This window comes from Deltaproteobacteria bacterium (assembly GCA_019308905.1).
Classification (GTDB): Bacteria; Desulfobacterota; BSN033; order WVXP01; family WVXP01; genus JAFDHF01.
The window spans coordinates 115344-173014 of sequence record JAFDHF010000004.1; the positions used below are offsets into that span (position 1 = coordinate 115344).

The 57671-nt window shown below is 58.4% G+C and carries 53 protein-coding genes (2 of these 53 cut by a window edge); 21 read left to right on the forward strand and 32 right to left on the reverse strand.

Translation table 11 applies throughout. The features are described from left to right. A protein-coding gene (locus JRJ26_02985; GenBank protein MBW2056441.1) for an acetyl ornithine aminotransferase family protein crosses the window boundary here: on the forward strand, positions 1-713 show its 3' portion. 622 nt of this gene lie to the left of the window's left edge; the window shows 713 of its 1335 coding nt (coding positions 623-1335); the start codon falls outside the window, past its left edge; the stop codon is at positions 711-713. Positions 714-1337: 624 nt separating this feature from the next. Here JRJ26_02985 and JRJ26_02990 read toward each other — a convergent pair. Next, entirely contained in the window at positions 1338-2051 is a 714-nt protein-coding gene (locus JRJ26_02990) for an AAA family ATPase (protein ID MBW2056442.1), read from the reverse strand. Positions 2052-3272: 1221 nt separating this feature from the next. Here JRJ26_02990 and trpS point away from each other — a divergent pair. From trpS to JRJ26_03005, 3 genes are all read left to right on the forward strand, one after another. Then, positions 3273-4256, forward strand: coding sequence for a tryptophan--tRNA ligase (gene trpS / locus JRJ26_02995; protein ID MBW2056443.1), 984 nt, complete (start codon positions 3273-3275; stop codon positions 4254-4256). Positions 4257-4432: 176 nt separating this feature from the next. Then, complete coding sequence (locus tag JRJ26_03000; protein ID MBW2056444.1) at positions 4433-5395, forward strand: YIP1 family protein; 963 nt, start codon at positions 4433-4435, stop codon at positions 5393-5395. A 717-nt stretch (positions 5396-6112) separates the two neighbouring features. Further along, positions 6113-6481 carry a hypothetical protein gene (locus tag JRJ26_03005; protein ID MBW2056445.1) on the forward strand — a complete coding sequence of 123 codons (369 nt, stop codon included), beginning with the start codon at positions 6113-6115 and terminating at the stop codon, positions 6479-6481. Between the two features lie 10 nt (positions 6482-6491). On the opposite strand, the gene JRJ26_03010 is transcribed toward JRJ26_03005, so the two are convergent. From JRJ26_03010 to cls, 7 genes are all read right to left on the reverse strand, one after another. Continuing rightward, positions 6492-8789: a molybdopterin-dependent oxidoreductase gene (locus JRJ26_03010; GenBank protein MBW2056446.1), complete on the reverse strand. Its 2298-nt coding sequence runs from the start codon at positions 8787-8789 to the stop codon at positions 6492-6494. Beyond that, positions 8786-9265, reverse strand: coding sequence for a (2Fe-2S)-binding protein (locus JRJ26_03015; GenBank protein MBW2056447.1), 480 nt, complete (start codon positions 9263-9265; stop codon positions 8786-8788). The genes JRJ26_03010 and JRJ26_03015 overlap by 4 nt, the downstream gene beginning before the upstream one ends. After that, complete coding sequence (locus JRJ26_03020; GenBank protein ID MBW2056448.1) at positions 9262-10128, reverse strand: xanthine dehydrogenase family protein subunit M; 867 nt, start codon at positions 10126-10128, stop codon at positions 9262-9264. The genes JRJ26_03015 and JRJ26_03020 overlap by 4 nt, the downstream gene beginning before the upstream one ends. A gap of 81 nt (positions 10129-10209) precedes the next feature. Next, positions 10210-10665, reverse strand: a complete 456-nt coding sequence (locus tag JRJ26_03025) for a carbon monoxide dehydrogenase subunit G (GenBank protein ID MBW2056449.1) — start codon at positions 10663-10665, stop codon at positions 10210-10212. Positions 10666-10770: 105 nt separating this feature from the next. Further along, on the reverse strand, positions 10771-12528 hold the full coding sequence (locus JRJ26_03030) for a PAS domain-containing protein (protein MBW2056450.1): 1758 nt from the start codon (positions 12526-12528) through the stop codon (positions 10771-10773). Between the two features lie 291 nt (positions 12529-12819). Beyond that, the gene (locus JRJ26_03035; protein ID MBW2056451.1) at positions 12820-13557 is read right to left on the reverse strand and encodes an endonuclease/exonuclease/phosphatase family protein; all 738 of its coding nucleotides are present in this window, start codon (positions 13555-13557) and stop codon (positions 12820-12822) included. 167 nt (positions 13558-13724) lie between these two features. After that, positions 13725-15185 carry a cardiolipin synthase gene (gene cls / locus JRJ26_03040; GenBank protein MBW2056452.1) on the reverse strand — a complete coding sequence of 487 codons (1461 nt, stop codon included), beginning with the start codon at positions 15183-15185 and terminating at the stop codon, positions 13725-13727. Between the two features lie 327 nt (positions 15186-15512). Between cls and JRJ26_03045 the strand changes: the two genes are divergently transcribed. After that, positions 15513-17279: an aldehyde ferredoxin oxidoreductase family protein gene (locus JRJ26_03045; GenBank protein ID MBW2056453.1), complete on the forward strand. Its 1767-nt coding sequence runs from the start codon at positions 15513-15515 to the stop codon at positions 17277-17279. A 100-nt stretch (positions 17280-17379) separates the two neighbouring features. Here JRJ26_03045 and JRJ26_03050 read toward each other — a convergent pair whose 3' ends face one another. Beyond that, positions 17380-18351, reverse strand: coding sequence for a rhomboid family intramembrane serine protease (locus JRJ26_03050; GenBank protein MBW2056454.1), 972 nt, complete (start codon positions 18349-18351; stop codon positions 17380-17382). Between the two features lie 164 nt (positions 18352-18515). Then, positions 18516-18719, reverse strand: coding sequence for a cold-shock protein (locus JRJ26_03055; GenBank protein MBW2056455.1), 204 nt, complete (start codon positions 18717-18719; stop codon positions 18516-18518). Positions 18720-19078: 359 nt separating this feature from the next. On the opposite strand from JRJ26_03055, the gene JRJ26_03060 reads away from it, so the two are divergent. Together JRJ26_03060 and JRJ26_03065 are read left to right on the forward strand one after the other, a co-directional pair. Continuing rightward, on the forward strand, positions 19079-19360 hold the full coding sequence (locus JRJ26_03060) for a DUF134 domain-containing protein (GenBank protein ID MBW2056456.1): 282 nt from the start codon (positions 19079-19081) through the stop codon (positions 19358-19360). Between the two features lie 20 nt (positions 19361-19380). Continuing rightward, entirely contained in the window at positions 19381-20709 is a 1329-nt protein-coding gene (locus JRJ26_03065) for a sigma 54-interacting transcriptional regulator (GenBank protein MBW2056457.1), read from the forward strand. A 133-nt stretch (positions 20710-20842) separates the two neighbouring features. Here the strand turns inward: JRJ26_03065 and JRJ26_03070 are convergent, their stop codons facing one another. Both JRJ26_03070 and galT read right to left on the reverse strand, forming a co-directional pair. Further along, the gene (locus JRJ26_03070) at positions 20843-21169 is read right to left on the reverse strand and encodes a hypothetical protein (protein ID MBW2056458.1); all 327 of its coding nucleotides are present in this window, start codon (positions 21167-21169) and stop codon (positions 20843-20845) included. A 319-nt stretch (positions 21170-21488) separates the two neighbouring features. Next, complete coding sequence (gene galT / locus JRJ26_03075) at positions 21489-22487, reverse strand: galactose-1-phosphate uridylyltransferase (GenBank protein MBW2056459.1); 999 nt, start codon at positions 22485-22487, stop codon at positions 21489-21491. Positions 22488-22868: 381 nt separating this feature from the next. Between galT and corA the strand changes: the two genes are divergently transcribed. The 4 genes from corA to JRJ26_03095 all read left to right on the forward strand — a co-directional run bounded on the left by corA (position 22869) and on the right by JRJ26_03095 (position 28519). Next, on the forward strand, positions 22869-23930 hold the full coding sequence (corA, locus tag JRJ26_03080) for a magnesium/cobalt transporter CorA (GenBank protein MBW2056460.1): 1062 nt from the start codon (positions 22869-22871) through the stop codon (positions 23928-23930). 68 nt (positions 23931-23998) lie between these two features. Beyond that, positions 23999-26125, forward strand: a complete 2127-nt coding sequence (locus JRJ26_03085) for an acetate--CoA ligase family protein (GenBank protein MBW2056461.1) — start codon at positions 23999-24001, stop codon at positions 26123-26125. A 175-nt stretch (positions 26126-26300) separates the two neighbouring features. After that, positions 26301-28205, forward strand: a complete 1905-nt coding sequence (locus JRJ26_03090) for a GNAT family N-acetyltransferase (protein MBW2056462.1) — start codon at positions 26301-26303, stop codon at positions 28203-28205. Between the two features lie 41 nt (positions 28206-28246). Then, positions 28247-28519 carry a DNA-directed RNA polymerase subunit omega gene (locus JRJ26_03095; protein MBW2056463.1) on the forward strand — a complete coding sequence of 91 codons (273 nt, stop codon included), beginning with the start codon at positions 28247-28249 and terminating at the stop codon, positions 28517-28519. 19 nt (positions 28520-28538) lie between these two features. Here the strand turns inward: JRJ26_03095 and pfkB are convergent, their stop codons facing one another. After that, the gene (gene pfkB / locus JRJ26_03100; protein MBW2056464.1) at positions 28539-29465 is read right to left on the reverse strand and encodes a 1-phosphofructokinase; all 927 of its coding nucleotides are present in this window, start codon (positions 29463-29465) and stop codon (positions 28539-28541) included. Positions 29466-29867: 402 nt separating this feature from the next. Here pfkB and ftsH point away from each other — a divergent pair, with 402 nt between their 5' ends. Both ftsH and JRJ26_03110 read left to right on the forward strand, forming a co-directional pair. Beyond that, the gene (ftsH, locus tag JRJ26_03105) at positions 29868-31697 is read left to right on the forward strand and encodes an ATP-dependent zinc metalloprotease FtsH (GenBank protein MBW2056465.1); all 1830 of its coding nucleotides are present in this window, start codon (positions 29868-29870) and stop codon (positions 31695-31697) included. 31 nt (positions 31698-31728) lie between these two features. Further along, positions 31729-32979 carry a glycosyltransferase gene (locus JRJ26_03110; GenBank protein ID MBW2056466.1) on the forward strand — a complete coding sequence of 417 codons (1251 nt, stop codon included), beginning with the start codon at positions 31729-31731 and terminating at the stop codon, positions 32977-32979. A gap of 7 nt (positions 32980-32986) precedes the next feature. On the opposite strand, the gene JRJ26_03115 is transcribed toward JRJ26_03110, so the two are convergent. Together JRJ26_03115 and JRJ26_03120 are read right to left on the reverse strand one after the other, a co-directional pair. Next, positions 32987-33433 carry a CBS domain-containing protein gene (locus JRJ26_03115; protein MBW2056467.1) on the reverse strand — a complete coding sequence of 149 codons (447 nt, stop codon included), beginning with the start codon at positions 33431-33433 and terminating at the stop codon, positions 32987-32989. A gap of 2 nt (positions 33434-33435) precedes the next feature. Beyond that, positions 33436-34644 (reverse strand): cation:proton antiporter, encoded by a 1209-nt coding sequence (locus JRJ26_03120; protein ID MBW2056468.1) that lies wholly within the window; start codon positions 34642-34644, stop codon positions 33436-33438. 349 nt (positions 34645-34993) lie between these two features. On the opposite strand from JRJ26_03120, the gene ptsP reads away from it, so the two are divergent. The 3 genes from ptsP to JRJ26_03135 all read left to right on the forward strand — a co-directional run bounded on the left by ptsP (position 34994) and on the right by JRJ26_03135 (position 40655). Further along, entirely contained in the window at positions 34994-36736 is a 1743-nt protein-coding gene (gene ptsP, locus JRJ26_03125; GenBank protein MBW2056469.1) for a phosphoenolpyruvate--protein phosphotransferase, read from the forward strand. A gap of 221 nt (positions 36737-36957) precedes the next feature. Further along, on the forward strand, positions 36958-38196 hold the full coding sequence (locus tag JRJ26_03130; GenBank protein ID MBW2056470.1) for a glycosyltransferase family 4 protein: 1239 nt from the start codon (positions 36958-36960) through the stop codon (positions 38194-38196). A 287-nt stretch (positions 38197-38483) separates the two neighbouring features. Continuing rightward, entirely contained in the window at positions 38484-40655 is a 2172-nt protein-coding gene (locus JRJ26_03135; GenBank protein MBW2056471.1) for an amylo-alpha-1,6-glucosidase, read from the forward strand. A gap of 101 nt (positions 40656-40756) precedes the next feature. Here JRJ26_03135 and JRJ26_03140 read toward each other — a convergent pair whose 3' ends face one another. Together JRJ26_03140 and JRJ26_03145 are read right to left on the reverse strand one after the other, a co-directional pair. Further along, positions 40757-42454, reverse strand: coding sequence for an AarF/ABC1/UbiB kinase family protein (locus JRJ26_03140; protein MBW2056472.1), 1698 nt, complete (start codon positions 42452-42454; stop codon positions 40757-40759). Further along, positions 42455-42760 (reverse strand): phasin family protein, encoded by a 306-nt coding sequence (locus JRJ26_03145; GenBank protein ID MBW2056473.1) that lies wholly within the window; start codon positions 42758-42760, stop codon positions 42455-42457. 256 nt (positions 42761-43016) lie between these two features. Between JRJ26_03145 and JRJ26_03150 the strand changes: the two genes are divergently transcribed. After that, a complete protein-coding gene (locus JRJ26_03150) occupies positions 43017-44027 on the forward strand; it encodes a radical SAM protein (protein ID MBW2056474.1) in 1011 nt (336 codons plus the stop codon). Positions 44028-44136: 109 nt separating this feature from the next. On the opposite strand, the gene JRJ26_03155 is transcribed toward JRJ26_03150, so the two are convergent. The 15 genes from JRJ26_03155 to JRJ26_03225 all read right to left on the reverse strand — a co-directional run bounded on the left by JRJ26_03155 (position 44137) and on the right by JRJ26_03225 (position 55312). After that, complete coding sequence (locus tag JRJ26_03155) at positions 44137-44397, reverse strand: zinc ribbon domain-containing protein (protein MBW2056475.1); 261 nt, start codon at positions 44395-44397, stop codon at positions 44137-44139. A 12-nt stretch (positions 44398-44409) separates the two neighbouring features. Further along, positions 44410-44631, reverse strand: coding sequence for a DUF5320 domain-containing protein (locus JRJ26_03160; protein MBW2056476.1), 222 nt, complete (start codon positions 44629-44631; stop codon positions 44410-44412). Positions 44632-44724: 93 nt separating this feature from the next. Next, positions 44725-44991, reverse strand: coding sequence for a DUF5320 family protein (locus tag JRJ26_03165; protein MBW2056477.1), 267 nt, complete (start codon positions 44989-44991; stop codon positions 44725-44727). 45 nt (positions 44992-45036) lie between these two features. After that, a complete protein-coding gene (locus tag JRJ26_03170; GenBank protein ID MBW2056478.1) occupies positions 45037-45225 on the reverse strand; it encodes a hypothetical protein in 189 nt (62 codons plus the stop codon). A gap of 105 nt (positions 45226-45330) precedes the next feature. After that, positions 45331-45669: a DUF5320 family protein gene (locus tag JRJ26_03175; GenBank protein MBW2056479.1), complete on the reverse strand. Its 339-nt coding sequence runs from the start codon at positions 45667-45669 to the stop codon at positions 45331-45333. 385 nt (positions 45670-46054) lie between these two features. After that, on the reverse strand, positions 46055-46447 hold the full coding sequence (locus JRJ26_03180) for a NifB/NifX family molybdenum-iron cluster-binding protein (protein MBW2056480.1): 393 nt from the start codon (positions 46445-46447) through the stop codon (positions 46055-46057). Positions 46448-46638: 191 nt separating this feature from the next. Next, positions 46639-47997 (reverse strand): sigma 54-interacting transcriptional regulator, encoded by a 1359-nt coding sequence (locus tag JRJ26_03185; GenBank protein ID MBW2056481.1) that lies wholly within the window; start codon positions 47995-47997, stop codon positions 46639-46641. 120 nt (positions 47998-48117) lie between these two features. Continuing rightward, the gene (gene trxA, locus JRJ26_03190; GenBank protein ID MBW2056482.1) at positions 48118-48447 is read right to left on the reverse strand and encodes a thioredoxin; all 330 of its coding nucleotides are present in this window, start codon (positions 48445-48447) and stop codon (positions 48118-48120) included. Between the two features lie 98 nt (positions 48448-48545). After that, positions 48546-50510 (reverse strand): DUF4445 domain-containing protein, encoded by a 1965-nt coding sequence (locus tag JRJ26_03195; protein ID MBW2056483.1) that lies wholly within the window; start codon positions 50508-50510, stop codon positions 48546-48548. 46 nt (positions 50511-50556) lie between these two features. Then, positions 50557-51414, reverse strand: a complete 858-nt coding sequence (locus tag JRJ26_03200) for an ABC transporter substrate-binding protein (protein MBW2056484.1) — start codon at positions 51412-51414, stop codon at positions 50557-50559. Then, the gene (locus JRJ26_03205) at positions 51411-51731 is read right to left on the reverse strand and encodes a hypothetical protein (protein MBW2056485.1); all 321 of its coding nucleotides are present in this window, start codon (positions 51729-51731) and stop codon (positions 51411-51413) included. Before JRJ26_03205 ends, JRJ26_03200 begins: the two co-directional genes overlap by 4 nt. After that, positions 51728-52243, reverse strand: coding sequence for a permease (locus tag JRJ26_03210; protein ID MBW2056486.1), 516 nt, complete (start codon positions 52241-52243; stop codon positions 51728-51730). The genes JRJ26_03205 and JRJ26_03210 overlap by 4 nt, the downstream gene beginning before the upstream one ends. After that, complete coding sequence (locus JRJ26_03215) at positions 52240-52665, reverse strand: hypothetical protein (protein ID MBW2056487.1); 426 nt, start codon at positions 52663-52665, stop codon at positions 52240-52242. Before JRJ26_03215 ends, JRJ26_03210 begins: the two co-directional genes overlap by 4 nt. After that, positions 52662-53864, reverse strand: coding sequence for a (Fe-S)-binding protein (locus JRJ26_03220; GenBank protein MBW2056488.1), 1203 nt, complete (start codon positions 53862-53864; stop codon positions 52662-52664). Before JRJ26_03220 ends, JRJ26_03215 begins: the two co-directional genes overlap by 4 nt. 17 nt (positions 53865-53881) lie before the next feature. Further along, positions 53882-55312, reverse strand: coding sequence for an FAD-binding oxidoreductase (locus JRJ26_03225; GenBank protein ID MBW2056489.1), 1431 nt, complete (start codon positions 55310-55312; stop codon positions 53882-53884). 474 nt (positions 55313-55786) lie between these two features. Between JRJ26_03225 and JRJ26_03230 the strand changes: the two genes are divergently transcribed. From JRJ26_03230 to JRJ26_03245, 4 genes are all read left to right on the forward strand, one after another. After that, positions 55787-56215, forward strand: a complete 429-nt coding sequence (locus JRJ26_03230) for a NifB/NifX family molybdenum-iron cluster-binding protein (protein MBW2056490.1) — start codon at positions 55787-55789, stop codon at positions 56213-56215. Beyond that, positions 56208-57125, forward strand: coding sequence for an Mrp/NBP35 family ATP-binding protein (locus JRJ26_03235; protein ID MBW2056491.1), 918 nt, complete (start codon positions 56208-56210; stop codon positions 57123-57125). The genes JRJ26_03230 and JRJ26_03235 overlap by 8 nt, the downstream gene beginning before the upstream one ends. A gap of 72 nt (positions 57126-57197) precedes the next feature. Further along, positions 57198-57560 carry a NifB/NifX family molybdenum-iron cluster-binding protein gene (locus JRJ26_03240; protein ID MBW2056492.1) on the forward strand — a complete coding sequence of 121 codons (363 nt, stop codon included), beginning with the start codon at positions 57198-57200 and terminating at the stop codon, positions 57558-57560. 90 nt (positions 57561-57650) lie between these two features. After that, positions 57651-57671, forward strand: the 5' portion of a protein-coding gene (locus JRJ26_03245) for a NifB/NifX family molybdenum-iron cluster-binding protein (protein MBW2056493.1). 633 nt of this gene lie beyond the right edge of the window; only the first 21 of its 654 coding nucleotides appear in the window; the start codon lies at positions 57651-57653; the stop codon falls past the right edge of the window.

Consider the following 57671-nt stretch of genomic DNA (forward strand, 5'->3'; position numbering starts at 1 on the left):
TACTCTTCCAAAAGGTAATCTCCCCGGAGGACGTCGCCGCCATAATCGTGGAACCCATCCAGGGGGAAGGGGGCTATATCGTCCCACCACCGGAATTTCTGCCCGCTTTGAGAGAGCTCACCCGGGAGTTCGGGATCCTTCTTATCGCGGATGAGATACAGACAGGGGCGGGCCGAACCGGCCGGTTCTTCGCGGTGGAGCACTGGGAGGTCGAGCCGGATATCATCTGTCTGGCCAAGGGGATCGCCTCTGGATTGCCCATCGGCATCATGCTCGCCAGGGAGGACGTTTTGGCTTGGGAGCCAGGTGCCCACGGGACGACCTTCGGAGGAAACCCACTCTCCTGTGTGGCGAGCCTCGAAACCATCGACCTCCTCACCGGCGGGCTCATCGACAGTGCCGCCCAGGTGGGCCGATGGATACTCGACCGGCTCAGAGAGATGCAGGAGCATTACGAAATCATTGGCGACGTGCGGGGAAAGGGGCTGATGATAGGTATCGAAATCGTAAAGGACAAAAAGACCAAGACCGTCGACCCTGACAGGCGGAAGGAGATCATCAAGAAGGCTTACCAGAAGGGGCTCATCCTGCTTGAGTGCGGTGCCAGTGCAATTCGCATATGCCCGCCCCTTGTGCTGAGCCGGGAGGAAGCCGACCTGGGGCTCTCGATTCTCAGGGAGTCGATTGAGGCGGCCTCCGTTTCCCAGTCATAGTATGGAGTCTCCGGAGGGGCCTTCAGTTCAACGGACCGAACACTCTGCTCCACGTCCATCCCCAGCATCCTTGGAGCTGGGGCAGCTCAGCGGTCCCTCAAGTGGACTTATCGATAGACCGAATTTCCTGGAATTCCAACCGACCTAGATACCGTCCAGGACGCAGAGCAAAACCCTGATCAAGAAATGGGTTAACACTCCGGTCATTCTTGTATGTAGGTGACAATATAAACACAAGAAGGTTTTCGTGAAACATCGAGCTCATCTACCTGGTGATCAGAGGAAGCTGTGTAGCCGACTTACCCAGGTCGTCCCGTCTCGGGGATTGATGCGAGACGGTCCTGTTGTTGACTCTCGCACTAAAATGGTTGCAGGAAACAAGACGTGGTCCGGATTATGAGATCACGATTACTTTGCCAGGCTGCAACCAACGGGTGACCCGATCTTCTGTCTCAGCCATTGCAGAAAAGCCGGCGCCGCCAAATCTTACGGCTTGTAAACTTTTGTAACCGGTGGCCCTGGCTTCTTGTTGTAGCGCCTGACCCTTAGCGAGATTCGCTACATACTTTATGTTGTGATCAAATCCTTCAAGGCTGATGAGACCCGGAAGATCTATCCGCGTATCTACTCCAAGCGGCTGCCGCGGGACGGCCAAAAGACTGCTTTGCGAAAGCTTCGCGTGCTGAACAACGCAAAGACCTTAGGGGAACTTCGATCTCCGCCGGGCAACCGCCTGCCATGGTGGCGAAGGTATTCCTCGAAGCCGAAAGAAAAGATCCTTACCTCCCACGCACGGCCACGCATGGACGTTGCAACTTCGCGAGAAAGCAAAGCTGCCGACGAGCCGCTGACAAACACTTCGACCTTCTCGGTGTCGAGAAGTCGGCGTACAAACCGCTCCCATCCATGCACCACTTGGATCTCATCCAAGCACCAGAGGACCGTTTCACGGCCGCGCAGAGCGGGAAATCGGCGATAGTATTCCTCAACTACCAAGGAGAAATGCTCAACGCTGAATCCGACGAGCCGTTCATCCTCAAAGTTCAGATACGGAAGCCGCTCCCGGGCAATTCCCCGCTCGACCCACGCTTGCCTGATCTGGTTCAAGAACGTCGTCTTACCTGCGCGGCGCATACCAACAATAGCCGTTGCCTTACCAGGTAGCGTCACGCGCCCGGCTAGTCGGCGGGGGGTCATTGGCGGAAAGGGACTACTGAAAGAGTTGAGTAGTTGCTCGACGGCTCTCTGGCGGAGGTAGGCCGAGTCTGGTTCAGTAACTGTCATCCCGGTTTCTCCTTTCTGGAAGGAGAATATAGCGAATATTTCTCCTTCTTTCAAGGAGAAATTTAGCCTTCTCAGCCCACATTTCCTTGCTCGTACGAGGAAATCTCAGGCGTAGAACTCAAACCCTCTATCCGTATCCGGGGGTCAGCCCTTGACGGGCTGTTGCCCAAATATGAAGGGTCACCAAAATTCCCCACAACTACCCAACCGCGTGTGGGGTAACGATGTAGTTGGCAATCTCCTCGGCCATTTCTTATCCCGCACCGCTCTAAGTATCCCGTCCGTGAGGCGTTTCCCTTTGCTGCCGTTGGGATGCAGAGCCGCAACGGTATTTTCCAAACGCAGACAACCGGACCGCGCTCTTGCAGCCCCTTGATCCCCGTCTGGAGACCCTGTCGTCTATCCGCTGGCCTGGACCAGCCTCGCCGCGTTAAGACGATCCGGCGTAGTGACCCTCTGAGCTTCTTTCCAATGGGCTCAGATCTTGCATTTTCCAATCTAGTTCAGAAACCAGGGTTAGTCAATTCGCCCAAAGAAGGCCATGGGACCAAGCCAATGGGTGTCCGGCTTCAACCTTCGCGAACCTTAACGACGCCCGTGTTTCTCACAATTTCCACCATAAGTCGTGTCCCCCTCTTTCTCCCTTCCTTAGGTCCTCTGCCGTAAGGCTACAATAGAGAACTCAGGACTGCCAACAGGACGCTGTCAACAATTCTCGTAGCAACCGGACCCAGCGATCCTGAAGAGATTTGGGGAGGAGAGCATGAGAAGTACGAGGGTGCCAGATCAGGAGAAAAGTCAATTTTCAAGCCCGGCTCCATTGGCGCACCCTGACCATGCCCGAGATGCTTCCAAAAAACAAGATTTGCGCCTACCTGGGTAGGCCTTCCACCTACAAGGCCGCGCCGCGCGGCCTTGCCAGGCCGCAACTCGGTGACTCCCATCACCGTACACGAAACCGACCACCGGAGGCAGGGAAGCGGAAACCCTGGGGGAAGTGTGCCGGCGAAAACTGATAATTCAAGACCTGACCCCAATGCTTGACCCCAATGCTTGACCCCAATGCTTTCTTGACATTTCTCTTGATAACGGATAATGTGAAGTCCTTGCAAAGGGGTGGAGAACGCATTTTTATGAGATTTTCGATACTGTGGTGGTATTCGTTCAGATGCTCAATTCTTGGCCCTGGGCCTTCTGGAGGGTAGGGAGCAAGACAGGATTCAGGCAAGGGCCATGGGCGCAGTCCATGGCCTTTTTTTGAGGACGGAGGGAAAAATGGAAAGGATTTTCAGCGGAATTCAGCCCACAGGGGAGATCCACATAGGAAACTATCTCGGGGCGATTCAGAACTGGGTGAAACTCACCGAGTCCTACGATTGCATTTACTGCATTGTGGACTACCATGCCATCTCAATCGAGTATGAACCCCTCCTCATGCAGCAAAGGATCCTCGACACGGCTTTGATAAACATCGCCTGCGGCCTGACAAAGGAAAAGTGTGCCCTCTTCGTCCAATCCCATGTCCAGCAGCACACGGAACTCGCCTGGATATTCAACTGCTTGACCCCGGTGGGAGACCTTGAAAGGATGACCCAGTTCAAGCAGAAGGCAAGACAGCATCGCAAGAACGTGAACATGGGGCTGCTCGACTACCCCGTGCTCCAGGCTGCGGACATCCTGATATACAAGGCCGGCTACGTCCCTGTGGGAAAGGACCAGTACCAGCACGTCGAGCTGACCCGCGAGATCGCCCGGAGATTCAATTCCAGATTCGGCCAGGTCTTCCCCGAACCCCAGGTCCTGGAGTCCAAGACCCCAAAGATACTCGGCCTCGACGGAAAACAGAAGATGTCCAAGAGCATGAACAACTATATCGGCATGCTCGAATCCCCTGATGCGATTTGGGAAAAGCTTCGCACGGCCGTGACCGATGTCGGCAGAGTGAGACGCCACGATCCGGGTAATCCAAAAAAGTGCAACATCTACAGCCTCCATCGGGCCTTCTCGAACACCCAAGAGGTCAAGCAGGTGGCCCGTGATTGCCGGAAAGCCGCCATAGGGTGCATAGACTGCAAGAGAATTCTATGGAAAAACATGGTGGCCCACCTCGCTCCCATCCAGCAGAGGGCTCTCGAGCTCCAGGGCGATATCGGCTCTGTCAAGGAGACCCTGGCCGAGGGGGCCGATCGCTGCCGGGCGATAGCCTCGGCGGTGATGAACGAGGTCAGAGACAGGATGGGTCTTACCCCTTCCAAGTAGAAAGAGTGGAAAGGCAACCCAGAGGCACCAGGAACGGGGAAGCAACCCTTTCCAAATCTTCCCCACCGGCGGGGAGATGCCCGTGACTCGCCCGGGGCCGCCACAAAAAAGAGTTGCGAAAATAGGCTATTTGGTTTATCAAGAAGGGAAATCCCAGGCCAGAAAAGGAGCCGCCTTTGCACGGATCCAATCAGAGCGAGCCTGCATGCCGGGTCGTGCTTTTGGGACCGGCCAGCGAGTCTTCCCGCGAGAAGCTCATCCTCGGCCTTCAGCAGCGCTTCAGGCTGACGCCCCGGCAAGCGGAAAGCCTCGTTCAAAGGGCTCCCACCGTTGTCAAGAGGGGAATCTCTCTCGAGAAGGCCCAGTCCTTCGCCTACCACCTGGAACAGATCGGCGCCAGAGTGAGGATCGACCGCGTCTTCCACGAAGAGGAGGCCCCCGCCCCTCAAGGAGGCAAACCGGAACCTGAGGAGGGGGTTCCACCAGGATCGAGCCGAATCTCTACCGAACCCCGGTGCCCGTGGGAAGAGATGGATGATCTGGGGTTTCTCAGGGCTCTTTTCGGCACAATCGGTGAGGTGCTCTTCCATCCTTCCCGTTTCTACTCCCGGATGCCTATCGGGAAGGGACTCCTCCACCCGCTGATCTTCGCCATCGTGATGGGCGTGCTGGGGGGGTTGATCGGCCTTGTTTACGAGTTTCTCATGATGCTTCTGCTGGGCCGCATCTTCCAGCCCCAGGGTCTTGGGAATTTCGGTGTTCCCGTGCTCATTGCTTCTGCCATCGGCCTTCCCCTGCTCACCATAATCTACGTCTTTGTGGGCAGCGGGATTCTCCACGTCTGCCTGATGATCGTCAGAGGAAACAGGAAGGGATTTGAGGCCACCTTCAGGGTCGTGGCATACGCGATGAGCACCCAGATCCTCGCGGTTGTCCCATTGCTCGGAGGCATAGCCGGTACGATATGGACACCTGTCATCCAAATCATCGGTCTCCGGGAATCCCATGAAATATCAAGCGGGAGGGCGGCCTTCGCCATTTTCCTCCCCCTGCTGGTACTTCTCGGTTTTGTCGTGGCCATCTTTCTGATAATGATCCCCATCATCTTCAAGAGCCCGGGGGTCACCCTTCGGTTTTGACTGGAGTTTCCTGACTTTTGGAGAACACCTTGCCTCCGAGCGACATTGCGGAAGCGGTGGGGTACCCATCAAGGGTGAGCGGGGAGGGGAAAGCCCCGCCTTTAGAGCGGGGAAGGGGCAGGAATTCCCCACCCGCGAACCTGCAAGAATCCTCGGCCGAAAACTCAGGAAACTCCACTCGGTTTTGAATCTTGACCTCCCCCGCCACGCAGAAACCATCTTATTCCACCCCTGCCCCCTTGTTCGAATCCCTCTTCCCTCCAACAATCTCCGATTCAAACCGGTAAGAGGGGCAATATCCAATGGTGTGAAGCTGCCCGGGCGGACCGTTGATCCCTTCTGCCCGTTCGTGTTAATCTCCTTGTTGCGGTAATTGGACGGCGATCATCCCAGGGGCGAGGAGACGTCCAAGGAGGCCTTTCCCTTTTCGGAAAGGACCGGGGAAAATCGATATGGCCAAACAGAAGATGCGATGTGTTTTTTCCGAACAGCTCTGCCGTTCGTGCCCGCTGTTTCGAGGGAGGCACTACTACCTCTGCTTTTCCAGAACTTACCGCGGCTATCTCGGGGCCGAGCAGAGATCCCGTCGGTCCGACTCCAACCGCGAGCCCCTCTTTCCCGGCACGGCCCTCGACTCCTCCAATCTTCTGCTCAAAGGGAGGAGCCTGAGATCTCTGCCCTTTTCAGGGCCTTGTCGAGGAAAGGGGAGGAGCTCCGGTGGGACCGGGGAGGAATCCCGTGTGGACCCTGGAAGAGGTAAAAAGAATCAAGGACAGAATCCGGTGGGACCTCACGCCTGAGATTGCAGCAGAGGCGAGAGATAGACCTCCGGGCAAAACCCACATCTGCCCGGAATCGACTCCCGTAAAGCAGGAGTACTTCTTCTGTATCCATGTCTGGGGATGCAAGGCGAGCCTGGCCCTGGTTGAGAACCGGGGCGATCAGCAGATTCCTCACTTTCTCCAGGTCGGCATCCCGGATAGGTTCCTGGAAGAAGCCGTGTTCAAAGCGGGGGGAGCACTCATCGTGAGCGCCTGGTACCCTATCGACAGGAGAACCGAGGGATGGATCCGGGAAAGGCTTTGAGACGGACCGGCTATTCTTTTCGCTTCCCTTTTCTCTGCTCCTCAAGAGCCTTGAGGACCTTTTCCGGCGTGATCGGCAGGTCGCAGATTCTCACCCCTACAGCATCGTAGATCGCATTGGCGATACATCCGGCGCTGGGGTTGGTCAGTCCCTCTCCAGCCTCCTTGGCACCAAAAGGACCCTCCGGCTCGTGGGTCTCGACCAAAAGGGAGGTAAAATTGTCCGGTACATCGGTCGCCCGCATCAGTTTGTAATCGACAAAGGACGGGTTGAGTACCATCCCCTCGTCCGTAATAAGGTTCTCAGACAGGACATACCCCTGTCCCATGACAAATGCCCCTTCGAGCTGTCCCTCGACCCCGAGCTGATTGATCACCTGCCCGCAGTCGTGAGCCGTGGTCACCTGGACGAGCGAGACCCTGCCCGTCTCCTCGTCCACCTCAACCTCCGCCACCTGGGCACCAAAGGAAAATGCCGGTGAGACCATCCCCTTCCCGTGAGGCGTATAGTGGCCCCTGCCCACGATCGCCTGTCCGTGGTTGCTCCGCACGGCCACCTTTACCACATCCTGGTAAGGCACCCCCCTTTCGGGACGCTCCCTGAGGAATATCCTCCCGTCCTTTGCATCGAGTTCGTACACGATATTCGGTCCCATCATCCCCGCTGCCACATCGAGGAGCTTCTGCTTGGCGTCCCGCGCCGCCATCTTCACGGCATTCCCTGTCATGAGGGTCTGCCGGCTCCCCCAGGCTCCGAGGTCTGGCGGACACACCAGGGTGTCTCCAGAGGTCACCCGCACATAGTCCATGGGGATTCCCAGCTCCTCGGCCGCAATCTGAGCCATGACCGTGTCAGACCCCTGTCCGATCTCGGAGGAACCCACGTAGACATCGACCATTCCATCCCGGCCGATACGAACCATGGCGGCAGAGAAAGCATAGGGGGTGTCGATCCAGTTGAAAACCCCCCCTGACATGAAGCCATAGCAGCCCATGCCGATCCCCTTCCCGCGCGGAAGTCGGCCCCGCTTCTCTTTCCATCGGGTACTCTCCATGACACGGTCCATACACTCCTTGAACCCACAGCTCGTCACCTTGCAGTACCCCTTGATCTCGTGGCCGGGCTCCATGCCGTTTTTCAGACGGATTTCAGCCGGATCCATGCCCAGTTGTTCGGCGATCATGTCGATCTGCGAGTCGCAGGTAAACTCCGCCTGGGGTCCCCCAAAACCCCTCATGGCTGATGAAGGAGACTTGTTCGTGTAGACATGATACCCATCGTACCGATAGTTCGGAATCGTGTAAGGGAAATTCTGGAAAAACCCTGTGAGATAGAGGGCCGTGGGACCCATGGCGTTATAGGCTCCTCCGTCGAGAATCGCCTTGCACTCCTTGGCCACCAGGGTTCCATCCTCGTTGAATCCTGTCTTTACATAGTACTTCATGGCCGTACGGTGGCGGGTGCAGGCGAACTCCTCTTCACGGGTGTATTCGATCTTGACAGGCCTTCCGGTAACCATCGAGAGATGGGCGGCACAGTACTGGTCCTTGAACAACTCCATCTTGCCTCCCCATCCCCCGCCCACATGGGGCCGAATCACCCGAATATCGCCCTCTTTCATCCCCAGGGTCTGGGCCAGCAGGATCTGAATGAAGTAGGGGACCTGGGTCCCGGTCCATATGGTGAGCCTTCCCTGGAGGTCATACTGGGCCACAGAATTGTGGGGCTCCATGGCCGCATGGGCGACGGCGTGAATATCAAAAACGTCTTCCCGGACCGCATCACACACCTTGAAGCCCTCGTCAACGTCGCCGAACTCGATGTGTCGCGTTTCACTCACGTTGTTCTTTACCGTGGGGCCCTCGTGAATCTGCGGAGCCCCCTCCTTCATGGCCTCTTCCGGATCGAATACAGCGGGAAGAACCTCGTATTCCACATCGATCAGGGTCAGGGCCTCCTCTGCTGTATCTTCATCAATCGCAGCCACAGCGGCAACCTCGTCACCGATAAACCGGGCCTTGTCCGGGGTCAGGGGATACTCGTCCATGAGGTGGGGATAGCGCCTCCAGTTCCCGTAGGCGATCTTTCGAGTGTCCTCCGCCGTGATCACCCCCCGGACCCCTCCAAGCTTCCGCGCCTTCCCCGTATCGATGTGAAGGATTCTTGCATGGGGATGGGGGCTTCTCAAGAGCTTGCCGTACAGCATTCCGGGCAGCCGGATATCCACCGTATACCTGGCCCTTCCCGTGACCTTTTCAACACCGTCCACCCGGCGAATCGCCTTACCGATGTGGGAATAGGTGCTCATCTTCCGGCCTCCTTCATCCTGCGGGCGGCGAGGGCTATCGAATCCACGATCCTCACATACCCCGTGCATCGGCACAGGTTCCCGGCAATCGCCTCCTTGATGGCCTGCCTGGAGGGATGGGGATTTTCATCCAACAGGGCCTTGGCGGCCATTATCATCCCAGGAGTGCAAAACCCGCACTGCAGCCCGCCATGGTCCAGAAAGGCCTCCTGAATGGGATGAAGCCTTGCACCCTCTGCAAGCCCCTCGATAGTGGTGATCTGCCTTCCTTGAACCTGGAGGGCGAGGACGGAACACGAGTTGACGGCTTTCCCATCGACAAGGACCGTGCATGAACCACAGGCTCCGCTGTTGCAGGCCCGTTTGGTTCCTGTGAGGCCGAGCTCGTTGCGCAGCATTTCCACCAATGTCGTCTTGGGACTCACCGCAACCTCGCGGGGCTCTCCGTTTACCAGTACCTTGAGAATCTTCTTCATCCTTTCAACCTCTCCCGGGCTTCCCTGAGCATCCGTTTGACCAGGACGCGGGCCACCTTTTCTTTGTATTCCTCAGAAGCCACGATATCAGGGATCGGGGAAATATCATCTGCCACGGCTTCTGCAGCTTTTTCAATCAGCCCGTCACCGGGGAACTTCCCCCTGAGGATCCCTTCGGCCTTTTCCGCCCGTACGGGTGTCGGTGCCACCCCCCCAAGTGCGATCCTAACGTCCAGGCAGGACCCGTCCGGATCGACTTCCAGGAAGACCGCTGCCCCAACGATCGGTGAATCCCCCTCGACGTTGCGGAATTTAGCGTACGTCACAGCCGAGCGCTCAGGCAGGGGAGGGACCACGATCTCCGTCAGAAGCTCCTGGGGCTTGACAACGGTTTCGTAGTAGTCCACAAAGAGGTCTCGGATGGCAAGAGACCTCTCCCCCTGTGTGGAAGCTATTGTGACCTGCCCGCCCATGGCTATCAGGGGAGGTGCCGGGTCTCCTGTGGGATCTGCAATGCAGAGGTTCCCGCCGATGGTTCCCCAGTTCCGGATCTGGACGCTTGCCAGATGTTGCTCCATATCGGCCAGAACACCGAATCTCTCTCTGACAAGGGGAGAGAGTTCGAGGGCACGATGCGTCGTTACCGCACCGACCCTGAGCTGGCCCGCCTCATCACAGCGGACATAGTCGAGCTCTGGAATGCTCTTGATGTCGACCAGAACCTCCGGGGCAATGAGTCCCTGCTTCAGGATATTGAGCAGGGACTGGCCGCCGGCAATGATCCTGCAGTTCTCGCCGTGTTCCTCGAGAAAAGCCAGAGCCTCCTTAAGACTCTGAGGGCAAAGGTAATCGAAGTCTCTCATTATCCTACCCGCGTTCCGAGGTGCCGCCCCTTGCAGCGGGCGCCTCAACCCTGTTTGGAGAAAAGCGAACCCTCGGGCAGATCACTCCCCTGTCTTCCCGATTCCGGCTTGGATGTTCCTTGCAAACTCCTCGCCGAGTTTCTTGGCGGTCGCCCTCATCACCTTCTCACCAAAGGTGGCGAGTTTTCCGACCACACGCGTATTCGCCGAATAGGAGATCTCCACTTCGTTTTCAGAGACTTCGCTGAGATCCACCACGCTCTCCTGGTAAAGCGTCCCGGCCTTGAGGGCATCGCGGCCTTCGGTGACCGACTTCAGATGCCGGGGGGGGTCGACCTCCGTGAGGGTGGTCCTCGATTTCATGGTCAGGGATATGACACCGACCTTCACTTTCACAGAGCTCTCGTAGACGTTCTCACCGACCACTTCGATCTTCTCGCACCCCGGGACACAGGGACCGATCTTTTCCGGATCGACAAGGAAGTCCCAGACCTCTTGAATCGGTGCCTTGACACGGAATCTCTCTTCAACAAGCATCTTTCACAGTCACCTTTCTCTTCCTGAGTTTTCAAAAGAATATTACTTTTACCCCCCGCGGTCCAGGGACCAGGACCTTTTGTTCGACCCGGCAGGGAGATCTGCTCAGCCGTCGAGCACCTCCCTGACCTTCCATGCCAGCCCGGCAGGTGAGAAGGGTTTCTGAAGGAAGGCAGACCCCCGATCCAACACCCCGTGATGAACAATGGCCTCGCCCGGATAGCCCGAGAAGAAAAGCACCTTTGTGTCAGGCCGTTCGGCCAGGAGGCGCTCGGCCAGGGCCCTACCCCCCATCTGCGGCATCACGACGTCGGTGAGGAGAAGATCGATTCTCCTGTCTCGGTGTTGTCTGGCTACAGCGAGGGCTTCCTTGCCGTCGCTCGCTTCCAGGACCGTGTATCCCTGTGCCCGGAGTGTACCAGCCGTCACGTTCCGCACGGACAACTCGTCTTCAACGAGGAGCACGGTCTCTGAACCCCTGGGCGGGTAACCTTCCCGGCTGTGCCGCTCCATCGCCTCGCCCTGTCCGTCGATACGGGGCAGGTATATCTTGAATGTAGTACCCAGGCCCGGCTCGCTGTAGACCCATATATTCCCCCCGCTCTGCTTTACGATCCCGTAGCAGGTGGCAAGCCCGAGGCCCGTTCCCTTACCCACGTCCTTGGTAGTGAAAAAGGGCTCAAAAATGTGCTCCTTCACTTCGTCGGCCATGCCGGCCCCGGTGTCGCTGATGGCCAGCATCACATACCCGCCGGGAGTGACACCGGGGTGCTGCCGGGCATAACCCTCGTCAAGGGTCACGTTGGCCGTCTCGATGGTCAGTCTTCCCCCTTGCGGCATGGCATCCCGCGCATTCACGGCGAGGTTGACGATAACCTGTTCCAGTTGGCCTGGATCGACCTTGACCATTCCCAGGGCCTCTCCGGGCAGACTGACCACTTCCACGTCTTCACCTATGAGCCGGGGAAGCATCTTGCCCATGTCCAGAATGATCTTGTTCAGATTGACCACCTTTGGTTCGACTATCTGGCGCCGCGAGAAGGTCAGTAGTTGCTGTGTCAGCTTAGCGGCTCGGCTGCAAGCTTTGAAGACCTCCTCGAGACGGTTTCTTACCCACTCCTCGAGACCTGGCTCCATCATAACGAGTTCGGTATTGCCCTGGATGGTGACGAGAAGGTTGTTGAAATCATGGGCTATCCCTCCGGCCAGGCGGCCAACGGTCTCCATCTTCTGGGACCAGAGAAGTTGCTCTTCCGTCTGTTTCCGTTCCGCGATTTCCCGCTGGAGCCGCTCGTTGGTCTTGCGGAGTTCTGCCGTCCTCGCCTCGACAAGTTCCTCGAGGTGCTCTCGGTGCCTTCTCAGTTCCTCCTCGACCCTCTTCCGCTCGGTGATGTCCGTGTCTGTCCCTACCACACGGTATGGTTTTCCATTGCCGTCGCGCATAGCGGTTCCTCGGGCGAGAAACCAGCGGACGCTCCCGTCCTTGTGCAACATCCGGTGAGCCACCTCGTAGAGCGGTGCCGAACCCTTCAGATGCGCTTCCGCTTTGCGCATCACCTCTTCCACGTCATCGGGGTGAACAAACCTCCCCCAGTCATCGAGGTGGTTCCGGATCTCATTATCCTTATAGCCCAGCATGGCTTTCAGGTTCGGATCGATATAGATCTCGTTGGTCTCCAGGTTCCAGTCCCACGTCCCCACATGGCCGGCGCTGGTGGCCAGTGCATATCTCTCTTCGCTCTCACGAAGCGCCTTCTCCGTCTTCCTCCATTCAGCCTCCAATCGCTCCAACCGTGCAACCCGTCGGCGCAGCGCCGCCAGTTCAATCTTGAGGTCTCCTTCTTTCACGTCCCCGTGCTTCATCTAACACTCCTGGAATTCGGATCGGTCCATGGCCCTGTTGGAAGAGGACCGCCCGCGGATGGGAGAGCTCCACTCATCGTTTCCGGTCAGTCCCCCACAGGCAGATCCACCTTACAAAGGGGAATCTACAACAAACCCCCTTGGAGAGTAAGTCCCTGATCGCAAAAAAGACCAGGGTGCGGCCGGAGAGAAAAGGCAAGCCCTTCCCTCTTGATCACGGGACAAGCCCGAACGCACCGGCTCACAGTCCACCGCGGCCTCAAGGATCTCCACGGATGCCGGGACACCTTCTCAGGGGACAATCTCAAAATCACAGACAAGGGGTGCATGGTCGGATAATCTGACCCGGGGAATCTGAAAACCGGTGACCCGTACCTCGGGACTGTGGAAAATGTAGTCGAGCTGCCTCCGTGGAGACCGGCTCGGATGGGAAGGTTGGCCCCGGCCATTGGCGTTTTTCAGCCCTGTGGCGGCAAGGAAGAGCTGGAGTTCCCTGTCGCCCCAGAAGACGTTGAAATCTCCCGCAACTATGACGGGCTTCCTGACATTCTCGACCATGCCGTGGAGATCCTGGAGCTGATACTGGCGGTGCCGGAATTTAACAGAAAGATGAACCAGGAAGATCGAAACCCTGTCCAACTCGACTTCAATCACAAGACGCTTGATACCTTCGCGGAAATAGTGAAATCTCTGGGACCTGATTTCCTGTTTCGTCAGGATTGCATTGCCCTGTTTATTGAGTACCGGAACCTTCTGGGCCATCGAGGCCGCAGAATACTTGGACTGGTAGACATGATGGTATTTCATCGCACGGGCAATGGCCTCAGCCTGGTTGCACCTGTCAGACCTGAAAGACCCGCTGTCCACCTCGAGCAACCCTATGATATCCGGATTCAGCGACTTTATGAAGACCAATATCTTCTTCAGATTGTCCTGTGTATGCTTGAGATAGCCGCTGTAGGGCACTGGAAGGTGAAACTGCTTTCCTATGCCGGCCCCATAGCGAATATTGTAAAGAAGAAATCGCATATTACCCTCTTGCCCTGCCTAGCCCTATCCGGTGACCACTGCAATTATTATGATAATGCTCTTGAGGCAAAATTGGAAGAGGCTGACAGAGACCACTCCGGCTCCCCGGGCAGACCGCCGGCGGCAACGGAGCCTCGGGCAACGGCCCTCCATCTTGCGGATGCCTTTCAGAGGAGCGGGCTCAGCAGTTGGGCCGCGTTCTCGACAAAGCGGCTCCAGGCGGGACGTCTTCGCCAGGTTTCCAGGTCGATGGGTACCGCCCTGTCGGCGTAGCCCTGCTGAAGGGCCCGGAGTCGGGAACCGAAATCCCGGTCAAAGACAAAGAGGGTCACCTCGAAATCGAGCCAGAAACTACGCATATCGAGGTTCACCGTACCGAAGAGGGCGATTTCCCTGTCGATGGTGATGCTCTTGGTGTGCAAAAGCCCTCCATGAAAGCGGAGAATCCGCACCCCCGAGGCAAGGAGATCCTTGAAATACGAACGGCTCGCATACCTGATCAATCGCGAATCGACCCTTTCCGGCACGATGATCGTAACCTCGACCCCCCTCAGTGCGGCGGATTCCAGGGCGGTGAGTACCGACTCGTCGGGCACGAAGTAGGGCGTTGTCATGACCAACTCTTCACGAGCGGTGTAGAGGGACATGAGGAGCAACTGGTGGATTGTATCACTCGTGTAACCGGGGCCGGAGGGGACCACCTGAACGTTTGCCTCCCCCCCATCGGGGAAGGTTTTGAAGTCCTTCGGATCGCTCAGACCCTTGATATCCTCTCCTGTCTCGACTTGCCAATCCCACATGAATATCAGGTCGAGCGCCTGTACCGCTGGCCCTTCAACCCGCACCATCGCGTCGACCCAGGGCCCGACCCCCGCCTCGCGTTTGAAAAAACGAGGATCCACGAGGTTGAGGCTTCCCGTATAGGCGATCTCGCCGTCTATGACCACGATCTTCCGGTGGATACGCAAGTCGAGGCGGACAAAGACCATCCTCACCAGTCCTACAGGAAGGGCAGCCACCAACTCGACGCCGTTTTCCAGCAGGCGCTTCGCCCCTTCGCTCCTCAGGAAAGCGGCACTGCCCACCGAATCGATGAGAACCCTGCAGGTCACGCCTCTCTGCGCGGCCCTGATCAGGGCTCTGGAGACTTCGTCGGCCATTCCTCCCTCGTTCCAGATGTAGAACTCCATGTGACAGGTATGCCTGGCCCGGCCGATGTCTTCGACGATAGAACCGAGTATAGGCTCCGCTCCATCGATCAACTCCAGCCTGTTCCCGGCCATTGCAGGAATCCCGAGTGTCGCCTCGGCAAGACGATTTACTGGAGCTCCCCTGGGCCCCACGTCCGACCAGTCCACACGGGTATTCCGCGACAGCCCACGGAGCCATCCCTCGTACTCCTCTCGGAGGGCCGCGGCGCGTTCGGCCCTCCGCCTCCCCATGCGTCGCTCGCCGATAAGGAGATATAGTCCCGCTCCTGCAAAGGGTAGAACAAAGATCAGAATCAGCCACGCCAGGGAGACTCCCACCGGCCTGCGCATCATGACGACACGAACCGACAGGGCGATCACGACAACCGCGTGTGCAGGCACTGCAAAGACGGCTATCCGGCTGATCAGTTCCGTCATTTGTCTCCCCGGCTCCCACCCGCAACGACCCTCCTGCCTGGAGAGCAGGCAAGCGAAGAGCCTTACCGGCACTTCTCCCCCTCCCGGCACGCAGAAGGGCGGGCTCTGTGCATTGTATATGTCCCCGGAGGACGGGTCAAGACCGGCTCAGCCGCGGACCCGGGCCGCTTCTGTCCGGGTTCTTTCCACCTCGTGCCCCTCGGCCCGCCGCCCGCCTCCCCTCGGGAAAGCCATGGGGAGGAGACACATCTCGGATGGCTGGACCGGGCCCTTCCTTGAAATGGAGGGGGGCTTCCGTTAGAATTGAGAGACCTGCAGGAGATTCCAATGAAAGGGTTTTTCAATCGGGTCCTCCGGATCAACGCGGGATCAGGCAAGTCGACGGTCGAAGAGATCCCCGATAGGGTTTTCGAGACTTATCTTGGAGGCAAGGGCCTGGGAACCTATCTGTTGCTGAAACACAACCCGCCCGGGATCGATCCTCTCTCCCCCGAGAATCGCGTGATTTTCTCCACGGGTTGTGCCACCGATCTGCGGGTTCACGGCTCGAGCCGTTACGGGGTCTATACCAAGTCTCCCCAGACGGGGATCTATTCCGAGTCTTACTCCGGAGGCGACGTCGCCATATCCCTGAGCAGAACCGGCTACGATGCCGTGATTCTGGAAGATGCATCACCGGACCCTGTCTTCTTGGAGATTTCCTCCAGTGATGTCAGGTTCCACGACGGCTGTCAGGTGTGGGGTAAGTCCACCTACGAGGCGGAAGACCACGTGCTGAAGGCCGTGGGTGCTGATGGGGCGCGAGCCGTCGTGATCGGGCCGGCTGCCGAGAGGGGCGTAAGGTTTTCCGTTCTGGAATCGGGATACTGGCGGTCTGCAGGGAGGACAGGAGTCGGCGCCGTACTGGGCTCAAAGAGAATCAAGGCCCTGGTCTTCCACGGAGACAAGAGGCGGGAGGCGGCCCGTCCCGATCTGCTCGGGGCATTCTGGGACAAGACACGGAACAGAGTTAGGGATAACCCCGTCGCCCGCTCCTTCAGGAGACTCGGGACCCCCATGCTCGTCTCCATAATGAACATGATGGGGGGGTTCCCCACAAGGTACTGGTCCGAGGGAACCCTTGATGGCTGGGAGAACATCACCGCCGAGAGCCTGCTCGAGCGGTGCAAGGTCGAACCCATCCAGTGCCCCCACTGTTTCATGGCCTGCGGTAATCTCTCGGAGGTCAGGGAGGGACGGCATAGAGGCCTCCGCATAGGCGGGCCGGAATATGAGACGATCTACGCCTTCGGAGGTCTCTGCATGATCGACAGCATCGAGGAGATCATCTACCTCAACGATATCTGCGACCGCCTCGGCCTGGACACCATCTCGGCGGGAAACCTCGCAGCCTTCACCATCGAAGCTTCCAGAAGGGGAGCGATTCCGGAGCGACTCGACTACGGCGATGTGGACGGCATCGCGGCACTCCTCGAAAAAATCGCACTCCGCGAGGGTATCGGTGCGGTCTTGTCCCAGGGTATCGTGGAAGCGAGCAGAGCATGGGGGCTCGAGGAACTCGCGGTGCACGTCAAGGGCCTGGAGCCTGCGGGCTATGAACCCCGGGTTCTGAAGGGAATGGGCCTTTCTTACGCGACATCGGACCGCGGGGCCTGCCATCTCAGGGCGACATTCTACAAGTCCGAAATCTCCGGTCGTGTCGATCCCGACCAGATCGGTGGCAAGGCCGGGATCTTCGTGGAGGAAGAGGATCGGATGACCCTCTTTGATACGCTAATCCTCTGCAGGTTCTACAAGGATCTGATCGATTGGGAAGACATCTCGCTTCTCCTCCACTCCGCCACAGGGTTGAAACTCGGAACAGAAAACCTCAGGCAAGTGGCCGCAAATGTTTCGAACGGGGCCAGGTGGTTCAATATCCGCGAGGGTGTAGTGCGGGCCGATGATCGACTCCCCAACCGGTTTTTCCAGGAAGCTCTCGGCAGAAACAAGAAGACCATCCGGAGAGAGGACCTGGAGGTAATGCTCGACGAGTATTACGACGCCCGGGGATGGGACGACCAGGGTATTCCCCCTCCTTTGCCCGAGGTCTAGCACCTTCGGCCCGAGTCTTCCCTCAACCAGGAGACACCTGCCGTCTGCAACGACTCGAACAATTCGAAGCCCCTGAACGATTTGAACGCTTCCCCAACGGCTAGTCCCAGCCCCTGATCCTTACGGTCAGATAGAGATCACCCACATCGCCGTCCGCCGACTTCCTCCCCAACCCCTGGAGGCGAAGCTTGGTGCCGTCTTTCACTCCGGCCGGGATCGTCACCACCACGGTCCTTCTGCGATAGGGAATACTTACGAGTTTGCGGGTACCCAAGGCAGCCTCCCTCGGAGTCACCGTAATAATCCCGTGGGTGTCGAGCTCTTCTCCCGGCCCAGTGAGGCGGATATGCTGGAGCCGGGGCGTCCTTCTCCGCTGGGTATAGCGGCTCGCCTTCTCCGTGACGCCCGTCCTGGGAAGAAACTCAAACAGTCTGACCGAGGCCATGCCGAACAGGAACCCCCCCACGTGCGCCCACCAGGCAACACCACCCGTCATGCCGTGGGTCATCGTACCATAGAGAAGCTGGATCAGGACCCAATAGCCCAAAAAGAAGAACGCCGGAACCTCAAAGAAAAGGGGTATGAAAAAGATAGGAATCAAGGTAAGAACGCGCGCCCTGGGGTAGAGAAGGAAATATGCCCCCATGACCCCGGCAATCGCGCCGCTGGCCCCGATGGTGGGAAGTTGTGAATGCCAGTTGGATATGAGGTGGATCAGGCCTGCTGCTACACCGCTCATCAGATAGAACAGAGCGAAGCGGAAAGGCCCCAACCTGTCCTCCACGTTGTCGCCAAAGATGTACAGGAACCACATGTTCCCGAGCAGATGGAGAAACCCGCCGTGAAGAAACATGGAGGCGAAAAAGGGGACGATCTGCTCGGAGATGGAGAAATGGAGGGCCACGTCAGGGTTTGAATACCGAACCGGAACGATACCGTACAGATAGAAAGCCCTCTGGAGGTATGGGCCCTGGGCGAGCTCCCAGAGGTAAACCAGGGCGTTCACGCCGATGATAAGGTTCCTGACGATAGGATAGTTCTTTGACTGGATCGTATCTCGAATGGGGATCATTCGTTTCTCTTCGCACCGGGTGGTCCAGCCCCAAGCAGTGGTTCTGATCGCCGGCGACCGTCATTCCCACCTGCCCCCGGCCACCTCCGGGCCCAAAAACAAACCCCCGGGAAACACCTGTATTCCCGGGGGATGGATTAACGAGGACTTGCCATCCTAGCCTGCTAGCCTACAACAACGACCTTCGAAGCCTGGGCTCCCTTGGGACCCTGGATGATTTCGAACTCCACCTCCTCACCCTCCCGCAGGGTCTTGAACCCGTCCTGTTCCAGAGCAGAGAAATGAACAAACACATCACTTCCGTCTTCCTGAGAAATGAATCCGTAACCCTTCTTCTCATTGAACCACTTCACAGTACCTCTTGCCATTACACTCTTCCCCTTTCATCAAAGCGGTTAACAATTGTCAAAACTATTTAACACCAATCCAATGCAAAAAATCAAGGAAAAAATTTCTCGCGTTCCCGACTTTTCAATCAAGGTTTTTTGGAAGTTGTCAGGTCTGCGGGCGCCTCTTCCTTTGGCTGAGGAATACCCTTCTCAGCTTACTCCCATGCTCTCGCGGTATCCATCTCGGGCTTCACGCGCCGAGATTCCTGCCCCTGTCGCCTCTAAAGGGCGGGCAATCCCCTTTGAATGGAGAACCGCAGTGGCCGGTGCAACTTGACAATAGACCGCGGATCGACTAGCTTATTATGAGCATATGTTCAAAATTTGAAGACCACAGCATGGTGAGGCCGAGAAAAAACTGCCGGATCTGCATGGCCCCCAAGGCCGACCTCTTCAAGCCCAGGGGGATTCCTATTTCGGATTTGGAACAGGTGGGACTCGATGCGGACGAACTCGAAGCCCTGAGGTTGGCGGATCTTTTGGGTTTGAACCAGAGGGAAGCCGGAAGGGTGATGGAGGTATCCAGGCCCACCTTCGGCCGGATTCTGGGAAGGGCACGGCGTAAGATAGCCGACGCCCTTGTCAATGGAAAGGCTATCCAGATCGGCAAGAGTCGCTGAGCGCCTGAGGGAGTTTCTCCATGAAGATAGAAGAAAGGGAGCGGTTCTTCAATCTGATTCTGGACAGCATTGCCGATGGGGTATTCACCATCAACGCCGAATGGGAGATAACGTCATTCAACAGGGCTGCCGAGGAGATCACGGGGTTCAAAGCACGGGAGGCGATCGGCAAGTACTGTTTCGACGTCTTCAGGGCCAGCATCTGTCAGACCCAGTGCGCACTGAGGGAGACGATGAAGACCCGAAAGGAGATCACGAACCGGACGGTCAATATCCTGACAAAGGAGGGCCGGGAGCTTCCGATCAGAATCAGTACCGCGGTCCTCAGAAATAGGCAGGGGGAGATCATCGGGGGTGTGGAGACGTTTCGGGACCTCACACCCATCGAGACTCTGAGGAAGGAACTCGCCCGCAAGGTCTCCTTCCACGACATTATCAGCCAAAACCACCGGATGCAGGAGTTTTTTGCCATACTCCCGGACATCGCGGAGAGTGATAGCACCGTTTTGATCCAGGGTCCCAGCGGCTCGGGCAAAGAGCTCTTCGCCAGAGCCATACACAATATGAGCCACCGGAAGAACCAGTCTTTCATTGCCGTCAACTGCGGAGCCCTTCCGGACTCGCTCCTGGAGTCAGAGCTGTTTGGCTACGTCCGGGGTGCCTTCACGGATGCACGCCGGGACAAACCCGGGCGTTTTGCTCTCGCCCATAGAGGGACGATCCTTCTGGACGAAATCGGAGAGATGTCCCAGGCCCTCCAGACAAAACTCCTCCGAGTAATCGAAGAGAAGAGTTTCGAGCCTCTCGGAGCAACCAGCCCCAAGCCGGCAGACGTGAGAATCGTTGCGGCCACAAACAGGGACCTGGAAAGACTCGTCGAATCCGGCCGGTTCAGAGAGGACCTCTTCTATCGCATCAATGTGATAAAGATCGAACTCCCTCCCCTCCGCGAAAGGCGGGAGGATATACCCCTGCTTGTGGACCATTTCATCAGGAGTTTCAACCTGAAAAGAGGGCGCTCCGTGGAGGGTGTCTCCCACGAAGTCATGGAGGTCCTGCTGAAATACGACTTTCCCGGCAACGTGAGAGAGCTCGAAAACATCATCGAACACGCCTTCATTCTGAGAAAAGAGGGGCTCATAGGGTTGAAGGATCTGCCTGCCGAGATCCTCAGAAAAGCCGATATCCTGTCGGCGGCGGAGCCGGGGACGTCTCTGCTCACCCGCTCGGAGGTGGAAGCGATCCGGAGGGCGCTCCAAAGGCACGGGGGGAACCGGATGGAGGCAGCAAGGGAACTCGGTATCGACCGGACTACATTGTGGAGAAAGATGAAACGGTATGGGCTGTAGAATCGTCCGGCTCGAACCGGAGTTGGCCATCCGAGCCGGCCCGGGTGCTGGCGGATCCGAAGGCGCGGTCCCGATTGGACCCTGCGATCGACGCTGAACCAGAGGAACCCCACGGCCGGAAGGGAGGTTTCTGCTACCTCAACCGGGCTATTTTCACCGTGGTATGAACCTGATCCTGCCACGGCCAGTACATGGCTATCAAGGTGAATCCATCAAATTCCCTCTTGAACAGCGTCTGGTTCTTCCAGATCCCACCGTACGCCTCCGCCAACCGGCGTTGATCCTCAGAGGGTTCCACGCATGCGGGCTTTATCGGCGGGCCCAGAGAATCCAAGAAGACCGTGTTCCACTCCTCCATGTCCCGATTATAGAAAACCACTTCCCCATAGTCTTCCGTCACATGCCTTATCTCGTAGACGCTCGACAGATTGCACCGGCCGACGATCTCCTTCAGAGTCATAACCCATCCACCCCGCAAAAGAATGTATCTATTTTCCGGACGCCTTATTCCCGGCCGCGGATCGTCTGAGGACTCGGTTCCCCTGCCAGCCTGCCCCGATTGCCTCCGGCAAGGGGTATGCGAACGCCGTGCCAAACAATTCCCCACTCGAAACCCGGCAGGAAAGCCCGTGCCCGCAGGGAAATCCGGGATTTCCTCCTCTCTGGAGAAGACCTTGCCCTTGAGGGAAAATGGGAAAGGACTACCGGCCTGCAAGAATCCATGACCGAGAACTGAGGGAACGCGACCTGGGAAGTCTCCTGAAAGGGAGAGCAACCTATCAGGCCCTCAAGAATTCTGCATTTTCTTCGGGCAGCGACGGGTTGATGCTGATACCGGAGCCGATCTCAAAACCCGCCTGGGTGGTCAGCCGAGGGCGGATCTGGAGGTACCAGTGCAGGTGGGGCGCATCAGCCTCAAAGCGGGCAGAGGTATTGATGATATAGTTGTAGTCAGGATCATGAAGCTTCTGTCGCAGCCCGGCGAGGCTCCCGACCAGAACCGAGGAGAGATCCTCCTTTTCCTCGTCCGAGATGGAACCGAAGTCTCCGTGGTGCCTCTTGGGCATAATCCATATCTCAAAGGGTACCTCAGCCGCAAAGGGGACGAAGGCCAGGAAAGAACGGTTTTCCAGGGTGACACGCCGCTGATCCTTCATCTCGAACTCCAGTATGTCGCAGTAGACACAGCGGCCGAACTCATCGAAATACCTCTCGGCTTGCTCTTCCCGCCATCGAATGTAGCTGGGAACCATGGGGGTGACGATTATCTGTGAATGGGGGTGGATGAGAGAGGTTCCGGCCAGCACTCCGTGGTTCCTGAATATGATGGCCATCATATTCTCGTGCTCCTTCATGAGATCCACGTAACGCCTGTGGTACGTCTCGATCACCGCATCCGCATCCTCCCCCGTCATCTCACTGATGTCCCGGTTGTGATAGGGACCTTCCACGATCACCTCGTGCCTCCCGTGACCCGGCATGACCAGATAGATCCCCCGGGCGGACCTGCGGGTATCTCCCAGAGGGGTAAGAGCAGGAAACTTGTTAGGGACAACCCGTGTCCGCCAGGACTGTGCTCCCTGGCCCGGCATCTCCATTATGATCGGGGGAAGCATGTGTTCGTTCCCGGGACAAAAGGGGCATCCCTCTCCCACCACGGTCACCGATCTTTCCCTGTCAGCAGGCCGCTCCAGTTGCCTCGGCCGTCCACCCCTGGAAGGCGCATAGATGACCCAATGCTTGGTCGCCTTGTTCTGCCTGATCTCACCGTCCTTCATAGCCCCCTGCCCCCACCGCTGCCGCCTTCACAGAGGCCGCCATGGTAAAAGAGACACGCGCCGGCCAGCCTCGTCTTGACAACGGATCCGATTTTGGTTAGTCATCACTGACAAAACGCCTCTTCGGCTCTCTGAAGGGTTCTTCTGAGCTGCTTCGAGTCTCTCTCCAGGCGGGAGAATGTGACCCCTGAGACTTCGCAACCCCCGCTCCGCGGGCATTTTTCGGTGACCACTAGTTATACGAGAAAACAGAACCGCGAGTCAAGAACCGTTCCTGAAACTCCACGGGACTCCATCGTCCTGATCCCCTCCTGCGGGCTAGGGGGCGGGCCTTGTGCGGTCCCCGTTTTTCCAGAAAATACGAAGGAGGTTTGAACGAACATGTCGACACAGGTAACCAAAAGATCACAAAAGGCCGGTCTTCCCCCAGGAGCCCTGGTCCACGTGGGGGAAAGAAAGAGCGCAAGCACCGAGCTATCCATCCTCAGCTATGACGAGCGTGAATTCCGAGAGCAAGAGATAGAGACCATAGAACAATCCGGTGCCTTCAGGGAGAGAAAGGGCGTGACATGGATAAGGGTGGAAGGCATCCATCAGGTGGAGGTCCTGGAAAGAATCGGTGACTACATCGGCCTCCATCCGTTGGTCATGGAGGACATACTGAACACGGATCAACGCCCGAAGGTGGAAGACTATGGCGAATACCTATACATAGTTGTCAGGATGGTCTACTTCGACAAGGACGACGAGATGGCCCGCGACCAGATCAGTCTGGTTCTCGGCCGGAATTTCGTCATCTCATTCCAGGAGAAAGAGCTCGACGTTTTCGATCCGATCATAGACAGAATCAGGCTCGCCAAGGGCCTCATAAGAAAGAGAGGGGCTGATTTTCTCGCGTACTGCCTACTGGACGCCGTGGTGGACAACTACTTCGCGGTATTTGAGAAGGTCGAAGAGGGAACAGAAGAGCTGGAGGATCGGTTGATCACAGACCCGCCCGAGGGGACTCTCCAAACAATCCAGAATCTGAAAAGACAGATGATAGTGGCTCGCAGGTCGGTCTGGCCCCTGAGAGAGGTGGTCGGCACCCTCCAGAGAAGAGAGTCACCGTTGATCAAGGAGTCCACCGTGATATACCTGCGAGACATTTACGATCACATAGTTCAGATGATAGACACCATCGAGACATTCCAAGACACCCTTTCAGGAATGCTTGACATCTATCTGTCGAGCATGAGCAACAAGATGAACGAGGTGATGAAGGTCCTGACCATCCTGGGCAGCCTGTTTATCCCTCTCACCTTGATCTCCGGAATATACGGGATGAATTTCAAGTTCATGCCCGAGCTGTCCTGGCGCTGGGGCTATCCCGCGGTCTTGCTCCTGATGGTGACCGTTTCGCTCTTCATGCTGCTCTTTATCCGAAAAAAGAAATGGCTGTAAACATTTGTTCACGTGGGCGTAACATGATAGAATAAGAGAGAGAATTATGATCATCGAAAGGGGGAGTGATGATAAAGGAGGTTGAAGCCATAATATCCCCGAGATCGGTCGCCGTAGTAGGCGCTACGAACCGTCCGGGAAGCGTGGGACTTGCGGTCTTCCGCAACCTTCTCAACGCCGATTACCAGGGCGTCGTATACCCCGTCAACCCCAGGGTGAAATCAGTCCAGGGTGTAAGGACTTACCCGAGGCTCGCGGAGGTCCCGGATGAGGTCGATCTGGTGGTTGTCATCGTTCCGGCCCCGGTTGTTTCCCAGATCGTCGAGGAGGCCGCAGAGAAGCACGTGAAGGGGCTGATCGTCATTACGGCGGGATTCAAGGAGGTGGGGGGTGCCGGCGCGGATCTCGAATCGGATCTGAAGGAACGCGTGAAGAGACACGGCCTTCGCCTGGTCGGTCCAAACTGCCTCGGGATCATAAACACCGATGAGGGAGTCCGCATGAATGCGAGCTTCGCCACCAAGATGCCGAAAAGGGGCAATATCGCCTTTATCTCCCAGTCCGGTGCCTTGTGTACGGCCGTGCTCGATTTTGCCGCAGGCAGGGACATCGGGTTCTCAAAATTCATCAGCTTTGGAAACAAGGCCGATGTCAACGAGATAGACCTTCTACGCTATCTTAAGGACGACCCTCACACCGACGTCATCCTCATGTACCTGGAGGACATCTCCAATGGCCGCGGGTTCATCGAAACGGCCCGGGAGATAACCTGGGATGCCCGCAAGCCCATGTTGGCCATCAAGTCGGGACGCTCGCCGGAAGGCGCCCGGGCAGCCGCCTCTCACACAGGCTCTCTGGCAGGCTCCGACGCGGCATATGATGCCATCTTCTTCCAGAGCGGCATCCAGCGGGTAGAAGGCATCGACGAACTCTTCAGCTCTGCCGTTGCTTTTGCCAACCAGCCGATCCCGAGGGGAAACCAGATCGCCATTGTGACCAATGCCGGAGGGCCTGGCATCATGGCCACAGATGCGGCTATACGCCATAATCTCACCCTTGCACGGCTCACCGAGAAGACAGAGGAAAAGCTGAGGAAACAGCTCCCCCCCACCGCCAATATCAAGAACCCTGTGGACGTGATCGGAGATGCCACCCACGAGAGGTACGAGGCGGCGATTCGCGATATTCTTATGGACCCGGATGTCCACGGGGCGATTGTTATCCTCACGCCCCAGGCCATGACGGACATCCTGAAGACAGCCGAGATCGTTCCCAGGGTAGCAAGGGGAGTCGACAAGCCGGTTCTCTGCGCTTTCATGGGGATCGTCGATGTCTCCGAAGGGGTACGCTACCTGTCACAGAACGGGATACCTAACTATGCCTTCCCCGAATCAGCGGTTCGGGCCATGGCCTCCATGGTACGTTTCGGCGATCTGTTGAGGCTGGAGCGGAGAAAAGTCAGGCGCCAGGCGGCTGATCGCGACTCGGCCGCTCAGATCATCAAGTCCAAGCTCCAGGGCAGGGAACGCTACTTTATGCCGGAGATCGAAGCCAACGAGTTACTCCGGTGTTACGGGTTTCCCGTGCTGAGGAGCCGCCTCGTCCGCAAGGAGGATGAAATAGAGGAGGCCGCAAATATAATCGGCCTGCCCGTTGCCATGAAGATCAGTTCCCCTGACATCATCCACAAATTCGAGGCCGGTGGGGTCCGCCTGAAGATAAAGACCGTCGATGAGGCCCGAAAAGCCTTTCACGAGATTCTCGAGAACGCCGAGAAGTTCAACCCATCGGCCCAGATTCAGGGCATCATCATGGAGAGGATGGCCCGGGGAGGACTGGAGGTCATCCTCGGCGCCACCAGGGATCCAAGGTTCGGGCCGATCTGCATGTTCGGCCTGGGGGGAACCTTTGTCGAGGCCCTCCAAGATGTCTCCTTCCGGCTGGCGCCCATGTGGGAGGTGAGCGCGGAGATCATGATCCGCTCTATCAGAACCTACAAGGTCCTCAAGGGGATCAGGGGAAACCCCCCTGCAGACATAGACGGAATCAAGGACTGTATCCTCCGGCTCTCGCAGATGGTGACCGACCACCCTGAGATCGCCGAACTCGACATGAATCCCCTCATTGTCTATCCTGAAGGCGAGGGGTGCGTGGTCGCCGACAGCCGGATTCTCCTTGCAAGGCCGTCCCCGTGAGAACCGATCCGGAAAGCCGTGGGCCTGAGAGAAGAATCTCGATCCGTGGATCCCGGACCCCTCGGATCGGGCCTTGTCCGCTCCCCGGCTCCGAACCTCCGTATGCTCGAGTCATGACGAGGGCTCCTGGAGGAGCCGGACGAAGCCAGCGGCGGGGCAGGAGAAGAGAGACCCAATGAGTCTCGAAGAAGCTAGGAAAGAACATCCGGAGAAATTTCTTCCCGAGGAGGAGGTGTTCAGCCATATCCATCGGGGAGACAGGATATTTGTCGCTACCGGGTGCGGCGAACCCCAGTACCTCGTCAAATCCCTCGTGGAGTTTGTCGAAGGGCATCCGAAGGCCTTTTTCGATGCGGAACTGTTCCACGTCTGGACACTCGGGGTCGCCCCTTACACCGACCAGAAGTTCAGCCGGAATTTCCGTCACAACTCTTTCTTTATCGGAGACAATACAAGGAGTGCCGTCAACCGGGGGCTTGCGGACTACACGCCGGTGTTCCTCTCTCAGGTTCCCGGCCTGTTCCGGCGCAGACTGGTGCCGGTCGACGTGGCTCTTGTCCAGACAACGCCGCCTGACCATCACGGATACATGAGCCTCGGGATAAGCGTCGACATCACCAAAGCGGCGGTGGAGAATGCCAACCTCGTCATCGCCCAGGTCAACTCCAACATGCCCCGGGTGCACGGGGATACATTCATACATCTACGTGACGTGGATTTCATCGTTCCCCATGATGAACCCCTTCTGGAGTACAAGACCGACATACCGGACGAGATTGCCCAGAGGATAGGCAGATACGTTGCACGGATAGTCGAAGACGGCGACACGATACAGGTCGGATACGGGAGCATACCCAATGCCGTGCTGGCAAATCTCCGTGACAAGAGGCACCTCGGAATCCATACTGAACTGCTCACAGAGGGGATCGTTCGGCTGATGCGGGAAGGTGTGGTCGACAACACCAGAAAGAACATCGATCCTGGCAAGACAGTTGCAACCTTCTGTCTGGGCGACAGGGAGACGTACGACTATATCGACGACAACCCGGCTGTAGAGTTCAGGACCATCGACTATACCAACGACCCCCGGGTGATCGCGAGGATTGTCGGGATGACCGCCGTAAACAGCGCACTTCAAGTCGATCTGACCGGCCAGGCCACGGCCGAGTCCATAGGACGGCTCTTTTACAGCGGCATCGGCGGAAGTGCCGACTTCATGCGGGGTGCGGTCCTCGCGCCGGGAGGCAAGACCATACTCACCCTCCAATCCACGGCCAGCAGCGGCGAGGTCTCCCGGGTCGTGCCCTTTCTCGAGACAGGGGGAGGGGTGACATTCGGCAGGGGGGATCTTCACTACGTGATCACGGAGTACGGCATCGCGTACATTCACGGCAAGAACATCAGGGAACGGGCAATGGCGTTGATCGCTATCGCCCACCCGAAATTCAGACCCTGGCTCATGGAGCAGGCCAGAGCCGCGGACCTGATCTACAAGGATCAGACATTTGTGCCGGGAAAGAGGGGGGAATACCCGGAGGAGTTGGAGGCGTATAGGAAAACAAAGGCAGGCCTGAGAATTCTCCTGCGCCCCGTGAAGATAAGCGACGAACCCCTGCTCAAGGACTTCTTTTACTCCCTTTCGGACAAAAGCATATACCGGCGCTTCTTCTCCAGGCGGACGGATATGCCTCACGAATACCTGCAGAAATTCGTCGTTATAGATTATTCTAAACAGACGGTTATCCTTGCGGTAGTGGAACACGGCGAAAGAGAGGAGTGTGTCGGAATCGGCCAGTACACGGTGGATGAGACGGGAAATACCGCGGAACTGGCTCTCGTCGTGAGGGACGACTACCAGAACAAGGGGATAGGGTCCGAGCTACTGTCGTACCTGACCTTGCTGGCGAAAAAACAGGGGCTTTTCGGGTTCACGGCCGAGGTACTGGTGGACAACAGGCCCATGCATCACCTTATCCGGAAGATGGGTTTTGCAATCGAGAAGAGACTCGAAGCCGGAGTGGTTGAGATGAAACTCTCATTCAACGAGAGGGCGAACAATTCCATTGCCAAAGGCACGTGACCGCCTTTCCGGAGAGCAGACAAGGCGGTGGAGGTAGAACCATGGCACGAGTTACCGTAGAGGATTGCCTCAAGAGGGTCGGGAGCCGGTTTGAACTGGTCCATCTGGCAGCACGGCGCGCGAAGATGTTGCTCAGCGGAGCTAAACCCGTGGTCGAGGCAGACAACCGTGAGATCGTAACCGCTCTGAGGGAAGTGGCCGAAGGGAAAGTCTACTTCGTGGAGCCCGAGGCCGAGGAACCGGAATCCCAGGAGAGGCCGAACGAGCAGGCCGAAGGTGAGCCTCCGACACAGGAAGAGAGACCAGAATCCTAGGTTGTCGGCCGGCTGTCCCTCATATCTCACGTAACTGCACTTCTGGGAGGAGCCTCAAGAAATCTTCCTTTTCGCAGAGGGCGGTCCCCGGCCTCAGGGTCGTTGCCGTACCGGCTGCCACGGCGTAGCGGAGAGCCTCCTTGAGAGGCTTCCCAGTGGCCAGGCCGTAGACAAAGCCTGCCACCGCCGAATCACCCGCTCCGATGGTGTTGACCACTTTCACATCCGGCGGAACGGCCAGGTACTGCTCTTTTTCGGCGATCAGAATGATCCCCTCGGCACCCATGGAAACCAGGACCATCCCCACCCCCTGTTCATGAACTCCGCGGGCCGCCCCGGCTATCTCACCTATTCCCTCCAATTTTCTCCCCACCAATCGCCCCAACTCATGGACGTTGGGCTTGATCACATCGGGCATGCCCTGGATGCCCAACCTCAGCGGATCACCGTCCGTATCCAGCACGACCCTTGCCCCCCGCCCCTTTGCTATCTCGATAATCCTGCGATATATCTCGGGATGGACCTCGGGAGGAAGGCTTCCGCTGATCACCACGGTGTCGGGCTTCTCGAGCTTCTCGACCTTGTGGATCATCCGCATGAGTTCGTAAGGCTGGATTTCAGGCCCTCTGGCACTGAATATGGTCTGGCTCCCGGTGCTTGCGTCGTTGACGATTATGTTCGTACGTGTCTCCCTTGAAATCGCAACGAAATCGCAGGCGATCCCCTTGTTGAGCAACCTTCCCTCCAGTTCCTCCCCGGTAAACCCGCCCGCAAAGCCGAGGGCCCTGTTGGGCATTCCCAGAGTCGTCAGAACCCTCGACACATCTATCCCTTTGCCCCCTGCATACCTCTGTTCCCTTTCGATTCTATTGGAATCATCAGGCACTATCCTGCTCACCCACAGAGTCCGATCCAGGGCAGGATTCAGGGTAATGGTGTAGATCACGTTTTCATCCCTCCAGGCATGTAAGATCTTCTCCCCCGTCCGGTAAGCCATGCTATTTCTCCCATAAATCGGCCGCCATGGCAAGGGTTGCCTGTCCGGAGTCTCCCTGCTGCCCGGCGTCTGGCGGGCTTCCCGGGACAGGCTCACTCCCGGTTGGTGCCCCACAGGCTCCGCGATGTCGCTCGGAGGCAAGGGTGTTCTCCAAAAGTCGGGAAACTCCACAAAGAGGAGAGATTGACAATATTCTGAGGTCTGTTAGGATGGGGTTGCCTACACGGGAGGCCCCGGTTACTATTTGAGGTGCCAGGGCCCGGGGTTCCGGCAGACGGGTTAGAAGAGGGAGGGAAGGGCGTGAAGCAGACAATCAGCAAACACCCGAGAACCCATTTCTCGATATGGTACATGCTCGCGGCGTTCTTCATCATGTTTCTCCTCCAGACACGTATGGGGCCGCCGCGATCCGAGAATATCCCTTACAGTCAGTTCAAGGAGGCCCTTCGGAATGGACGGATCAGGGAGGTGCGCGTCGGCCCCCAGCTCATCATAGGGAGATACAAGAGCAGGCAACAGGCCCCTGACGAGGCGAAGGCCTTCAAGACCGTGCGGGTCAATGACCCGGACCTGGTGAAACAACTGGAGGCCCAGGGTGTCAAGTTCTCCGGCCAATATCAAAGCCCACTGCTCAGGGGAATCCTCGGTTGGGTGTTTCCCCTGCTCCTCCTCTTTGCCGTTTGGGGGTTTGTTTTCAAGAGGATCGGACCCGGGGCGGGTGTGATGAGCTTCGGGAAAAGCGGGGCCAAGCTCTACGCTCAGGACAAGCTCGGGGTGACCTTCGACGACGTGGCCGGCGAGGATGAGGCCAAGGAGGAGCTCAGGGAGATCATCGAGTTTCTCAAGACTCCAGGGCGGTTTCAGGCTCTGGGGGGAAGAATTCCCAGAGGGGTTCTTCTCGTCGGCCCACCCGGCACGGGCAAGACACTTCTTGCAAGAGCCGTTGCCGGAGAGACCGGAGTGCCGTTTTTCAGCATGAGCGGGTCCGACTTCGTAGAGATGTTCGTAGGAGTCGGTGCGGCCCGGGTGAGGGACCTCTTCTCCCAGGCCCAACAGAAGGCCCCCTGTATCGTCTTTATCGACGAGCTCGACGCCCTGGGCAAGGCTCGCAGTGTGGGACCTACGACGGGCCACGACGAGAGGGAACAGACCCTCAACCAGCTCCTTGCGGAAATGGACGGATTCGACCCGAAAAAGGGGGTCGTCATCATGGCAGCCACCAACCGGCCGGAGATCCTCGATCCCGCGCTTCTCAGACCGGGCCGCTTCGACCGGCACGTGCTGGTCGACCGACCGGACCTTATGGGAAGAGAGGCCATCCTCCGGATCCACACCAAGAAGCTCAAGCTCGGCAAGGATGTCGACCTGAGAACCGTCGCCGCCCGCACTCCAGGGATGGTGGGGGCGGATCTGGCCAATGTGGCTAACGAGGCAGCCCTTCTCGCGGCCAGGAAGAACAAACAATCCGTTGGCATGGAGGACTTTGAAGAGGCGATCGATCGCTCCGTTGCAGGGCTCGAGAAAAGGAAGCGGGTCATGAGCCGGAAGGAAAAGGAGAGAGTCGCCTACCACGAACTCGGCCACGCCGTCATGGCCGAGTCTCTTTCCCATGCGGATCCGGTCCACAAGGTCTCGATCATCCCCCGGGGCATAGCAGCCCTCGGTCACACGGAACAGCTCCCCACAGAGGAGCGCTTCCTGATGACCAGATCGGAGCTTGTCGACAGGATAGGAGTACTGCTGGGTGGGAGGGCCGCCGAGGAGATTATCTTTGGGGAGATCTCGACAGGCGCCCAGAACGATCTCGAAAAGGCCACCGACATCGCCCGGAGAATGATAACGGAGTACGGGATGAGTGATCGGCAGGGACCGGTCACCTTCGAGAAGGAACGACGCCCCCTGTTTCTTGAAATCGGATACAGCCCTCCAAAGGAGTACAGCGAAGAGACGGCCCGTGAGATCGACGAAGAAGTCAAAGGACTCATAAAGGCATCCTATGAGGATACCAAATCGATCTTGACCGAAAAACGAACGGTCCTGCACAGAATCTCCAGAATTCTCCAGGAAAAGGAGGTCCTAGAGGGGGATGAGTTGAGGAATCTCCTCAAGGAGAAGAAGATCAAGAGGACGGGCAAAAAGACAGAACCGGGAAAGAGTAAGGCCGGAAAGATCGATCAATGAGCCGGACATGATCGACCAGAGGAGGATATCGATGGCGCCTTTTCCAAGAATCGCACAACTCGAGGACTATGAACCGATTGTCGGGAGTGAAACCATAGACCGCATAAAGGAGAAAGCCCGGCCCCTCCAGGACATCCACGTGGTCAACGTGAATTCCACGTACTACGGGGGCGGCGTTGCTGCCCTGCTTTCCTCGATGGCGCTCCTCATGAACAGCGCAGGGATCAGGACCGGATGGCGAGTGCTTCAGGGGTCACCGGATTTCTTCACCATCACCAAGAAGATGCACAACGGCCTGCAGGGCGGCAAGATCAACCTGACACGGCGGAAGATGCAGATCTACGAAGAGATCATCTATGAAAACGTCCTTCGCAACCATCTGGACCATGACATTGTGATCATCCATGACCCCCAGCCCCTGGCGATGATCAATCACTACAGGAGGAAGGGGGCATGGATCTGGCGCTGCCACATAGACCTGTCCAGGCCGAACAAGAAGCTTTGGAGGTATCTGCTCCCCTTTGTCGAGGCTTATGACGCGGTCATCATAAGCTCTGAGGATTACGCCCAGAATCTCAGAACACCCCAACTCGTGTTCATGCCCGCCATCGATCCCTTCTCGATCACCAACCGGAAGATGAGCAAGGAGGAAGTCGACGAGCGCCTCGCCCATTACAACATCCCCACGGATCTCCCCATCGTCGCTCAGATCTCCCGTTTCGATCCCTGGAAAGATCCCATGGGAGTGATCGAGGCCTTCAGGGTGGCGAGAAGAGAGGTGGATTGCACCCTGGTTCTGCTTGGAAACGCCGCCACCGACGATCCTGAAGGCCAGCAGGTCTACGAATCCCTGCTCGGATGCCGGGAGGAGCGGATCATCCTTCTGTCCTGCCAGGACGCCGCACTGGTCAACGCCCTCCAGCGCAGGGCCGCCGTCATCCTCCAGAAATCCATCAGGGAAGGCTTCGGCCTCACCGTGACCGAGGCCATGTGGAAGGGGGCAGCCGTCATCGGTGGGAATGTGGGTGGGATTCGCCTCCAGATCGAAGACGGGGTCAACGGGTTCCTGGTCTCCTCCGTCGAGGAGGCGGCACAGCGTATCGTCCAGTTGATAAGGGACAGGAAACTCCGCGAACGAATCGGAAAGAAAGCAAAGGAGAGCGTCAAAGAGAGATTCCTGCTCACCCGCTATCTGGAACAGTACCTCGATCTGTTCAACTCCGTGGAGCCGGCCTTTCATGTCCGACTGCGCAAGACCCTTGCGAAGCCGAAGAAGTCCTGAAGAGCGACTATTGCCTTCTGCGGATCTCGATATCGACCCATTCCCTGAAAACGTCACGGATCGAAAGGGAACCCACCACCCTTTTGCCCTCGTCCACCACGGGCAGCTCTCCCAGCTCGTGGGCGACCATCTTGCCGACGGCCTCGCCCAGCGTCTCCGTTTCCAGAGCGACCACCGGGTCGGTGACCATGATATCGCCGGCCACCTCGGAACTCGCCAATCTGATCAGGTCACGAACCATCAAGTGGGGGTCCGTGTGGTGGCAGAAGACGGTCCTGAAAAGGGTCTTGATGTTGACGACTCCGACAAGCCGGCCTCGCCCGTCCACCACGCAGATATCGTGGGCCTCGGGATGATCGAGCGCCGCCTGCACCAGCCCCTCTATGGATTCGTCCGCCCCGACAGACACAGCGGCCGGAAGCGGGTGGAGTTCCGAGAGCCTCTTCCTTTCCATCCTCACTCCCCTCCCTTCACGCCTTCCGGGATCTCGCCCGCCTTGCTGATAGCGTATTTGACCGAAGGCGGTCCGATCACCTGGACAATGAAGGTGGTTGCCGTAATCACATTGATGATCTTATGACCGGCATCGAGCCCCGGCGTACCGTAGACACCCAGCCGATCGTAGATGTCCAGAGCCAGTCCCACGGCCACACCGGCTTGCGAGAAGAGGGCCCATCCGAGGTATTTTCTCACCGTCTCAGGGGCGTGCGACATCATGGCTCCCAGGCCGGCCCCTGTCATTTTGCCGGCCGTCCTCCCTGCCACATAGACCAGGCCGAGAAGCCCCATCTTGGGAAGGAGCCCGAGCTGGAGTCTCGCCCCCACAAACACGAAAAAGAGGATATAGATGGGCGGGGTAAAACCCTTGACGATATCGAACCCCCTCTGGTCCCGCTCGGAAAGCAGGTTTGCCAGAGCCATTCCCAGGGCCATATCCGTCAGGATGAGGGACAGCCCAAGATAAGAGGCCAGGCCGCTCACGGCGAGAATCAGTGCCACGAGAAAGGCCAAAATCTCATCGGCCGTGGGGATGAACCGGAGAATGTAAGAGACAACCCAGCCGATGCCCCCACCGAGCAGGATAGATCCGAAGATCTCTTTCAAGGGACCGACCAGGACGAGCCGCAGGGAGAAAGCCTCCCCCCCCAGCAGCATCGCGGCAAAAGCAATGGCAAAACCATAGAGGATGAGAGCCAGTCCGTCATCCAGGGCCACGATCGCAAAAACCGTGCTCGTCAAGGGGCCCTTTGAGCGGTACTCCCACAGCACATCCACCGTCGCAGCCGGGGCGGTGGCAGAGGCCAGGGCCCCGAGAAGAATGCCCAAATAGAGCTTCCCGGTGAGAACCGTCACGGCCACCCCCACCACCAGGGTCGCCATGATGCCCTCAAAGAGGAGAATCGTTATGAGCTGGGTGCCGTACTTCTTGAAAACAGCCGCCTTCAACTCCCCCCCTACCATGAATCCTATGAAACCGAGAGCGAGCTGGGTCACAGGGGCCAGGGTGGTAAGAAGATGGCTCCCCAGGAGTCCTGCCAGGGAGTCTCCCAGGACGACTCCCACTACGATATAACCAACCACCTGGGGAATACGGATCTTCTCAAAGAGCCTACCCCCGGCGAAACCAAGCAGAATCGCCACGCCTAGCAGCAATAGAAGGTTCATAACAAACCCGTATCCTTCCTCCCAGTTGCAGGTCCAACCGCGAAGAACGAGAGTCCCGCAAGGGAATTGCCTTTTTCGCTGTTCAGGATACATCTCTCAGGAGATAGAAGCAATCAAAAACTCGACGGGAATCGAGCCATTCCGGCCACGGGGTCGTGGTAGAACCCGCCGACAACCCGAACCTGTCCCCCGATGAGAAGATTCCAGGAAACAACAGATCTTGAAAGAGATTTCATATTGTCGTATTTAATTAGATAGGTCAAAAGAATTTGTAAGTTCCCAAATAGAGGAGGGCTCCGGCTTTCCTCACGGATCCGGTTCTCGATCGGTAGAATACCCGGGGATTCGATTGGAACCAAAACCTAGGATCGAAAGACTCGGCCACCGGCTTCTCAAGGGAATCGCGGCCTCTCCCGGAGTCGCCATGGGAAAGGTCTGTGTCCACCACGACGTCTTCACCCATGTCCGAGAGGAATCCATACCGGAAGGACAGATCGCCCCCGAGATCACGAGACTCAAACAGGCGGCCTCCATCGTACGCAAACGCCTCGAAAACGACCGTTCCCGGGTTCTGCGGCAGGCGAACAGGAGGGACGCCGACATATTCTCGACCCATATGTCGATGCTGGAGGATTCCCGCTTCTTGAACGAAATCACCTCCCGGATCGCGGAAGAGCTGGTCAACGCCCAGACAGCCCTGACCCGGGAGCTCGAGCGTTACAGGAGCGCTTTTTCCAGGATCGAAGATCCCTATCTCAGGGAGAGAATTGTCGACATCCGCGACATCGGCCGGAGGCTCCTGGAGATACTGATCGGGCCGGCAGATCTGGACTGCCCCTTTGACGAGCCGGTCGTCATCGCCGCCGTCGAACTCACACCCTATGACACGGTCCGGCTGAAAAGGGAAAGGGTTCTGGCTTTCGTCACCGAGCAGGGGGGGAGAGAGTCTCACGCGGCTATCCTGGCACGATCCATGGGCATATCGGCAGTGGTGGGCGTTCACGGCATCCTCTCCCGGATAAAGAGGGGGGATTTTCTGATTGTCGACGGGAACCTGGGCATTGTGCTCGTCAATCCACCTCCGAGGGTCGTCGAGGAATACAAGAGGATCGAGGAGAGGGTCCAGGACCAGCGCCACAGGCTCGAGGATCTCATCCCCCTCCCCGCAGAGACAAGGGACGGGCAACACATCAGGCTGATGGCCAACCTCGGCAGCCTGGTCGACCTCGAGTTCGCCCTCCACTACCGGGCCGAAGGGATCGGGCTCTTCCGGACCGAGCTGCCATTCATGGTGAGAACTTCTTTCCCGTCCGAGGACGAACAGTTCGAACTATATCGAACCCTCTGCGAAAGAATGAAAGGGGCCGAGGTGGTCATTCGAACACTCGATTTTGGCGGGGACAAACTCCTCCCCGAGCACCACCATGAGAAGAACCCTTTTCTCGGTTATCGTTCCACCAGGGTCTTTCTCGACGAGACAGACCTCTTCTCGACCCAGCTCAGGGCCATTCTGCGGGCCGGCGCTTCCGGACGTGTAAAACTCCTCTTTCCCTTCATATCCACCATAGAGGAGATCAAGAGAGTCAAGGCCATCCTGGCGGAGGTCAAAAGGCAACTCAAAAGGGAGAAAAAGGTCTTCGCCGATTCTGTTCCCATTGGAGTCATGATCGAGGTTCCGTCCGCGGCGATCATGGCCGACAGAGTCGCGAGGGAAGTCGATTTCTTGAGCATCGGTACCAACGACCTCGTCCAGTACACCCTGGCCGTGGACCGGGACAACGACCTGGTGAGCCGGTTCTACCAGAGCCTGAATCCTGCGGTGATCTGGTTGATAAAGCACGTGGTCGATGCCGCCGGAGATGCGGGGAAACCAGTATCGGTGTGCGGAGAAATCGCCGGAGATCCGCTCTACACATCCCTCCTCATAGGGCTCGGACTTCGCGAGTTCAGCATCAATCCCCTCTCGATCCCTGAAATCAAGATGCAGGTTCGCAATGTCTCCCTGGAGGAGGCAGTAGGGATCGCGGAAAAGAGCCTGACCATGTCGACCGCGGAAGAGGTCGAAAGGTTGCTCCGATCGGTCCAATCCTGATGCGTCATGGGCGGAGCCTCCTGCCGCCGCCAGACCGTCTCTCACCGGGGAGCCGAGCCGATTGTCCCGGGGGGAAGATCTCACCGGAGCCCGTGGGGGAGCCGCCCCCTTGCAAAATCGGGGCCTCGTGATTAGATTCTGGAGTAGAGAATCCTCTCTTTACCGGCAGATGGAAGCACCTTTTTCCACAACTGATACGCCTCGAAAAGGGGGTGGCTTACATGCGGATCGCCCAAGTTGCTCCTCTGTACGAGAGCGTTCCGCCGAAATGTTACGGCGGTACGGAACGGGTCGTCTCGTATCTTACCGAGGAACTCGTTCGTCAAGGTCACGACGTGACCCTATTTGCCAGCGGAGACTCGGTGACTCGTGCACGCCTCGTGGCACCCTGCACCAGGGCCCTCAGGTTGGACGAAAAGGCCATCGATCCCCTGGCTCATCACATCCTCATGCTCGAGTTGGTCTGGAAAGAGGCCGCCGACTTTGACGTGGTCCACTGCCATGTCGACTATCTCCACTTCCCTATCTTCAGGCGCCTGGAGGTTCCCAATGTTACAACCCTCCACGGCCGACTGGATATTCCGGATCTGGCAGGACTCTACAAGGAGTTCCGAGACATTCCCCTTGTGTCCATCTCTGATGCCCAGCGGAAACCCCTGTGGTGGGCCAACTGGAAGGGAACGGTCTATCACGGGTTGCCCGAAGACCTCTACCCCTTCTACCCGGAGCCTGGTTCCTATCTGGCTTTTCTTGGGAGGATCAGCCCCGAGAAGAGGGTCGACCGGGCCATCGAGATCGCCAGGCGCCTCGGTATGCCCATCAAGATCGCGGCCAAGGTCGACAAGGTGGACAGGGAGTACTTCGAGAGGGTAGTCGAGCCGCTGCTCGCGTATCCCTTTGTCGAGTATGTGGGCGAGATCGGAGAGTCGGAGAAGAGGGAGTTCCTTGGAAAGGCATATGCACTGCTCTTTCCCATCGATTGGCCGGAGCCCTTTGGGCTCGTCATGATCGAGGCTATGGCGTGCGGGACTCCGGTAATCGCCTATCGAAGAGGCTCGGTTCCTGAGGTGATGACAGACGGGGTCACCGGATTCGTCGTCGACACCCTCGACGATGCGGTCCGCGCCGTCGAGCAGGTCGGCTCCCTCGACCGCAGCAAGATCCGGGAGGTGTTCGAGACTCGCTTCTCTGCCAGGCGCATGGCCGGCGACTACGTGAAAGTCTATCAGCGTCTTGTTCAAGAGGCCAGATCTCTCAGGGAACTCGGCCGAGTTTCCGTGCCGGTCTTTGGTCCGAACATGGGAGCGATTCCCCCGGCCTCGGTGCTCCGCTCAGGTCCTGAGGCCGCAGCGCCCGGCAGGGATCTCGAGCTCTCTCCACCGCCTCCTGTGACCAACCTATCTCCCGGTCCGGGCCCTCGCCCCAGAAACCATGGTCACAGGGTCCATCCAAGGGGGTGAGAAGGCCCTTCCCCCACCCTCTCGATCGGAGATCGGTCACCTCGCGGGCGAGCGGCCCTCCGGACTCCGGTCCGGCCCTTTTACCCCGGAAAGCCAACCCTTGCCGGAGTCTGGGACTCCGGCCTCGGGCTCCACACCGCCCGCCCCACCGTGGATTCGAGGCATCTTCTTGGAGATTTGAATCGCCTCCTGAAATTTCTCACTAGCCATTCGTGCTGATTTGATTATATAATCCCATGGCGATTACCCTGAGCTCCGCTTCTGCAAACCAACACCAGGAGTCGACGATGCCGGAAATCATCCAGGTTGGAGACAAGCACTACATCCTGGTCACATCGTCCCTCATAGATATCCACGCTCCCACCCAGGTCCTCATGGATGGAGACACTTTCGCCATCTTCGACCGGTATGGGGACGTGCAGCCCCTGGGCCAGTGCCAGGGGCTCTACTACGAGGGCACCAGGTACCTTTCGTCCTTCTCCATGACCCTTGGCGGAGAGCGCCCCATGCTCCTCAACTCGTTCCTCCACCGGGACAACAAGCACCTCTCGGTAGACCTGACGAATCCCGACCTTTTCCAAAGAGAGGACCAACGGATCATCCGGCGGGAACTGGTCCACCTTTACCGGTCCAAGTTTCTGTGGAATGGAACCTGCTGCGAGCGAATCCGGATCTGCAACCATTCCACGGAACCCATGGACCTGCCCCTCGAGATTCGGTTCAAGGCGGACTTTGCAGACATCTTCGAGGTGCGGGGAACCCCCCGAGCCCGCAGCGGCACCCTGCACGAGCCCGAGCTGAAAGGGTCGGAGGTGGTCCTGGAGTACGAGGGGCTCGACCGCAAGGTCCGCCGGCTCGTGGTCTCCTTTGAACCCAGACCCCACGAGATCCACCCGGACCGGGCCGTGTGGTATCTCAGCCTCGCTCCCAAGGAGACGCAGTCCTTTCATATCGACGCCACTTGCACCTACAGGGGGCACCCTAAGGGCCGTGTCCGTTGCGACAAGGCCCTGGGCCGTCTCCTCTCCGCACAGCGGGCCTTCCGGGCGGAGGGAGTCGAAATTCGAACCGACAACGAGCGTTTCAACCAGTGGCTGGACCGGAGTTGGGCGGACCTGGAAATGCTCACCGTTCGCACCCCTCACGGCTACTACCCTTATGCGGGGGTGCCCTGGTTCGCTACGGTCTTTGGACGCGACGGAATCATCACGGCCATGGAGGTCCTCTGGGCACACCCTGCTCTGGCCAGGGGAGTCCTCTCCCTGCTGGCCGCCCACCAGGCCGACCGGCTTGATCCGTCGAGCGATGCCGAGCCCGGTAAGATTCTCCACGAGATGCGAAAGGGGGAGATGGCAACCCTGGGAGAGGTCCCCTTTGCCCACTACTACGGCAGTGTGGATGCCACCCCCTTGTTCATAATCCTGGCGGGTCAATACCTCAGGCACACCGGAGACCTGGAGTTCATCGAGGCTCTCTGGCCCCACATCGAAAGAGCCCTCGACTGGATCGAACGATACGGGGACATGGACGGCGACGGGTTTGTGGAATACCAGCGCAGGTCGGAGTCGGGGCTCGCAAACCAGGGTTGGAAGGATTCCCATGACGCGATCTTTCACAGAGACGGCCGGCTGGCCGAGGGGCCGATAGCCCTGGTGGAGGTGCAGGGATACGTGCACGCTGCCTATCTCGGCGCAGCCGAACTCGCAGGGATGCTGGGTATGGAGGAGAAGGCCGGCCGATTGAAAAGCCAGGGGGGCGAGGTGGCGGACAGGATCCAACGTGCCTTCTGGTCGGAATCGCTCGGGACTTACGGGATAGCCCTGGACGGCCGCAAGCGGCTCTGCCGCGTGCGTACCTCCAACGCCGGACATCTGTTGTTCGCAGGAGCTGCACCCGCCGAGCAGGCCAATCTCGTTGCCAAAAGCCTCCTGGATGATAAGACGTTCTCCGGATGGGGGATCCGGACCCTGGCGGCGGGAGAAGTGAGATACAACCCCCTGTCCTACCACAACGGGTCCGTATGGCCTCACGACAACGCCCTCATCGCCTGGGGCTTGGCCCGCTACGGGTTCAAGGACGAGGTGATCCAGATATTTGAGGGCCTTTTCGATGCGGCCAACTGGTTCGAGTTGCGGCGGCTTCCGGAGCTGTTCTGCGGGTTCCACCGGCGGCCGGCCCACTCCCCCACCCAGTATCCCGTGGCATGCAGCCCCCAGGCGTGGGCCACAGGGGCGGTTTTCCTGCTCATCAGAGCCGCTCTCGGACTCGACACGGATGCAAGAAACGGCAGGGTGCATTTTGTGCGGCCTATACTGCCCGTCTTCCTGAAGGAGGTGGAAATCCGGAACCTCCGGGTTGGAGAGGCCTCGGTAGACCTCATGCTGCGGCGGCGCGACGAGGACGTCACTGTTCAGGTGCTGGATCGCCAAGGTGAATTGGAGGTGGCGGTCACCAAGTGATGGTGCCACCCCATGACGACCCCGGCGGCCGGCCATCGCGAGAGCATAGATAGGATTTTTCGCCGGGACCCGTCACGGTTTCTGAGTTCGCCGATCTCGGCCTACAGCTTTCCACGCCTCAGGATCGACACGAGAAGCCAGAACCCCATAACACCTGCGATAACGAACCCGGCAAGTCCGATAATCGGTATTTCGTGCCATTTCGGAGGAATGTCGGACAGCGCAATGAGGGAGGAGCCGATGACGAGGGAGGCAAGCACAATGGCGAAGGCTATGCGATTGCTGATCCTGTCATGAGCGGAGAGCATGGGTTCCAACCCGCGGTGCTCGAACTCTATGGTTATCTTGCCCTCCCTGGCCTGCTTGAGGATCGCCCGTACCTCCCCGGGGATCTCTCTCAGCAGGCCGACAAGCTCGGTCCCTGAGTCGATCATGTCTCCGGCGATCTTCTTCGGGTTGAGCCTGCCCAGGTGGATCTGCCTGACAAAGGGTTCCACGTGCTCTGCTATGACAAAATCAGGATCCAGGGTCCTGCCCAGCCCCTCCACCGTGGCGAGGGCCTTCATCATGAGAAACAGATCGGGCTTCAGAGAGAGGCGATGCCTCGTGACGATCTCCAAGAGCCGCTGCAGCAGTCTTGCGATACCCGACTCTCTGAGCGACCCGTCCAGATGCTCGTCAATGAGTTCGGCCAGATCCCTTTCGAGCTGATCCCTGTCCGGCTCATCCTCGTAGTAGGTAAGCCTCAGCATCGCCTCTACGAGCTTTCTCTCGTCCTTTCGAACTACCTGCATGACAAAATCCGAGAAGTCTTCCCGTTCCCTGCGGCTCACACGACCCATCATGCCGAAGTCGAGGTAGCAGACCACGTTGTTGGGCAGGATGAAGACGTTTCCCGGGTGGGGGTCGGCATGGAAGAAGCCATGGACGAAGACCTGCTTCATGACCGACTCAGCCCCGCGTCTTGCAATCTCCCGTAGGTCATATCCCCCCCTCCTGAGGTGCTCTATCTCGGAAGCCTTGATCCCGTCCACATACTCCATCGTCAGGATACGTGGCGTGGTCATCCCCCGGAAGACCGCCGGCACGAAAATCGTCTCATCCCCCATGAACTGCCGTGCAAAACGCTGGATATGGGAAGCCTCGGTGGTATAGTCCATCTCCCTTTCGAAGCTGCGGGCAAACTCTTCGACGATTCTCGTCGGCCGCTGGTGCTGGAGTTCTTCCACGTGTCGTTCCATAAGAGAGGCGAGATGGAGCATGATTTCCAGATCGACCTCCACCACCTTTCGAATGCCCGGGCGCTGGACCTTGACCACCACCTGCTCGCCTTCCTTCAGTTCCGCCCTGTGCACCTGGCCTATGGAGGCAGCGGCAAGGGGCTTCTCATCGAAACGGCCGAATATCTCCTCCGGAAATCCGCCCGTCTCGGCCTTGATGATCTCCCTGACCTCCTCATAGGGAAAGGGCGGGACGTGGTCCTGGAGTTTGGAGAGTTCCTGCACGTATTCCATGGGAATGAGATCGGGACGGGTCGAGAGTATCTGGCCGAGCTTGACAAAAGTGGGGCCGAGCTCTTCCATGGCCATCCTCACCCGCTCGGCCCGGGTCAACTTCTCTATCTCCTCCCGTCGCTTTCTGGAGATCATCTGAAGCCCGATCTCAAGGTACTGCTCTATCTTCAGGGTATCTACGAGATCTCCGAAGCCGTACTTGAACAGGACCCTCAAAATCTGCCGGTATCGGTTGAGGTGGCGGTAGGTGCGCCCGATGAGGCCGATTTTCCTGATGCTGAGCATCTAGCCTTTCTCTTTCTCCAGGGCCTTTGCTAGCTGTTTCACCTGTCTTTCGAGATTGAGGAGATCATCCCTGGTGGCTAGATTCATCCTCTTCACGGTCTGCTTGACCACCTTCTCTATCTGCCCTTCGAGCCTTTTCCTGGCCTCCTCGGACTTCCGGGAGAGTTCGTCGAGAAACTCCTTTCCCTCCCGCTCTGAGAGCTTGCCCTTTTCAACAAACTCCCTGGAGAGCTCTTCGATCTTCTCCTTGGTCATGAAGGCCAATCCCAACCCTGTAAACACGCTCTTCTTCAAGAGATCAAACACGGTCTGACTCCTTTCTGTTTTGTTGTGGTCCCATCAGATCCTCCAAACCTACTTATGGATTATACAGGAAAAGATCCCAATGATCGAGTAAAGAACCGGTTTCCCGCTGATTTCCGAATACTTCCCGGCAAGAGAATGCCCCATCTAAAACCGAGCCAACCCCGGACCTGAATCCTGTTGCAAAAAGTCCTTTTCACGGTTAGATTAGATGTCGGAAGAAAAGGGGAAAAAGGGTAAAGGAGGTTCTCTGTCTGTCATGTCGTTCGAACAGGACGAAAAGAAGGGCTCGAAGAGTCCGCATTCAGGGAGCAACGAGTGGAGAGTCAGGGATTTTCTCCATATCGGCCTTGCCGGGTTCCCTAAGCAGGGGATGATCTCCATCGACGTGACCTATCGGTGCAATCTCTCCTGTGTGCACTGCTATTTCAGGAAGCAGGGGTACAGAAAGGAACTCACCGTAGACGAGTGGCTCGCCTGGTTGGAAGACAGGCGGGCCAAGGGGTACCCTTTCCTCATATGCGGCTGGCTGGGAGGAGAGCCTCTGTTGCGGCGGGAACTGCTCGAGAAGGGCCTGCCCTACTTCAAGTCGAACGTGATCTTCACCAATGGGACGTTCGAACTCGGCCCGTGGTCGGATTCGACCTTTGTGGTCTCCGTGCCCGCACTGCGGGAGCAGTACCCATCCATGACGGGGGCGGATACGAAAACCTTTGACAGGGTCATGGCCCACGCCGATCGGAAGGATCTGCGGGTGTTCATATCGTTTTGCGTGACCAGGCCCACCCTCGATCTGGTCCCCCGGGTCTTGGATGAGTGGGGCAGGACGGCTGTCTCAGGGGTCTATTTTGAATTCTATACGCCGAACCGTGGAGACGACCTCCGGTTGTGGGTCGACTGGGAAACCCGTGATCGTCTCATCTCCCGGCTCTTGAAACTGAAGAAGACTTACGGCGACTTCATCGCCAACACGCGCCAGGAACTGCTCCTGATGAAGTCCCGCAGTTTCAGGTCCATCATACTGGATTGCCCCTTTCACCGTATCGGTGCAAGCTTCGATCCCATGGGCCGGCCGAAATACCCGTGTGCTGTCGGGCCTGAGGCTGATTGCAGCCGGTGCGGCTGCATTCTACCCGCTTTCGCCGAAATCCTCTCCAAGAGACGCCTCTCGATCCGGGCCATCTGGGAAGGCGCGCGCAGGGACCTGAAAAGGCGAACCCTGAAGAGAACCCCCGGCCATTGGGATTCCCTTCTTCCCTTCACTTCTTGACAGGCAACCGGCTCCAGGATGGACGAATGGAGGCCGGAGGCCACCCGGAAAAGGATTCCCCCGAGAGGGGCAACATCCGTGAATTGCGGGCGGCCTCTTTCGCCGGAAGTCACTCGCAGGGGGGCTTGCCGCAGGGGACGTCTCTCCCGCAACAGGGAGAGCTGCTGCCGCATCTCGTTGCCGGAGTGTTCCTCGCATAGTCGGTGGCATAGAACCCCGACCCTTTGAAGATGAACCCTCCCCCTGTCCCCAGCAGGCGCCTCACCGAGCCCCCGCACTCAGGGCACGTGGATACCGGCTCGTCGGTCATGCTCTGGAAGAGCTCGAATCTATGACCGCAGGATTCACATTCGTATTCGTAGGTGGGCATTGATTCTCTCTCCTATTTCTTCAGTTCATCGAGTCTCTGCTTGACCGCTTTCAGCTGTTCCTCCAGTGCTCTTGCCTGATCCTCGAGCACGGCGGCCTCCTCCTCTTTCGTCATGTACGGCCAGGTGGGTCCCCAGAGGGGATACCAGGGCTGGCGGCCGTACCAGTACGGGTTCCAAATGTGCGGGTACCCGTACAAAAAACCCCATCCCAAGGGTCCGAGTCCGAACGGCATCAAGACCACCCCCTTCTCTGTCCACTCCGCGGTTGTGTGAAACCGGGATCTAGCGGCTCCTTCGAGCCGCAGCGCAGATCCACCGTTGGAGAATCAATAGGGAAATCCGCCGTAGAACCATGGCCGGCCGCCGTAGCCCCAGCGAGGCCAAGGCGGGTAGATCCCCCTGTAGGGAAACCCACCTCCAAACCTCCACCCATAGGGAGCGAATCCGTATCCGGGCCACGGCGAATAGCCGCGGTAACCGAACCAGGGATTCACGGCGCCCCAGTACCCCGCCCAAGCGGGGTTGCAAAAGCCTCTTCCACCACCTGTCATGGGTCCCATTCCCATTGGACCCGTCCCGTCAAGTCCTGGCATGGTGAACCTCCTTTTGATCGATTCGGTTGTAAGGCCTACGGCTCTTTAGAAGGGATAGGGAGCGATTCCATACGGGTAGTATGGAACCGGGCCGTAGGGCCACCCGCCGTAAGCTGCGGGCATGCCGAACCAGTATCGGCCCGTGCCTCTGCGCCCTCCCCAGAAGGGATAGGGATACGCTCCCATTCCCCTCCACCAGAAGCCGCGTCCGAAGAAGTGCCGTCCTCTTGGCATTGCACACACCTCCTTTGGGGGTTTGCAGAGTCCGGGGGAAGGCCCCACCTCCGGTCAAGAAACCACCGGTGATCGGGAGGCCGGGCCTTCCCCTGTCCTGTCTGATTACTTCTTCCCCGATTTCTCCTCCTTCTCGATCTCCTCTATTCTCTTCGAGATCTGATCCATCTGCTGCTCCAGCATGGAGGCCTGATTCTTCAGGAACTCAAGCTCCTGCTCGGGCGGCATCCCATAACCCGGTCCGGGAGGTGCATACCCAGGATCCCATTGACCGGGCTGAGCCCACCCGGCCTGCCATGCCGCCGCCATCTGGGGATTCGGCCATTGACCCGTCATGAGGTAGGCCGCCCCGGGCGGCAAGCCGCCCCAACCGGGAGAATACCCGAAGCGCATCCATCCCGGAAGACCCGTGGCATAGTACATGTACCTGTGTCGATATCCCATAGCCCTTTCTCCTTTCTACCTACGGCTTCCCTCTGGACGGGAAGATCGTCTCTGCCAGAGGTCTCGATCTCTGAAATATCCCCGCCGGGCTGCTGCTAACGTCCAAACGGGAACGGTCCCCGCCTGCCCATGATCCCGTGGCCGAATCCACGGCTCCCGGCAACCTGAGTTCTCACAGGACCGGGGATCGCCGACCCCATAAGGGGCCTTCTCGAGCCCTCAACCCGGTCCCGGGGAGGGGAAGTCGACCCAACCGTTCCAGCAACCCTGTAGGAACCGGCCCCAGGACCGGAGACGGGGAGTCTGACCGCACAATAACCCATCCCCCGCCCTGTCAGGGGCCCAAGCCCCCTTGGACCTGTACCGTCAAATCCGGGCATGTCTCTCACCTCCTCTTTCGGGGCATCCCTCTCCGGCGGAATCTCCACCCCCATCCCTTGCCCCATGACCCGGGCATGGCAAAGGAGCGCTGGGGAAGCCTCCCCGCGATAAACGCATCGACCACCTGATCGACGTCACCGGCGAGCCAGGGGATCAAGCGGATCCCCATGGCCTCCACCAACCTCGCGAGCCAGCCGCTGATTCCGCCGCACAACAGCACCTCGATCCCCGCCTCCCTCAACCGGTTGGCCCTGACCGCCGGGGGAAGGTAGGACCAGTCTTCGCTACCCACAGCAGTCGCAACGCCACCACCGTCGGTCTCAAAAACCAGAACCTTCTGGCACGCGTCGAAAACCGGAGAGACCCTGCCCTCATACTCTGGTATGGCTATCTTCATCTCAAACCCGGTTCTGCTTCACGCCCCTTTATTACGCAATCGCCGTGCCAGAACTACACACTTCGACGTTGGTCTCTAACATATTGACATTACTATTTAATCTTGCAATGGAGCGAGAGCAAAAATGGAGGAACCGCAAAAAGGGGTGCAGCATGCAGTAAAAGGCCGGGAAGATATGGTGCAAATTGCACCTACCTTTGCTGGCCCGGAATATCGAATTTCAGGCGCTTCATCTTGCGCCAAAGGGTGGTCTTGTCTATTCCAAGTTCTCTTGCCGCGGCGAGCCGCTTCCAATCGTGACGGGCGAGGGCGTCGTAGATGGCTCGGGCTTCTATCTCGGCAAGGGTCTTTCCCCGGGGCATGGCCTCGCTCTCGGTCCCGATCTCCCGCAAGGCCCTGGGGAGATGATGGAGCTCGATCTCACCCCCGTGACAGAGCACAAAGGCGTGTTCGATGGCGTTCTCCAGCTCTCGCACATTGCCCGGCCAGTCGTATCGCATGAAGACTCCCAGCGCCTCATGGGAAAGCCCCGTGATCCTCCTGCCCCGCAACCGGTTCATCCGGTCGATAAAATGCTCCACCAGAAGGGGGATGTCCTCTTTCCGCTCCCTGAGTGGCGGCAAGGAGATCCGGATCACGTTGATACGGAAGTAGAGATCCTGCCGAAACCGGCCTGCCCTGACCTCCTCGTCGAGATCCTTGTTGGTGGCCGCAACGACTCTCACGTCGGCTCTCACAGGTTCCGTGGAGCCGAGGGGTTCATAGACCCTCTCTTGCAGGACCCGCAAGAGGCGCACCTGGAGGGCAGGAGAGATGTCACCGATCTCGTCGAGAAAGATGGTCCCTCCCTCTGCCCGGGCAAAGCGTCCCGGCTTGTCCTTCCTGGCATCCGTGAATGCACCCGCCTTGTAGCCGAACAACTCCGACTCCAACAGGGTGTCGGGGAGGGCCCCGCAGTTGACCACCACCATGGGCTTCCTCCCCCGGGGGCTGAGGTGGTGAATGGCTCTTGCAAGGAGCTCCTTGCCCGTTCCGCTCTCCCCTTCGATGAGAACGGTGCTGTCGCTTTCGGCCACTTCGGGGAGAATCGCAAAGATCTCCATCATCCGGTGACTGCGCGAGAGGATGTCTGCAAAGGTGTACCTGGCCTCGACCTGCTTGCGCAGCTCCTCCACAACGGAGAGATCCCGGAATGTCTCCACGCCGCCGATAATCGTCCCGTTCCTGTCCCTCAGGAGGGCCGTGCTGATGCTTATGGGCACCCGCCTGCCGTCGGTCCTCAGGATGGTCACGGGCCGGTCGATAAAGGGCTTTCCCGTCTCCATCGTACGTTTGAGGGCGCAGTCGGTCTCGCAGATATCGGCCCGGAAGACCTCCCTGCACGGGCGGCCCAGGGCTTCGCCGCGGGGTACGCCTGTGATCTCTTCGGCCGCCCTGTTGAATGAGGTGACCAGGAAGTCCATGTCCACGGTAAAGACACCGTCGGCGATCGAGTCGAGGATGATGCTGGTCTCATCGGAACTGAGCGAGTGGCGGCGGCTCTGCTCCATGTCTCAGAAGACCCCTCCCATCTCAAACCTCTCCGGTCCAACTTGAAAGACGGCCACCCGGCCGCCTTCAATAAGTCGTCTCATCCCGGACCCATACGGGCAAGCCGCCCCCTGCTCGACCTAAAGGGCCTTCTCCACAGCCTCTTCCAGTCGCGATTGGGGCACGGCTCCCACTATCTGCTCTACGATCTTACCGTCCTTGAATACGATCAGGGTGGGAATGCTCATGATACCGTAACGGCCGGGGGTGGAACGGTTTTCATCCACATTCATCTTGGCCACTTTGAGCCTGCCCTTGTACTTTTTGGCCACCGCTTCAACCGCCGGAGCAACCATGTGGCACGGACCACACCAGGGAGCCCAGAAGTCAACGAGAGCGGGAATGTCAGACTTGAGGATCTCCCTTTCGAAATCCCCATCCGTGATATGAAGCTGAACCTCTTCTTCCATGAAAATCCCCCTTTCTTCTATTTCTCGCCTTTCACGGCATATCTCCACAGTTTACCACGACGGAACCCCTCGATTCCAGCACCCGGGGGGCCGAACAGTCACTGGTCGAGAATCCTGTCAGGGACGAGACCCTTCAGGTGGGGAAACGAATCCCTGGCATGGGGTATGTGCAGGGCGGCGACGAACTCATCCTGGAACCCCTCTTCGATGGTGAGTTCGATGTACTCCACCTGGCGGGCCACCCTGTCGGCCTCCCTTCTCTTCCCCTTGTCGAGGAGGGCTATTCTCGCTCCGTCCCCGGCTGCATTTCCAACAGAGCTGATCCGGGAGGGAGAGATGTCGGGCAGCATCCCGATGATCAGGGCCTCCTCCCTGTCAACATATGTACCGAAGGCTCCGGCAATCACCACCCGATCGATCCTGTCCACACCCAGACGGCGCATCATCAGCTTGGCCCCTGCGTAGATCGCAGCCTTTGCGAGCTGGATCTGCCGGATGTCGCCCTGAGTGATCGCGATATCCCTGCCGATGGAGGTCTCATTGCTCCAGGCAATGACGAATTCAGGCATCCCGTCCCTGTTCTCCCGGAGCCTCGGAGTCTTGACCTCCCTGTTGAAGGCGCCGCTCTTCCGGACGATTCCGGTCCTGTAGAGCTCACCCAGCACGTCGAGAATCCCGGATCCGCAGATACCCTTTGTTCCCATCTCCTCCGGCTCGGAGAACAGGCTCCAGGTCTCCCTCCCTATCACCTTGTAGTTGACTTCAAAGTTCTCAGGGTCGATCCTCACCCGCTCGATGGCTCCTGGCGCCGCCCTCATCCCAAAGGTGATCTGAGCCCCTTCGAGGGCCGGGCCCGTGGCACAGGAAGCAGAGACCATTCTCCTGCGGTTTCCGAGGATGAGTTCCCCGTTGGTCCCGATATCGATTATCAGGCGGATCTTTTCCTTCCGGTAGGGCTCTTCACAGATGAGGACTCCCACGTTGTCCGCTCCCACGAAACCGGCCTCTATCGGCAGCACGTGAACATAGGAGGACCGGTTGATTTCGATTCCCAGGTCTCTGGCCTTGATGTCAACGGAACTGTGTATGGCCGGGACAAAGGGGGAGGCCCCGATGTGCCTGGGCTCTATCCCCAGGAGGATATGATGCATGGCCGTGTTTCCCACAAGACTCATGTCGAGGATATCTTCCCGGTCTATTCCGAGCCTCGCAACCGTCCGCTCGATCATCTCGTTCAGGCCTTTGATGATGAGGCTGCTCATCTCCTGGAGCCCACCTTCAGGATGGGTCGTTGCATAGGTGATCCGGGCCATCACATCCTCGCCAAAGGTCACCTGGGGATTCATCATCGATTCGGTGGCCGCCACCTTCCCCGTGCTCAGGCTGCACAGATAGGCCGCCACCGTGGTGGTCCCCACATCGACAGCCATTCCCCAGCTCTCCTCGAGACGTCCGGGCAGTACCCGGATAATCTCCCGATCGTTCCAGACGGCGGCCGTCACCTTCCAACCGGCCTTCCGGACGATATCCGGAAGGCCCGCAAGAGCCGGATAATCGATGACGAGGCCTTTCAGACCGTGCTCCTGATTGAGCCTTTCGGCAAGCCGCTCGAAGTCACCCACGGGGTCATCAAGACTGGGTCTCGGGAGTTCCACATAGTAGAGTCTCACGGCCGGGTCGTGCTTGATCTTGATATCCCTGGCTGTCTTGCGTATGACCTGTTCGACGGCCCTGCTCTCTTCCGGCACAAAGGCAAGAACATCCCCCCTGACCCTTGCCGCACAAGCCAGCCGAAAGCCCTCCTTTCTGGCCCGGCCGTCGATGAATCTCTCTTCCGATGCCTGCCATTCAGACAGATGGGACATCCCGGATGTGATACCGAGTCTCTCGAAACGCCCTTCCTCCACTTTCACCCTGCATTTGCCGCAGCGCTGCGTGCCGCCGCAGACCGATTCAATATCCACGCCCAGTTCCCTCGAAGCCTCAAGCAGGGTCTTCCCCTCCTCCACCTCCCCCCGTCTGCCCGAGGGCTGAAACACGACTCTGAATTTTCTCGATTCCACTCCCTTGCCTCCTCGAATCTGTAGTTCCGACCATCCTCTCCGGGCTTCACAGAGAGGCCCGGTGCCTCGAAAAATACCTGAAAGCCGCTATCATCCGGCTCCCATACCAGGAAAAGTACTCTCCATCGACAATCCGGATATTCACCTTCCCTGCGTATTCGGCATCGACCCCGCCGAGCAGTGACCGGAGAAGGTCCGCGTGCCTCCTCCTGAAGGGAAACGGCTCGGTCGATAGGAACACGGCATCCGGCCTGAGCCGTGCCAGATCCTCGATGGTCACGGCCGGATAGCCCCCCCTCCTCTCCCGGCCCGGACCCGAAATCGGGGGGCGATCGGCCACGTTCTCGTAACCTAGAATCCTTATTATATCCCCGATATAAGTCTCCCCCCCTGCAACAATCCAGGGATCCTGCCACACCACGTAAGCCACGGTCCCGCGGCCTTCTCCGCGGATCCTCGCCATGGACGCCCGCACGCTCTCGATCAACCGCCGTGCCCGCCCCCGGGCATGGAAGAGGCGGCCGAGCCGGGCCACATCTCCGAGAGCCTCGTCCACGCTTCGGGGTCCTGTTACGAAGACCCGGGAGGCCGGCCAGTGCCCGTCCATCTCCTCCACATCCTCTTTTCGGTTCTCCTCCCTGTCTGCGATGATCAGGTCCGGATCGAGCTCAAATATCCGTTCTAGGTTCGGATCCCTGGGCCCGCCCACCGTCTCAACACCCTCCACCCTGCCCCTGGGATGGATGCAGTAGTCGGTCCGGCCGGCGATCTCCTCCCGGCTCAGCCCGAAGTAGAAGAGAGTCTCTGTCCAACTCGGTACCAGGGATACTACTGAGAAGGGTTTCTCAAGGGGTTGAAAAGAGAAGCCACGGATATCGACGATCCCTTCCCCTCCGGTCCTCAACCTTCCGGCCCTCTGAGAATCTCCGCCATGGCCTCCAGGGCCGAACCGGCCATCTCGCGGTATTCCAGGCCCCGCTCCCTCAAGGCATCCCTCATATTCTCACCGAATCTCCCGCCCACCACAACACCGACCCCCCTGTCGGCCAGCATCTTGGCGACGGCAAAACCGGCTCCACCGCCCCCACGGCTGAAGGGATTCGCCACCACCTCGACAAGGCCGCCCCCTTCCCCGAAAATCAGATAGAACCTCGCCCTGCCGGGCCTCGGGCTTATCTGGCTCTTCGCGTCCCGGCCGATCGCCGCTACGGCGACTTTCACTGGTGCCCTCCCTGGACCACCTTGCCGACGACGACCCCGTTGATTACGGAAAAGACAACCATATAGATCGACAGGACGAGGGTGAAGGGCCATCCGAAATAGTATACCATCATCGGCAGGAGGGGTATCTTGATGGACCGGTTGTAGAGAAAGGCCGCAATGAGGGATTCCTTCATTCCCCTCTCTTTCAGGTCGCTGAGCAGGGGGTACCACATGTAGATCGGGCCCGAAGAGACGATGCCCCCTGAAATCGCCAGAAGCCATCCCTTGAGGCCGGACTGCCTGCCGAGGAGCCTGCCGATCTTTTCAGGATCGAGGACGAGGTGGACGACAAACATCATACCGAAAACCAGCACCAGCAGAGGGGCGATCCTGACGACGAGTCTTCCAAGGGCCACCAGGACATGCCCCAGGAGTGCAGGGTTCACGAAACCGAGAACCGCGTAGCAGGCAACGGCAGACAGGAGAAAGACCGTGCCCCCGCCGATTTTTTCTCCCACAGGACCGGTCATAACCACCCCAGTGTAAGAACCGTGCAGACCGCAATGATCACCGAAGCGCCGTAGGCAACCAGGTTTCGCACGAGGGCGAACCTCCTGCCCAACATGAACGCTTCGGCCGGAAGCTGGACGACCCCCACGGTCATCCAGGCCACGATAAAGGCCGTTACGGCAAGCATGCTGATACCCTGGAGTCTGAGCTCCCCCCCTATCACGTAACTCGTCAGAGGGTTGCCTGCCGCGACGCTACCCACGGTGGCCCCTATCAAGGGATCCAGGATCCGATCCCCCGTAAAAATCCTCCCGTAGAGGTCCCTTGGAACCAGGGTGAAGACCAGAGCAAGAAACATCAAGACGCCGAGCAGAATCGGAGCGCTTCTCTTGAGACTCCGGATGGTTCTCGTGAAGGCCTGCTTTTTCCTCTTTGAAATCATGATGATCCCCGCTCAGGCAAGACCAGACTCGCCAGGATCTCCGAGATATCCATCACCCTCATCCCGCCCTCGGTACCTTCGGCCTTGGCCGCGTCATCGAGCATGGTCAGGCAGACAGGGCAGGCCACCGCCAGAATGTCCGCACCTGTATCGAGAGCCTCCCTGACCCTGATTCTCGCCGGACTGTTGGGTTCGGAGCCGAAAAAATCCGTGTAGAAGTTACCGCCGCCACCGCCGCAACAGAAGGAATTCTCCCTGTTTCTCTCCATCTCCACGAGTTCGACCCCTGGAATGCTTCTCAGGATCTTCCTCGGAGCCTCATACTCCTGGTTGTACCTTCCAAGAAAGCAGGAATCATGATAGGTGACCCGAGCCTCGACCCCCTTGGACAGGTCTATCCTTCCATCCACGACCATCTCTACAAGAAGCTGGGTGTAGTGCTTCACCTCGAAGTTGCCGCCGTACGCTGGATATTCGTTTTTCATCGCGTTGTAGGCATGAGGAGAGAGGGTCACCACCCTCTTCACGCCGAGACCGGTAAACCTCCGGATGTTCTCTCCGGCAAGGATTTCGAAAAGCCCTCTCTCGCCGAGCAGCTTCACCTCGTTGCCCTCACAGGTCTCTCCGCTCCCGAGGATTCCAAAGGAGAGCCCGCTTGCAAGCAGTACCTCCCCCAGGGCTCTCGCCATCTCGATTCCTCTCGTGTCGAAAGAGCCCATGCAGCCGACATAGTAGAGGAAATCCTCACCCCTTTCGTACTCCCCTATCCCGGTACCCTCTGCCCACAGGCCTCTCTTCTGCCTGGGCTCGGCCCACGGATTGCCGTACTTGTAGACATTTTCAAGAAAATCCCCGACCTCTCGAGGCACCAGGCTCCTCTCCACGCATTCCTCCCTCAGGGCTGCGAACACGTCGAGTATGTAGTCCTTATAGGATACCGGGCACTGCTCGACACACGCTCCGCACACCGCACAGCGGTATACCACTTCTGCCAGTGAACGGGACCAGGCCAGGCTGCCCTTCAATAGCTGTCCGGCTATTATCGCCTTCCCTCTAGAGTAGTACTCGTCAAAGCCGAACCTCTCCCCTGCAGGACAACAGGGGAGGTAAGTCGTGCCGGCCTGCCTGCAGTTTCCACACAGCCGGCACAGATGGACAGTCTCCCTGTAATCGCCCAGAGGCAATCTCAGCTCCCCCATGCCCCCCGTGGCTTCCCCTACAGGGCCAGCCTTCCGGGGTTCATTATCCTTTTGGGATCAAGGGTCTGTTTGACCCGTCTCATCAACTCCAGGAAGTTCGGATCCCCCCTCTTCCACATCTCTTCGCAGGCAAACGAGGGCGCCTTGTAGACCAGGCCACCGCAGTCCAACACGACCTGGACGACCTCCCTTGCTATCTTTCGGACAGCCTCAACGTCCTTTTCGTCGCCCCGGTTGTAAGGCATCAGGGCCCGCATCATACCCTGAAGGGTTCCCCTGTATATGGCGAGTCTGATGTAAGGGGTGAAGCCGTGCCTGTCGAAGATCTCGTTGAGTCTCTTGATCCCCTGGGGCCAGTTGATAATCGGGGTTATGCTCCCGATATAGTCCAGGCCCCCGCCTCCCCTATGGTCGGAGTATTTCAGGGCGTACCTGGTGGGCATTTCTACCTTGACCCTTTCTGTGACATCCGTGCATGCCACGGGGAGTCCCTCCTCTATCCCTTCCCTGACCAGGCTTTCAAGGATCTTCTTTTTCATGGCCAGCTCTTCCCGGCTGAACCCGTAGAGTGTAGCGGAGAAGTAGAGTTCCGGTTCCTCCCTCGGTTTAGGCGGCAGCGGGTATTTCAGGCCTCTCCCGATCTGGACCGCACCCCAACTGTGGCCGGAAATGTCGTGGGCCAGGCCCAACCTGGCGACTTTCATCAAGAAACGGGCAGAGCTCTCAGGCAGGGGTTCCTCATGAGGAGTGAACATGCCCCAGCCGACCATATCCTTGAATCCTGGCCTCGGGTATATGTTTATTCCGAGTTTGGTTACGATTCCCGTGGTTCCCTGCCAGCCGAGAATAAGCCCCATTAGATCGGGGATAGGGGTGCGGTGAAACCAGTAAGGCGAGACCGCGCATCCCCCCAGCCTGACGAGTTCCCCGTCCGGCATGACAACCTCCATGCCCGTGATCTGTTCTGAATTGATGCCGAACTTCCCCCCGAGGTGGCCGTAGCCGTGCAGGATGTATCCTGGTACAAGCCCGGCAGAGCCCGGCGGACCCACCGGCAGGGACACCCAGTACCCCCTCTTCTTCAACTCCGCATCGAGTCGTCCTATCGTCACTCCCGGCTCTATGACGGCGTAATCTATGTCCTCATTGATCTCGATTATCCTGTCCATCTTGTGGAGGTCGACGACTATCCCTCCCTCCACCGGAATAGTCAGCCCCCCCGTGCTCGACATGCCAACCACCGGAACCAGGGGAACCCCCTCCCTGTTGGCCAGGCGAACCAGTTCCTGGATCTGTTCCACCCGGGTGGCCATCGCAACATAGTCGGGTTGCGAAGGGGGATTGGTCGTTGAATCGCGCGCATAGCACTCCAGTATGTGGGGCTCCCTGGAAACGTTTCCCTCTCCGACGATGCCCTCAAGTAGGTCGTAGACCCTGTCTCCACTCATAGGCTCCCCCTTCCAACCCCTGGGAGTACCGCGAATACTACAATGCCGCTCCGGTTTTGTAAACAGAGAGCAACGGCACCTGCTGGCAACAAGGCGGCCCCCGTCTGTTCGGTGTACCATAAACCATGCCAATACCACTGCCGCCTCCGGAGACCCATACCCCACACGGAGGGCGCCTTACTCCGGCCCTCCGCCCCAGCACTGCTCGTATGCCTGTCGCCCCGGCTTTGGGGGAGCGAAGCCGCGCAGGAGGAACATGGGTTTTCCCTGGATTCCTCCCCTCACGGACAGGCGTGGTTTTGCTGAAGCATTGCAACGTTTTTTCTGCAACAGTTGCATATCTGCAACGCCATCGTTCCAGCCTCCGGCACTCTCGCGGTGCCAACATATCGATATCACAGGGATGTTTTTACTTCCTCGGAGATATCCTCTCTGGCATGCTTCGTGCTGCCCTCGTCTCAACAAGGAGTTGCTATGAATGTAGCGATCCCCCTTTTCGGTTCGAGAATCTCTCCGAGGTTTGATTTCTGTCAGGAGCTATTGATCGTGACTATCGAAGATGGGATAATTGTAGATAAAAAAACGGTCTCCATCTCGAGCCTGACCCCCTTGCAGAGGATCGCCGAACTGAGCAACCGAAACGTGAAAACCATCATCTGCGGGGGGATCAATCGTTTGGTGCAAAGCCACCTGAGAAACAACGGGATCTCGGTGATCTACGACGTGATGGGAGAGGCCGAGGAGGCCCTCGACCGGTACCTGAAGGGGCGACTCCGACCCAGGGCCTTCTGTGAAAGTCGGCGCAAAAGAGCCTCCAAAAGGGGAACCGGTGCTCCATGGCAGTTGTTTCCTCCCGGCAAGAGAAGCGGCGGCTCTGTTAAGAAGGAGGACAAGAATGAGTGACAAGTGCGACCCCGGCGAGAACTGCCAAACCTGCAGCCACTCTGCAAGCTGCAGCGCAGATGAAAAGGCGGCGCACACCGAGCAGAGACTCACCCAGAAGCTCACGGCGATCAAACACAAGGTCATGGTCATGAGCGGAAAGGGCGGGGTCGGAAAGAGCACGGTGGCCATCAATCTGGGGGCGGTCATGGCCCGCCAGGGTCTGGAAACTGGGATACTCGATGCAGACATCCATGGCCCGAATGTGCCCAAGATGCTCGGGGTCGATGCCAGACCGCTGGTAGGGGCAGAGCACGGCATCAGGCCGGTGGAAGCTCTGCCCCATCTGAAACTGATCTCCATGGCCTTTTTTATCGGAAGCCCCGACAACCCGGTCGTGTGGCGAGGCCCCCTTAAACACAGCGCCATCCAGCAGTTCATAAGCGATGTGGAATGGGGGAGACTCGACTGTCTTATCATCGATCTTCCCCCCGGCACCGGGGACGAGGCCCTGAGCACGGCCCATGTTCTGAAAAAGGTGGACGGCTCGATCATCGTGACAACCCCGCAGGATGTGGCGCTTCTCGACTCCCGCAAGGCCGTCAACTTCAGCAGAACCATGGGAATCCCGGTCATCGGCATCGTGGAGAACATGGCAGGCCTCACCTGCCCCCACTGCGGCAAACCGATTCCCCTCTTCAAGGTTGGCGGTGGGGAGAAGGCTGCCCTCCAATTGAGGGTGCCCTTTCTCGGTAGAGTACCCATCGATCCCGACGTGGTTGCCGACTGCGACAGCGGCGTTCCCGTGGTCATCGGTCACTCCCATTCTCCGGTGGCCGAGGCCTTCGAGAAGATCGCCGCTTCATGCCGGGCCTATGTGGACAGCCGGGCCGACTTCGCGGGTGTCCAGAAATCTCAGGCACGCCCGTGACAGGGGGATCCCGACCCTGCCGGCATCGGGCGAGCAGACCCGCGAAGAAAAAGAAAGCATGGAGGAGAGAGGATGAAGAGAATAGCCCTTGCCTGTGAAAATGATGCAGGCCTCGAAAGCGAAGTGAGTGCTCACTTTGGACGGTGCCCTTACTATGCCATCGTGGCGGTGGAGGACAGTGACATCTGTGAGACGGAGGTTGTGGAAAACCCATACTTCCAGGCTCACCAGCCAGGGGTGGTCCCCGAGTTCATCCGATCTCGGAATGTAGACGTTATGATCGCCGGTGGGATGGGTCCGAGGGCCATCGACCTGTTCAACCAGTTCGGCATCGAGGTCGCCACCGGCGTCCAGGGCAAGGTCAAGAACGTCGTCGCAGCCTATCTCGGCGGCCGGATATCAGGGGTGTTCCCCTGTGAGCACCACGACCACTAGGGAAAAACCCGGCAGATCCATGAAGGGCGAGATGTGGCAGGCCGCCAAGCCCGCATGGGAGTCGGAACGGAAGTCACGGGAGGAGATCGGATGAAAGTCGTCGTTACGGCC

What these genes read in the sequence shown, in the direction of transcription:
- trpS (MBW2056443.1), top strand. Translation starts at nt 3,273, where the DNA reads ATGGAAAGGATTTTCAGCGGAATTCAGCCCACAGGGGAGATCCACATA.
- JRJ26_03010 (MBW2056446.1), bottom strand. Translation starts at nt 8,789, where the DNA reads ATGAGCACCTATTCCCACATCGGTAAGGCGATTCGCCGGGTGGACGGT.
- JRJ26_03015 (MBW2056447.1), bottom strand. Translation starts at nt 9,265, where the DNA reads ATGAAGAAGATTCTCAAGGTACTGGTAAACGGAGAGCCCCGCGAGGTT.
- JRJ26_03020 (MBW2056448.1), bottom strand. Translation starts at nt 10,128, where the DNA reads ATGAGAGACTTCGATTACCTTTGCCCTCAGAGTCTTAAGGAGGCTCTG.
- JRJ26_03025 (MBW2056449.1), bottom strand. Translation starts at nt 10,665, where the DNA reads ATGCTTGTTGAAGAGAGATTCCGTGTCAAGGCACCGATTCAAGAGGTC.
- JRJ26_03030 (MBW2056450.1), bottom strand. Translation starts at nt 12,528, where the DNA reads ATGAAGCACGGGGACGTGAAAGAAGGAGACCTCAAGATTGAACTGGCG.
- JRJ26_03035 (MBW2056451.1), bottom strand. Translation starts at nt 13,557, where the DNA reads ATGCGATTTCTTCTTTACAATATTCGCTATGGGGCCGGCATAGGAAAG.
- cls (MBW2056452.1), bottom strand. Translation starts at nt 15,185, where the DNA reads ATGACGGAACTGATCAGCCGGATAGCCGTCTTTGCAGTGCCTGCACAC.
- JRJ26_03045 (MBW2056453.1), top strand. Translation starts at nt 15,513, where the DNA reads ATGAAAGGGTTTTTCAATCGGGTCCTCCGGATCAACGCGGGATCAGGC.
- JRJ26_03050 (MBW2056454.1), bottom strand. Translation starts at nt 18,351, where the DNA reads ATGATCCCCATTCGAGATACGATCCAGTCAAAGAACTATCCTATCGTC.
- JRJ26_03055 (MBW2056455.1), bottom strand. Translation starts at nt 18,719, where the DNA reads ATGGCAAGAGGTACTGTGAAGTGGTTCAATGAGAAGAAGGGTTACGGA.
- JRJ26_03060 (MBW2056456.1), top strand. Translation starts at nt 19,079, where the DNA reads ATGGTGAGGCCGAGAAAAAACTGCCGGATCTGCATGGCCCCCAAGGCC.
- JRJ26_03065 (MBW2056457.1), top strand. Translation starts at nt 19,381, where the DNA reads ATGAAGATAGAAGAAAGGGAGCGGTTCTTCAATCTGATTCTGGACAGC.
- JRJ26_03070 (MBW2056458.1), bottom strand. Translation starts at nt 21,169, where the DNA reads ATGACTCTGAAGGAGATCGTCGGCCGGTGCAATCTGTCGAGCGTCTAC.
- galT (MBW2056459.1), bottom strand. Translation starts at nt 22,487, where the DNA reads ATGAAGGACGGTGAGATCAGGCAGAACAAGGCGACCAAGCATTGGGTC.
- corA (MBW2056460.1), top strand. Translation starts at nt 22,869, where the DNA reads ATGTCGACACAGGTAACCAAAAGATCACAAAAGGCCGGTCTTCCCCCA.
- JRJ26_03085 (MBW2056461.1), top strand. Translation starts at nt 23,999, where the DNA reads ATGATAAAGGAGGTTGAAGCCATAATATCCCCGAGATCGGTCGCCGTA.
- JRJ26_03090 (MBW2056462.1), top strand. Translation starts at nt 26,301, where the DNA reads ATGAGTCTCGAAGAAGCTAGGAAAGAACATCCGGAGAAATTTCTTCCC.
- JRJ26_03095 (MBW2056463.1), top strand. Translation starts at nt 28,247, where the DNA reads ATGGCACGAGTTACCGTAGAGGATTGCCTCAAGAGGGTCGGGAGCCGG.
- ftsH (MBW2056465.1), top strand. Translation starts at nt 29,868, where the DNA reads ATGCTCGCGGCGTTCTTCATCATGTTTCTCCTCCAGACACGTATGGGG.
- JRJ26_03110 (MBW2056466.1), top strand. Translation starts at nt 31,729, where the DNA reads ATGGCGCCTTTTCCAAGAATCGCACAACTCGAGGACTATGAACCGATT.
- JRJ26_03115 (MBW2056467.1), bottom strand. Translation starts at nt 33,433, where the DNA reads ATGGAAAGGAAGAGGCTCTCGGAACTCCACCCGCTTCCGGCCGCTGTG.
- JRJ26_03120 (MBW2056468.1), bottom strand. Translation starts at nt 34,644, where the DNA reads ATGAACCTTCTATTGCTGCTAGGCGTGGCGATTCTGCTTGGTTTCGCC.
- JRJ26_03130 (MBW2056470.1), top strand. Translation starts at nt 36,958, where the DNA reads ATGCGGATCGCCCAAGTTGCTCCTCTGTACGAGAGCGTTCCGCCGAAA.
- JRJ26_03135 (MBW2056471.1), top strand. Translation starts at nt 38,484, where the DNA reads ATGCCGGAAATCATCCAGGTTGGAGACAAGCACTACATCCTGGTCACA.
- JRJ26_03140 (MBW2056472.1), bottom strand. Translation starts at nt 42,454, where the DNA reads ATGCTCAGCATCAGGAAAATCGGCCTCATCGGGCGCACCTACCGCCAC.
- JRJ26_03150 (MBW2056474.1), top strand. Translation starts at nt 43,017, where the DNA reads ATGTCGTTCGAACAGGACGAAAAGAAGGGCTCGAAGAGTCCGCATTCA.
- JRJ26_03155 (MBW2056475.1), bottom strand. Translation starts at nt 44,397, where the DNA reads ATGCCCACCTACGAATACGAATGTGAATCCTGCGGTCATAGATTCGAG.
- JRJ26_03160 (MBW2056476.1), bottom strand. Translation starts at nt 44,631, where the DNA reads ATGCCGTTCGGACTCGGACCCTTGGGATGGGGTTTTTTGTACGGGTAC.
- JRJ26_03165 (MBW2056477.1), bottom strand. Translation starts at nt 44,991, where the DNA reads ATGCCAGGACTTGACGGGACGGGTCCAATGGGAATGGGACCCATGACA.
- JRJ26_03170 (MBW2056478.1), bottom strand. Translation starts at nt 45,225, where the DNA reads ATGCCAAGAGGACGGCACTTCTTCGGACGCGGCTTCTGGTGGAGGGGA.
- JRJ26_03175 (MBW2056479.1), bottom strand. Translation starts at nt 45,669, where the DNA reads ATGGGATATCGACACAGGTACATGTACTATGCCACGGGTCTTCCGGGA.
- JRJ26_03180 (MBW2056480.1), bottom strand. Translation starts at nt 46,447, where the DNA reads ATGAAGATAGCCATACCAGAGTATGAGGGCAGGGTCTCTCCGGTTTTC.
- JRJ26_03185 (MBW2056481.1), bottom strand. Translation starts at nt 47,997, where the DNA reads ATGGAGCAGAGCCGCCGCCACTCGCTCAGTTCCGATGAGACCAGCATC.
- trxA (MBW2056482.1), bottom strand. Translation starts at nt 48,447, where the DNA reads ATGGAAGAAGAGGTTCAGCTTCATATCACGGATGGGGATTTCGAAAGG.
- JRJ26_03210 (MBW2056486.1), bottom strand. Translation starts at nt 52,243, where the DNA reads ATGACCGGTCCTGTGGGAGAAAAAATCGGCGGGGGCACGGTCTTTCTC.
- JRJ26_03215 (MBW2056487.1), bottom strand. Translation starts at nt 52,665, where the DNA reads ATGATTTCAAAGAGGAAAAAGCAGGCCTTCACGAGAACCATCCGGAGT.
- JRJ26_03220 (MBW2056488.1), bottom strand. Translation starts at nt 53,864, where the DNA reads ATGGGGGAGCTGAGATTGCCTCTGGGCGATTACAGGGAGACTGTCCAT.
- JRJ26_03225 (MBW2056489.1), bottom strand. Translation starts at nt 55,312, where the DNA reads ATGAGTGGAGACAGGGTCTACGACCTACTTGAGGGCATCGTCGGAGAG.
- JRJ26_03230 (MBW2056490.1), top strand. Translation starts at nt 55,787, where the DNA reads ATGAATGTAGCGATCCCCCTTTTCGGTTCGAGAATCTCTCCGAGGTTT.
- JRJ26_03235 (MBW2056491.1), top strand. Translation starts at nt 56,208, where the DNA reads ATGAGTGACAAGTGCGACCCCGGCGAGAACTGCCAAACCTGCAGCCAC.
- JRJ26_03240 (MBW2056492.1), top strand. Translation starts at nt 57,198, where the DNA reads ATGAAGAGAATAGCCCTTGCCTGTGAAAATGATGCAGGCCTCGAAAGC.